Genomic DNA, 46,984 nt, shown 5'->3' with positions numbered 1-46,984 from the left:
ACCCAGCAGGCGTTCTTACGCGCGCTCAAGGTACCAGAGGAGCACTTTATCCACCCATCCCCGTGCTGCTGAATCGATGCCGCTGAAAAATACGACATCGGTGCTGTCACGGGGTGCGGAATGTCCGATCTGGTGTGGCTGCCAGCCCGGATGACGTCGACCTCATTCGCCAGCCGCATCCAAGAGATCGGCTGTCGCGCCATTCGCCATTGATGTGGGCCGTTTGAACCCGAAGTGCAGGTAGGCCGACTGAGTGGCCATGCGACCGCGCGGCGTGCGCATCAGATAGCCCTGCTGGATCAGGAAGGGTTCCAGTACATCCTCGATGGTTCCGCGCTCCTCGCCGATCGCCGCCGCCAGGCTCTCCACCCCGACGGGTCCACCGTCGAACTTCTCGATCACCGCCTCCAGCAGGCGCCGGTCCATGTGATCGAATCCCTGGGCGTCCACCTTCAGCATCGACAGCGCCTTGTCCGCCACCTCGGCGGTGATGCGCCCGTCGGCGCGCACCTGCGCATAGTCCCGCACCCGACGCAGCAGTCGGTTGGCGATCCGCGGCGTGCCGCGGGAGCGCCGGGCGATCTCCGCCGCGCCCGTCGGTTCGGTCTCGATGGCCAGGATTTGGGCGGAGCGCTTGACGATGTGCGTGAGATCCTCGGCGCAGTAGTACTCCAGCCGCTGCACGATGCCGAATCGGTCGCGCAGCGGAGAGGTCAGGAGCCCCGCGCGCGTGGTGGCGCCGACGAGGGTGAAGGGCGGGATGTCCAGCTTGATGGAGCGTGCCGCCGGCCCTTCGCCGATCATGATGTCGAGCTGGAAGTCTTCCATCGCGGGGTAGAGGACCTCCTCGACCACGGGGCTCAGGCGATGGATCTCATCGACGAAGAGCACGTCGCCCGCCTCAAGATTGGTCAGCAGGGCGGCCAGGTCGCCGGGTTTCTCGAGCACGGGTCCAGATGTCTGGCGCAGATTGACCTGCATTTCGTGCGCGATGATGTGGGACAGCGTCGTCTTGCCGAGACCGGGTGGTCCGAAGATGAGGACGTGATCGAGCGCTTCCTTGCGCGCGCGCGCCGCGCCGATGAAGATCTCCATCTGCTCACGCACCGCCGGTTGCCCGACATAGTCCGCCAGCTGGCGCGGACGAATCGCGCGGTCCATGGCCTTGTCGTCGGACGCGGCGTCCGGGTTGATCAAGCGATCGGGGTTGCTCATTGCGCTCTAGCTCAAAGGGGCATGGGTGCCAGCCCCTCATCCTAAAGCAAGCAGCGGTCGCCAGTCAGGGGATTCGCGGCGATGGTTGGCGTCTGGCGGGGGTCAATGCCGATGCGTTCGGTCCGGCAGCTGGCGATACTCCGAGCAGCGCCGCGGGGTCGGAACGCCCTTACCGGGATTGAGCAACGCCTTGGGGTCGAACGCCTCTTTGAGCGCATGGAACTGGCGCAGCTCCTCCGGGGAGAACTGCACGCACATCTGGTTGATCTTCTCGACGCCAACGCCGTGCTCGCCCGTGATGGTGCCGCCGACCTCCACGCACAACTCCAGGATGCGGCCACCGAGTTCTTCGGTGCGCTCCAGTTCGCCGGGCTTGTTGGCGTCGAAGAGGATGAGGGGGTGCATGTTCCCGTCGCCCGCGTGGAAGACGTTGGCGACGAGCAGGCCATACTCCTCGGATAGCTCGGCCGTTCTTCGCAGCACTTCGGGCAGCGCACGCCGCGGAATGGTCCCGTCCATGCAGTAGTAGTCCGGCGAGATCCGTCCGACCGCCGGGAAGGCGGCCTTGCGGCCCTGCCAGAAACGGATGCGTTCGGCGTCGTTCCGTGAGGTCCGCACCTCGGTCGCGCCGCTCTCCAGAAGCAGGCTGCGAACCTGCATGATTTGCTCGGAGACCTCCTGGTTGGTTCCATCCAGTTCGCAGATCAGGATCGCCGCCGCATCGGTCGGATAGCCCGCGTGGACGAAGTCCTCGGCGGCCTGGATGGCGGGTCCGTCCATCATCTCCAGACCGGCCGGGATGATGCCGGCGGCAATGATCGCGCCGACCGCCTGGCCGGCCTTCTCCACATCGTCATAGGCCGCCAGCAGGGCCTGGGCGCGCTCCGGCACCGGCAGCAGCTTGACGGTGACCTCCACCGTGACGCCCAGCATGCCTTCGGAGCCGATATAGAGTGCCAGCAGGTCATAGCCGGCCGAGTCCAGCGCGTCGGAGCCCAGCTCGACCAGCTCGCCCTCCATGGTCACGAAGGTCACGGAGAGCACGTTGTGGACGGTGAGCCCGTACTTGAGGCAATGCACCCCGCCCGAGTTCTCCGCGACATTACCCCCGATGGTGCAGGCGATCTGGCTGGAGGGATCTGGCGCGTAGTAGAGGCCATGCATCATGGCCGCCTCGGTGATGGCCAGGTTGCGTACACCAGGCTGAACGCGCGCGGTGCGTGCCACTGGATCCAGCGCGAGGATACGGTTGAACCGTGCCAGGCTGAGCACGATGCCGTTGCCCAGGGGCAGGGCGCCGCCCGACAGCCCGGTCCCCGCGCCGCGCGCTACCACGGGCATGTCACGCGCGGCACAGAGCCTGAGCACGCGCTGCACCTCCTCGACCGTGCGTGGAAGCACGACCAGCAGCGGCAGTTGCCGATAGGCGGAGAGCCCGTCGCACTCGTACGGCTGCAACTCCTCCTCGCGCCTCAGCACAGAGTCCTCTGGCAGGAACGCGCGCAACGCGGCGACCAGCTCGGCACGGGCGGCCGTCAGCTCCCGGTCGTCGAACGCCATCCGAGTCGGTTGAATGAGGCTCATGGATCTCTGTCCTTCGTTGGCAGTCAGTTCGATAAAACGGGAGACTATGGCCTGAGCGCGAAGCAGTAAAGGCAAGCCCGACTCGACACGTCGAAAACCCGAAACGAAAACCTTCTCGCATTGAGCAGGCTCGCGTCTTCGCGCTATACTCGCAGCCTTGGGATGATCGCCTTAGCGATTGGTCTCACGCCTTCCACGCTGGCGTAGCTCAGTTGGTAGAGCAGCTGATTTGTAATCAGCAGGTCGGGGGTTCGAATCCGTCCGCCAGCTCCATATTTATCTATTTGGAACAGTAATTTAGCGGCCTTTTTGGCCGTTTGTTCCACTTCCATTTTTGATGGCTGTGCCGGAAATTGTGCGAATCTCCTCCACTGTCCGGAGGCCTGTCTCGATTCTGGCCGCGTGCTCAGCCAGATGCTCCGGCGAAAGGTGAGCATAGCGCTGGACCATCGCAAAGGAAGCCCAGCCCCCGAGTTCCTGCAGGACGTGCAGCGGCGTCCCGTTCTGGACATGCCAGGATGCCCAGGTGTGCCGCAGATCGTGCCAGCGGAAGTTCTCGATCCCGGCCCGCTTGAGCGCTTTGTACCAAGCCGCGCTGTTGGCCTCGGCGATGGGCACCCACTCCGGCGCGAGCCCCTTTCTGGGCTTGGCGTAAGCGAACACCCGCTCCGGGTGTCGACCTTGCCAGCGGCGAAGCACGCACACGGCGTCGTTGTTGAGCGGCACGCCGATCGCCCGTCTCGCTTTCGCTTGGTCGGGATGAATCCACGCGACTTTCCGCTCTAGGTCCACCTGGCTCCAGCATAGGCCGGTGACATTGGCCTCGCGCAATCCCGTGGCGAGACTGAACCGGACCATGTCCGCCAGGTGCTCGGGCAGTTCGGTGGTCAAACGCTCGGCTTCTTCGCGGGTCAGCCAACGGATCCGCTGGCGTGGCTCGGGTAACAGACAGATCGCAGGCGCCCTCTCTAGCCCTAGCCCTAGCCATCGCCATTTGCGCTCTGCGCGGCGGACGATGGCCCTCAGCAAGGCCAGGGTTCGATTGACGGTCGCGTTACTTGCACCGCCGGCTTTACGAGACGCGATGATGCCATCGATGCGGTCGACGTCGATTTTGTCGAGGTAGCATCCGGCCAGTTGCCCATCGAGCCAGCGCAGATGACAGAGGTCGTCCTGATGCTGGCCTTGTAGTCGGTTTCCTCGACCCAGCGCACCACCGCTTGCTCCCAAAGCCGGCGTGGTTTTTCATCCATCCGGCCTTGTCGCCACAACTCCTGTTTTAGCTTTGCTTCGTACTCTTCGGCCGCTTTCTTGTCTTCCGTGCCAGTAGAGCGGCGTATCTCCTTTTGTCCTGGTGGGGTGAATCGCGTCCACCAGTGACGGCTGCCTGGTCGCTTGTAAAGCATGCGCTCGTTCCTCTTGGCGTGGCAGCCGCCCGCGCCTGTTCAGCATAGCGTGAGCGCAGCCAATCGGCTAAGTCCTCATCAATGAACAGCGCGCGGCACATGGAGATCGTAAGAGCGCGGATGATTGAACGCGGTTGGCGCATGCCGGTGTCCTCGTGACGTGGGCACGGATGCCCTGTCGACGTCGACGCTTGATAGTGGTCAAGAGGCGAAACTTGACCAGAAGTGAAGCGCTCATGACGTGGCTCGCAACAGTGGCTGGGCGCTGCATAATAATGGGCCGGGCAGGGAACCGTCACCGCACACCGCTTCGTCGCGGCTCTGCGGCTTGATCGGTTCGCTCATCCGCCCATCCGCACCAGACCAGTGACCACGCCAAGGATCTGAATCTCACCAGGGCTGAGCACGAGCGGTGCGACCTCGGGGTTGGCCTGCTGGAGCCGAATCCGGTTCGTCTCAGCATAGAAGCAGGAGCGGTGGGCACGCTTCCGGGGCGTCATTGGTCGCTGATCCGCTGCCCGGTCGCGTCGCCGGCACGCGCAGCGCCACGGCCAAGGCGTTCACGCTCATGCCCAAGGGGGCGAGAAAGTCCTCGCGCAAAATCTCACCTGGATGCACCGGGCGCATCGCGTTGGTAGGTGTCATGGCTGGGTCTCCTCAGCGATCGTCCACGATCTCGACATTGATCGCATCGCCATCTCGCCACACAAAGGAACTGTCCATTTTCTACGTCCCGATTCGAGCCTGGTGACGAAGCTCCAGCTTCGTCATCCGCGAAAGCGGGAAACAATTGATGGTCAGTTCCAAAGCACAGCCGCCACTGCGCGTTTGATGTCCCACTCCGTCCGAGAGCCTCTTTGCCGCCGCACGGATGCGACTCGCCCCCGTCACGACCGAGCACTTGAACCTGGCATCCGCTCAATGCGCGGCGGCGTCGAGCGTCTCACCGGACGTGCTTGGCTGGCTCCATCCGGCCATGCAGCACGCGGACGATCTCGATCAACGCTGGCGCATCGGCGCCGCGTCGAAAATAGATCACGTGGCTTTGCTGCGGATAACTGTAGAGTCCTTCAACGAGATCGGGCCGGGGCTGCCACAAGGTGGCGTTCTCGCTGAGCCAAAGGAAACGGGTGACCAGGGCATCAATGTACCGATCGGCCTGATCGAGGCTCCATTGCTGGGCGGAATAGTCCCAGATCTCGGCGAGATCCGCTTGCGCGCGTCCCGCTAGCCGGTAGGTCACTTTTTCGCGAGTCGCTCGCGGCCAGCGGCCTTGATCTGTCCGGCGAGCGTGGGAAGCTCGTCAGTCCTGTACTCGGTGTAGGCACCCCGTTCGAGATCCGCGATCCCCGCCGTGATCTCGGCGCGGAGTTGCCGAAGCTTGATGGCGTTCAGCTCGTCGTACTCTTCCTTTGAAAGGACGACAGCGACGGCGCGCCCGTGGCGCTCGATGACGACCGGCTCGCGCCGAGCGGTATCCAGCAAGTGGCCGAAGCGGGCCTTGGCGTCGTGGGCGGAAAGGCTTTGCATGCGGAACCCCGAGGTAATGGCCTAATTGGACCAAATTAGGCCAAACTCGGTGCCGGCGCAAGTCGGGACAGACCCAGTCAGGGGATCGCCTGCTCGACTCGTTTGCCTGTCGATTGGGTTGGTCGACGACCGTCTAGACCCTGCGCGAAGCCCTGTCGGTGCGGGTGGGTTGCCGTGCTGCTCCTGCTGCTGGTCGGTCTGATCAGGATCGTGTGATGAGTGCCGACGGGGTGGCTGGAGCAGGTCGCGACGCTGGAGCGGGCCTGGTCTCGACAGGCGCTCGGTGAGCGGAGCGCCGTGGCGGTCTCAGATTTGGCACGACGCTGGTCCGCGATGCAAAGGAACCAGGACGACACGTTGATCGCGGGCCAGTCGATGCACGCCGATCGTCAAGGATCCGTCCTGATCGATGGGGTCGATCCGGACTGGCTCCTCGAGCGCTCGAAGGCCGTCCGCCTGCTGGTTGAACTGGCCTGTCTGCGCGCCGCCCTGCTTACGGCCTGGGCGCCGGCGCTCGGGCTGCTGCTCGTCGCCGGCGTGCTTGAGGGCCACTGGCGCTGGCGGATCCGTCAATTGGGCTTCGACTACCCGAGCCCGGTTGCCCGCCAGGCGAGTCAGACCGGTCTAACGCTGGTGGTTGGGCTCCTGCTGTTGGTCCTATTGCTCCCGCTGCCCCTGCATCCCTTCGTCATACCTCTTCTGACCCTGATCGCCGTGCGCCTGATCGGCACCGGCATCACGCATCTGCCCAAACAACTGTGAGTCCGTCGTGTTGTCGCTCACGCGATTCCGCCTCGTTCTGAGCGTCATCCGCGCTGGCTTTATCTCTCGCGAATGACGGCGGTGACTCTTGCACGCGGGGAGCGTTCAGAGGCAGGGCGGAGTTTGAGTTCGAGCTACCGACGCATAGCGGACACACAGAATCGTCTTATTTTCAGCGCTTCAAGCGGATTCCTAGAGTTAAGTAAACTGTCACCGGAACTGCCAGCGCTTCAAGCGGATTCCTAGAGTTAAGTAAACTGTCACCGGAACTGCGCGCTTGGTCCTTGGCCGCGTCAAGTTCGATTTTGGACGCGAGCGCATGCAGAAAATCCGCCAGCGAGTCGTAGAACAGGTCGCCAATCGCTTCGGCGAGCTACTCGTGGGTTCCAGGGTAGCCTTTGATCTCTGTGGTGTGCTTCATGTCTGACCTCGATAGGCTTTTGTTGACTAAAGTCCTGATGACTGGATGCCGCCCTGGCACTGGGCTTCAAGACGATTCACGCGCCTTCTGAAGCGCGAGCCGATACACTGAATCACCCAGCCAGAAGCCGGCATCGGTTCTCAGCGCATCGAGACTCGGCCGGATGGCTGGCAACAAACCGCGTCGCTTCGCCAGCAGCAGAACCCCGACCACGCCCATGGGCGTCAATCCCTGTTGCTGTGCAAGTCGACGTCCGTCCTGCTCGTCCAGCAGGATGAGATCGGCGCCCAGTTCGACCGCGAGTGCGATGCTCGCGGATTCGCCCCGGTCGAGATCCCGCTGCAAGGCGCGCATCAGCGCCTGGTTGTTGGGTGCCTGGCGAATGATCCAGGACGCCTGTGCAACCTCATCGCGACCGGGCCAGGAACGACCGTTGGCGTTCAACTCATCCCAGACCGCATGGGCGATTTCGACACGACCGAACAGCCTGTGCAGTAGATCGAGTTGGCCGATCGCGGCGAGGTGTTGCTGACCACTCGCCTCATGACGCCGAGCGGTCCCAGTTGGATAAGGTGTCCAGGTCCTCGAACAGATCCGCCTCGTCGTAGTGAGCGGGTAACTCCCGCGACGCCAGTAATTGCCGAAACCGCCACAGTGACATCCCAGCCAGTTCTCTCGCCTTCCCGATCGAAAGCCGCCGTTGCACATAGAGACTGATGGCAAGCTCCTGTTTGAGCTGGTCCGGTGACAAACGGGCGGAGTCCAGGATGTCCTGCGGAATGTCGATCTGAGTTGATGCCATCTGTGACTCCTGACGGATTTGATGAGCGAGCCTCATTCTGCTGCTCGGACTGATGGGTGTCGAGAGCCACGCGTGAGCGGCTTGAACAGGCGTCTTTGACGCCTCCTTGCGTCGCACCGGCGAGACTGGCGTCTATGACGCCGCTTGCACGCGCTCGATCACATTGGCGTCTTTGACGCCTTGTCGCATTAGTCTCCCTCGCTATGTTGACCACAAGCCCGCAAACGAGGGAGTTCATCCATTCAATGAACAGTGGTTTTTGCCAGTTAATGGCCTGTTGCGATCCACACCGCGACCGCGTCTTGCCTGAGCAGGGCGCGCTGCACGAACCGCCAGAGCGCCTGATCAGGGCTCCCGTTCGGGTCCTGATCGCGGAGGACGAGACCCTCCTGCGCACGGCTGTCGCCGAGCTGCTGCCGCAGGTGGCGGGTGCCGCCGTGGAGGTCGTCAGCGCCTGCGCCACACGCAGCGAGATGCTGCGTGACACACGGGCCTTGCAGCCGGACGTGGTGCTCCTGGATCTGCGCATGCCGGACCGCGACGGCCTGCTCTGCACCCTCGGCGGCGCTGACACCATCGCCGCGCTCCAGCGCCAATGGACCGACGTGCGCGTCATCTGTCTCAGCGTTCACGCCCAGCCCGACCTCGTGCGCGCCTGTCTGGATGCCGGCGCGGCGGGGTATCTGGGCAAGGGGGTCTTGCCGGAGGAGTTGTGGCGGGCGGTGCGCACCGTCGCCCTGGGTGGGCGCTATGTCGAGCCGATGCTTCAGGCGCGGCTGCACATGCACATCGCGGGCGCCGAGGCCGAGGTCCGCTCGCAGCTGCTGGCGGGGCGCCGCGGCGATGTCCTGCGCCTCCTGCTCGAGGGGCATTCGCCCGCCGAGATCGCCGCGACGCTGCCCATCACCAAGAAGTACGTCGACAAGAAGATCGCCGAGATCAAGACGCTTTTGGGTGTCGACACGCCGATCCGGATCTATCGGCTATGTCGCGAGCTCGGCATCGTCGATGACGAGCCCGGAGGAGGCATCCCGTCATGATTACCGCAGCCATCACGACCGTCTACGACCCAGACCTGGCGCTCGCCCGCGCGGGTGGGCGCGCCGACGTCCGCGACCGGATGCTGATCGGTCTGCTCGATTTGCTGGACGACCCGGCGCGTGGCGGGCGGCTGCTCGACGTGCAGCGTTATGGCAGCGAGACCGCCGCCTGCCAAGAAGCGGCGCGTGGTGCGGTCGGCGTTGCTCGGCAGGTGGCGACACCCCAGCTCGAAGCGCTGCTGCGAGCGCTAGAGGCGGCATTCGAAGCCGGCGATCTGGCGGCGGCTGAGCGTGTAGGACGGCGCCTGCCGGCGGCCGTTGAAGCCGTCTGCGCCGCGCTCGGCGCCGCCGGGTCATCGGCGCTCTGATTGACCGGGCGATCGGACCGACTGAACGCCATGGTCGCGGTATCCACTGGAAGAGGAGAGGCCATTGCATGGACCCCTTGCGTCATCGCTTGCGACCGGGAAGACCGAACGCTTGGCGCTCAGTGTGCGTGGCCCGCAACGCTGCTGCACGGCCGAGGCCAGCGCAGGGTTGGACGCTTGCCGGCGGATGGGTCCTGGTTCTGCTGCTGGCCTGGCTGCCTGCGGCCCAGCCTGCGCCGGCCGCTGCGTGTCAGGAGGCCCCGTTGATGCTCATCCATCCTGCGGTGGCGCCGCCCTATGAAGAGGTCGTCAATCAGCTCTTCGAGGGACTCGCACAGGGTACGAGCCAGGACATCGGCGTCTGTGCGCTCGATGCGCTGAATGCACGGTCCTGGTCGCGCCCGCCCCGTCAGGTCGTGGCCGTCGGTGGGTCTGCCTACGCCGCGGCCGAGCAGGCCTTTTCGAATGCCCGGGTCTTGCCGATTCTGGTCGGGACCTTGCCCGCTGCGGCGCGCGATGGACTCTCCCGCTTCGTCGATCCCTCCCTGGTGCTCGCGCAGTTGCGAGCCCTGTCTCCGAACACCGAGACGCTCTATTTCATCCACCTTCAAGCGGTGCCGGACGACCTGGTCAGGCGCGCGCAGCGGTCGGCCGAAACGCTCGGTTTGCGTTGGATTCCGATCGCGGTTGGCAGTCTGCGCGAGGCCGCCTTGGCCATCGAGAGGGTCCGAGGCGAGGCCAGCACCACCAGCGACGATCGGGCACCCCTCCAGGCGGCCATCACCCGCCTCGGTGCCCACCTGATGGTCAAGCCAGTGCGGCCGGAGCGGCTCATCGGGACCATCGTGACGCTGATCGAGCAGTCTGAGCAGGCTGATCGCGGCACGCCCTGAGATGAAGACCCATGACACGACTCCTGTTCGCCACCCTGGGCGCACTTTCCAGCTCCGCCCTGGCTCAGACCTCCGCGGAGGAATTGTTCGGTTCGGAGAGAACCGTCAGCATCGCGACCGGACGCGCCCACCTCTATCGCACGGCCCCGGCGGTCGCGACCGTCATCACCGCCGAGGACATCCGTAACGGCGGATTCCGCAGCGTCGGCGAGGCGCTGCGGTTGGTGCCCGGATTCCATCTGGGCTTGACCAATGATTACGCGCCAAACGTCCTGGTGCGCGGCTTCTCGAGTCTCGGCTCTGGTAACCTCTTGGTGCTGCTCGATGGGATGCCTCAATCGGATCTGATCCTGGGGAATCCGCTCAGCGTCCTGGGCGTCATCCCCATCGACGTCATCGAACGGATCGAGGTGACGCGTGGACCGGGCTCCTCGGTGTTCGGCGCGGATGCCTTCTCCGGGGTGGTCAATGTCATCACGCGCAAGCGGGTCGACCAGCAGCAGATCACGCTGAGTGGCGGCTCGGAGCGCACAGGTGACGGACGCCTCCTGGTTGGGAACAGCAACGCATCCACCGACATCGTCCTTGGCGCCGAGGTCATGGAGACGGACGGGCCTACGCCCGTGATTCGCGCCGACCGCTTGTCGCAGATCGATTCCGTGCTCGGGAGCGGATTCTCGCTGGCACCGAGCGCGGTCAACACCGACCAACGCAATCTGGGCGTGCTGGCGAATGCCCGATTCGGTCAGACGCGCGCCATGCTGCGGCTCTCGCGCACCACGCAGGGGCTTGGTGCCGGAATCTTGAGTGCCATCGATCCCAGCGGGACGCGCACGCTGGAGACGGTCGAAGGGCGGCTCGAGCGCAAGGTCAGATTCAGCCAACGGCTCGCGCTGACGCTCTAAGTGGATGCCGCGCAGGAGACCTGGCGACTGCGCTCGGATCTTCGCTATGCGGCGAGCGCTCGGCATTTCATCACCCTGGGGCTCGAGGTTGAGCAGGTCCGCTACGCGCTCGACGCGCTGGAGCTGCGCGGATTGGATGCCGTCGCGTCTGGCATGGGCACGACCAGCACCACGCTGAGCGACCCGCTCACGGGTTATGCCAGCGCGTTGACGCAGTTGCTGTCCGCGGCCGCAACGGGATCTGACGATGACGGCCATGGCCGACTGCTGTCCGCCTATTTCCAGGACGAATGGCTGATCGCCCCGAAGTGGTCGCTGACCTGGGGCGCACGCCTCGACGACGACTCGGATGTTGGAACGCATGTCAGCCCACGCGCCGTCCTCGTCTGGACACCGCTGCCCGAATGGACCGCGAAGCTGCTCTATGGCGAGGGCTTTCGTGCTCCGACGCTTCTTGAGACGCGCAATGGGTTGTTGCCCATCTATCAGGCGAACGCGGCATTGGAATCGGAGCGTCTGCGCACCCTCGAGATCGCGCTGCAGTATCGGCCACACCCCGATCTGGAACTGGGGCTGAATCTGTTCCGCCATGAAACCCTGGATCAGATCCGTTTGCAGGATCTAGCCGCGCGTCCACGTCATCGGCTTTGGCGCCAAGAACTATACTGAGCGACTGGATTCCTGCCCTAACCGCGTTGATCGGCACCACTCATGCGTCCGTTGACTCAGCACATTCTTCTGCCATTGCTCGCCCCGCTGGCGGTCGTTGCCCTGTCCGTTACGCCCCTGTCGGTCATTGACTGCCGGACGCGCGGCTTGCTCGCGTTGGCGATCGTGCTCGTGGCCTTGATCGTCGGCATTGGCCTGGGGATCCGCGGCTTGTCTGCCAGGCGGCGGGGGATGCCGGTCTCTGGCTGGTGGATCGCCGCGATGTGCATTCTGGTGCTTCCCGCCCTGCGCGTCCTCGGCCCGCTCGGGTGAGGACGCATCGGGTTGGGGGCGTCTGACGTCACGACAGAGGGGGAACACTGGCATGTCACGCACCAGCCCGGAAGCCGTCTTCGCGGCTGCGCAAGCGGCGATGGAGCGCGGAGATTGGGAAACCTTTTTCGCGTGTCTGGATCGCAGCGACTTGAAACCGTTAGCAAAAATGGGCATTCCGCTCGGAGCGGATCCGGAGGGCGCCTCTTCCAGCCTGTGTCTGGAGCATGGTATTCCGGCCGAGGCGTTGCAGCATGTCAGGGCATGCGCTGAAGCGCTTCAAGACTCCGCGCAGCGGATGATGTCCGGATCGGTGGGGGCTGCGTCGGGCGCAACGCCCCCAGCGGATCTGCTGCAGCAGTCCCTGCGTCACCGCGACTTGGTGAAGGCCCTGAATGGCGCCATCGCGACCTGCCTCGGATGCGTGACCGATCTCGCCACGTTCACGGCCAAGGCGGAGCGGTTGAAACGGGCGACGCTGGGCGGTGGGTCGGTCAGCTCGTCGCTCTTCGTGGGTGAGTCTCTGGTCGACGTTCGGATCGAGGGAAAGAAGGCGAGGGGCATTCGCCGCATCACGCGCGACTGGAGCGAGCCAATCGCCTTCGAGCAGAAACGGGGCCAATGGTTCATCAAGTTCTTGCCGAACAGACGCTGATGGGCAAGAGAACGCCCCAGCTCTGGATCCGTCGAGCCGGACGCGCCCATCAGGCGACGTGCGGCCGGATGATTCAGCATCTGGCAGCCGTGACCATGGTCCTGCTACTCCTGCTCGGCGGGGTTGCACCACCGCGGGCGGAGGACGTCAAAGCCGTCACCATCTACCCCAGCGATGGCTATCGTGCCGGGGCGCAGTGGGCGATCCCGCTGCGCCTCTGGGTCCATGAGCCCCGGTCGCTCACCACGGATCTGATCACCCGCCTGGTCGCGCGGCCCGAGCGGCGCTCGGCGGCCGAGATCGCGCGGGCTCACGACCGCTTATCCGACCTGGTCGCGGATGACGAGTCCGGGGAGCAGGTCGTCTTGGGGTTCGACGAGGATCCGCGTCAGATGACCTACCGCGTCGCGGATGCACGCGGCACGCCACTGGCGAGCGACCTCAACGGTCTGATCGAGGGCACCGTGCGACTGGACGTCGCACGGGTCGAGGAACTGCTGCGCGCCCAGGGATCCACGCAGGGCTGGCTGCGTCTGCGCACGCGCTCATCGGGACACCAGGGGGAGGGCAGGGTGCGCCTGCTGGCATCGCAGGGACGTTCCGTGATTTCAGATATCGACGATACCCTCAAGATCACGGGGATCCCCGCCGGGCGCGAGGTGGTGCTGGAGAACACCTTCTTCCGCCCCTTCGTCGTCGCGCCCGGGATGGCGCAACGCTACCGGGCGCTCGGCGCGGCGACGGCGTTTCATTATGTCTCCGGCAGCCCCTGGGCGCTCTATCGGCCGCTCGCGGACTTCATCACGGCGGCCGGCTATCCCGCGGGCTCCTTCCACCTGAAAAGTGTCCGCAAGAATCTGCTCACGGCGGGTGCGTGGCAGGATCTCGCGCGCCTGGCGGGCGGCGAGGCGACGCGGGCGCAGAAGCGTGCGCAGATCGGCGCGATCATCGGCCAGTTTCCCGCGCGTCGCTTCATCCTCGTCGGCGACTCCGGTGAGCAGGATCCGGAGATCTACCGTGCGATTCGCCAGCGTTTCCCACGGCAGATCGAGGCGATCTGGATCCGCGATGTCGTCGATGACCGCCACCGCCATCCCGCGCGGCTGGCGGGGATGACCGTCATCCCGGCGTCTGCCTGTCGTCCCGATTCCGATCCGGCGCGGCCCGCTGCGTCTGGGGCGCCTTGCGGGCTGAATGAATAGGAGATCGCGTCATGACAGATACCCATGATCGCCATGATCTACAGCGTTTCGTCGAGGCGCAAGAAGACGACTATGCTCGAGCCCTTGCCGAGATTCGCAGCGGTCGCAAGCGCTCGCACTGGATGTGGTACCTCTTCCCGCAATCGGGTGCTGACGCGGTACTTCCAGGGTGAAGGCGACCCCCAGACTCTGCGCCTGCTGGGCCTGGCGCCAGGCGGCGATGACTGATATGAAGCCTGTTGCAGAAAGATCCGGATCAAACTGATCGTGAGCCTATGACCAAAACCCACACCCCTGTACCGACCTCCACCCACCCACTCGAGGCACCTGATTTCGAGCGGCAGCCGCCGGGAAGCATCCTGCGAGATTTCGACGCCCTGCTGGACCTGATTGGCGATCAGGGGCTGCCGCTCACCCCCGGCCACCTGTTCGCCATGAAGACGCTGGAGTCGATCAATCAGCGTCTCACCCATCCCCTGGAACTGGGGCTGAAACGCGCGATGCAGAAATCCTATCCGCACATCAATGGTCTCTATCTGGTGCTGCGCGCCACTGGTCTGGCGTGGATCGACACGGCGTCCAAGAAACCGCGGTTGCATCTCGACCCCCTCGTCCTGGCCTCCTGGTGCTCCCTCAACGCCGCCGAGCGCTATTTTGCCTTGCTGAAAGCCTGGTGGGGTCGTTCAAGCGAGGAGATGATCGGCGAGCGCGCAAGCTGGGGCGGGGATGCGTCGATGAGGGTCGTGACCTTTCTGAAGCGGTTGCCGAACACGGGTCACCTGACGTTCGAAACACCTCAGCACGCGGATTGGCTCCGGTATTCTCCCGGCCTCCACCATCTGGCGTTGCTGGAGCTCTTCGGCTTGCTCGACCTACGGGCCATGCCACCGGAGAAAGGCAAGGGATGGCTGCCTGAGCGGGTCGAACTCACCGAGTGGGGACGTGCCTTGCTGGGCCACTTTGGGGCCTTCATGCGCCAACAATCTCTGCTGCCCGAGGCCGAATCGGACATGCCCATCCTCGACGCCGTGGACTTTTTCGACTCCCTGGCGCGTTTCGAGCACTGGAGCCGGCTGGTGCGCCCGCACATCCCCGAGTGGCGCGAGGAACTGGAGATCCCCGAGGAGCCTTTCCAACCCGGCCAGCATCTATTCAAGGTGGCGCTGGGGGCGGATTGCTGGCGGCGGATCGCCATTGGGGGCGAGACCGCTCTCGACGCACTCGCGGACACCATTCTCGGCGCCTTCGACTTCGATGACAGGGATCATCTCTACCGCTTCAGCTACCAGGACCGCTTCGGGTGCACCGTCGAGATCGATCATCCCCATTTGGCGGGTGAGTCCGAATACGTCGCCGATGAGATCAAGGTGGGCGACCTCGCGCTTTGCGAGGGGATGCGGATCGACTTCCTGTTCGACTTTGGCGATGACTGGCGCTTCGAACTCCTCGTCGAGCGCGTGAACGACGAACCCGCGAGCCAGCAGCCGCAGGTCCTGGAAGCGCATGGCGCGGCGCCCGTGCAGTATCAGGATTGGTAGCGGGCATCGACAGGTGCGTGATCGTTCGATCAAGCGCGGAGCCCCCCCAACCCGGTGGTCGATTCCCCAGGTGCGATCTGCTTCGGTCGCGCTGTGGGGCGAGCTAATGCTCAACTCCGGTCGTCAGGATTGTCGTGCAGACCATCTGTGGGCCTTGCTGATACGACAATGTGCTCTGTCTTGCGGTGGGTGCTTCACTCAACCGCGTGCGTCCAACTCCTCGCGGATGATGCGGCGCAGATCGGTTTCGAGATGCTCCGATTCGATCACCCGTCGGAGCGTCTCATTGATCAGTGTCTGATAGCCACGATCCCCGGCCATCGCCTTGAAATGCTCCACGATCGGCGCGTCGAGCATGATATTGATCCGAAGCTTGCCCGTGCGTGCACGCACGGCGGTCTGCCATTCGGGGCGACTGACGGCTCGCCCCCCGAGTTGAAATCGGGCACGGTCGAAATCGGCCTGAGTCAGCGTCGGCGCCTCATCAGAAGTATCCGGCGTTACGGTAATAGAGGTCTGTTTCATGGCTGTCTGCCTTGCGCATGGAAATGATGCGGATGGTGTCGTCAGATTCTACGTGGACGACCAACACGACCAGACAATCCAAGAGTCCGATGCCGATCATACGCTGTTCGCCATAACCCTGGAGGGCGTCTTCGAACAAGAGCATCGGCCCCTCGAAGACGTGGGGCGCATCGACAAAATCCAGCCCGTGCTTCTTCAAGTTGGTTTGTCGTTTGGCTTCATCCCATGTATAGCGCATTGGAGGATAAATGCATATTTTTATGTGTATAAAAAGGGCTGAACGAACATTGAAAGCCCGGTCCAAGCCCTGCTTTGCGAGCGCCTTGCTGTGTGGAGTGGAGTCCTCTAACCCTGAGATCCCTGACCTTGATGCTGTCCTCGACTTGGCAGATTTTTCAGACCGCCAGTCGGACTTTACAGCAGGTGACGAGCCGGGTCGTGAGGTGTGCCGGAAGATGTGCAAGAGCATCGCCGTGAGTCGCGTGAATACGGCTTGACAGGGCGGGAATTGGAGTTGCGCGGGCGGTATAGACGACGAGGGTCGTCATGACAAACAAGGCGCGAGGCGCAGCGCTCGCACAGCCCATTGCGAGGGGCGATCTGCCGCGCTCAGCGCTGGGTGGCGAGCCAATTCTCGACCCGCAGCGTGGGTACCCGCCTGAATTCGTCCGCATTGTCCGTCACGAGCGTGAGGTCCTGGTCCAGGGCATGTGCGGCGATCAGCAGGTCGTTGGGGCCGATCGGCGTTCCTGCTTGCTCCAGGGCAAGGCGTACCCTGGCGTAGGCTTCATCGACACCGGCCTCGAGCGGTAGGACCGGCATGGACGCGAGCAGGTCCGAGACTTTGTCGAGCAAGACGGGCGAACCGCGCTTGAGCGCGCCGAAGCGCAGCTCAGCCGCGACGATGAGGCTGGTGCACACCCGATCGTGGCCACGGCGGCTCAGGAGTGTCGCGACCGGGCCTTGTGGCTCGCGGATCAGCGCCGAAAGGATATTGGTGTCGAGGAGATAGCGCAGCGCGGACATGGGGGTGCACGGAGCCTAGAGCTGGATATCGTCGAGTGCCGGGAGCCCTTCGTCGATATCCGGCAGGGTCTCATCGAGGGGCTTCCAGCCGGCAAGCAGCGTCGCGAGATCGGCTCGGCGCTTGACGGGCTCGATGATCAGCCGCTCGCCGTCACGGCGAATCACTGCCTCATCGGCATCCAGCTCCAAGTCGCGCGGGATCCGCAGCGCTTGATTGCGCCCATTGCGAAAGAGACGAACATGACGTTCCGATTGCATGGCATCCGAGTCCAGGTCTGTTGGCATATGACTAAGCATAGGCCAAACGTCTTTCAGCCGCGACCCTTGCAGCTTTAGGCGAAAGCCCCGGTCCTTCGTCGTCTAACGTTGGGCGCGTATCGTCGGCTCATGGGAACGAGGCTGGTTGAGGTTCTCTTGGTTGGAGATCGGCGAAAGAACGTTGGGGATGACCATAAGGGAGTGCCGCTCAGCTGTGCCTGAAATTGTGCGGCGGGGCTACAGAACTGGCTGTTACTGGGGCAGAATAGGACAGGAAATCGCTTTGCGCTGGCGTCTAACCGGTTGTTTTTATAAGTCTTGTTTGATGACTGTCGGATTTGTAATCAGCAGGTCGGGGGTTCGAATCCGTCCGCCAGCTCCAGTAGAAAGAAAAAAGGGTTAGCTTGGTCAGCTAACCCTTTTTTCTTGCCTGATCGGGCTATGGATAACGCAGGGGGTAACGATCTGAGCGCGTTTGCCTTGTTCGGGACTGTGATGGGCTGAGAACCCGCAGCGCGGCTCGCGCGGCGTGCCCTTCATGTAGAGGACGACTGGGTTTTCCTGGAGTTGTTGACGGATCTTGTCGGTGGTTTTCATCGGGATTGCTCGCTGAGGGAGGTCGGTGATCGGTTGTCCGCGCGGCGCATGCAGCTGCCGGCGGTATCAAGCATCGCTGGAGTCGATCAGTCCCCGCACGCGTTTGTCGACGAGGTACACCTGACCGTCGATCTCCGCGGAGCGCAAGGATTCAAGGTGCTCGCCGGAGCACAACACGCTCAAGGATTCACCCGTGGTCGGGTCGTAGACGATACCGTGCATGGAGCAGCGCAGGTGCCCTTGCTCCGTATCGAAGACCGCGTCGTGCATGCAGTCCAGGCGCCGCACCATGTGCACGCATTGATTCAAATAGGCGTAGACCTGGCCGCCATGTCGCAGCACGATGGCGGTCTGCCGCGCGTTCTTGAACAGCAGTGGGATGATGCGATGCTGACGATCAGTCAGCTCGGCGCTGTCACAGACCAGCAGCTTGCGTTTGTCACGCGCTGACGCGCGATGGCTTGCTGTCGTGTCCATTGCTCAGGCGCCCGGGTTCGTCTTCAGATGCGCGGCCAGGGCGCTGTCCATGGTCGCGGCATGCACGGCGAACCAATCTTCGCTCTCGTCGAGAGCGGCTCGCGGTCGGGCGATCTCGCTCGATGCGCGGCCACGGGTTAGACAGCGCTCGCCCGTGTCGCGACAGGCATGCTTGCCAGCGAAGACGTCCGCGCGCAAGTTGTCTAAGACCAAGTTGTCTAAGGAACTGTCCATCTTCTACGTCCTGATTGAGCCTGGTGACGAAGCTGGAGCTTCGTGACCAGAAAATACCAAGTTGTCTAAGACCAAGTTGTCTAAGCCAAGGACGGCTCCTGTCAGCGCGATCGGTTTGGCAGTGTGGATTGGCGCCATGCGATCGATCTGCGTTGCTGTTGTGCTTGCACGATCGAAAGCAAAGGATGAGCCAGAAACAGCAGCGAATTTTTTCAATGGCTTAGCGAAAGAGCCGACCGGCTACGATGGCGGCCTGTCGCATTCGCGACAAAGACAGATCCAAGGTAACACCGCGGCCGCGCTGGGTCGGTGAGACGCGATCTCGGCGGCCACCCTGTCGAGCCCGAGCTCGTCCATGCGGCGGATGGCGGTGTTCGGAATGGCCACCCACGCGGACATGTCTTTTCCCTCGTTGGCCATGCCTGTGCTGGCCGATCCGAAATCGGCGTGGTCTCCAGATCAGATATCGCGCGTCGCGCGCAGCAATTCAGGGATCCGCTCGCTGACTTCCAGGAAGGATTCGATGGGGACTGGGCGTGAAAAGTAATAGCCCTGAGCGTAGCGGCAGCCGATGCTTCTCAGCAGACCGATGTGCTCGGCCTGCTCGACGCCCTCCGCGACCACATCCATCCCGAAGCTGCGCGCCATGGCCACGACCGCGGTCACCAGCGCTTGGTCGCCCGGGTCCGTGGCGATATCGCGGATGAAGCTCTTGTCCACTTTGAGCGTGTCGACCGAGAACCGCTTGAGGTAGGACAGCGATGAATAGCCAGTGCCGAAGTCGTCCAAGTAGATCGGGAACCCCGCTTCTCGTAGGGTCTTAAGCCAGGTCTGGGCGCTCCCGACATCACTGAGGAGAACGCCCTCGGTGATCTCCAGGGCAAGCTGGCTGGGGGAGATGTCCAACCGGCTGACCTGATCGAGCAGCACACGCGGCGGGAGGCCTTCGGGTATCTGGGAGCCAGACACGTTCACTGAGAGTCGATAGGGGAGGCCCTGCCGTTTCCAGTCGGCAAGGGTCCGGCACGCCGTCTCCAGGACCCAAAGCCCGATCTCGTTGATGAGGCCCGTCTCCTCGGCCAGTGGAATGAAGGCGTCCGGCGGCACCAGGCCACGATCCGGATGCTGCCAGCGGATCAGCGCCTCGGCCCCGGCCAGACAGTTGCGTTCCAGGTCGATGATGGGCTGGAGGAAGAGGGCGAACTGTTCCTCCGGCACCGCGCGTCTTAGATCCAGCTCCAGGCTGCGGCGCTCCTCGGCCAGCTTGGCCAAGGTTGGATCGAAGAAGCGGATGCTGTTCCCCGCCGAGCCTTGGGCGTGGGACAGGGCAAGATTGGCGTGTCGCATGAGCCCTTGGATGTCACTCTCGACATCGTGCGGGTAGAAGGCGATCCCGATGTTGATCCGCAGTCGCACCGGCGAGCCCGAGACGAAGTAGTGGCGCTGGAGCTCGCGCAGGACACGCTCGGCGACGCGCTCGGCGTCCAGGTCACGGTCGAGGTCGCCGAGCACAAGTGCGAACTGATCGGCTCCAGGCCTTGCGATGGTGTCGCTCCCTTTGACGCAGGTGGACAGACGCGCCGTCGCCTCGCGGAGAATCTCTTCCCCGGCCGTCGGACCGAACCCCTCGAGGAAGCGCTTGAAATCACCAAGACTGACGAGGGCGAGCGCGAAGCCTCTGCTCTGCTTGAAGTCGCACGCCTGAACCATCTCAGTCAGCCGCTGCTCCAAGCCGAGCTGATTGGCGAGGCCGGTGAGGCTGTCTGTGACGGCGAGTCGCCGAGCCGAACGCTCTGCCTCCATATGTTGAGTGACATCGTAGACCACGCCCTGAATGGATTGATCGGCGATGGGTGTGAGGACCATGCAGAGCCACCGACTCGCTCCCTCGGGCGCACCCAGCTCCAGGTCGGCCGAGGTGCTCGCATGATCGCTCATGCAACGCAGCAGCAGCTCCCCGAGGCGTGCGGGCTCTTTCCATCCAAGACTCAGCAGCGAGAGCGGCGTTGACGTCTGCTCGGCGTGCGGCGGGACCCGCATCAGCCGCGCGAACGCGGGGTTCCAAGAGGTGATGGTGCCCAGGTTGTCGATGATGAAGATGCCGGTTTCGGCATTCTGCACAATGGCGTGATAGCGGCGCTCGTCGATCTCGCGCTGGATCCGCAGCGCGCGCTCCTCGTCGAGCGTCTTCACCAGACGGTCGGCCATGAGGTTGACGTCGGCGACCAGGACGCCGATCTCCGATTCCTGGCGGCCCGCGGGCAGTGGCAGACGCTCGCCTTGCGCCGGATCCATCTGGTGGAGGCTGTCCGAGATCGACTTGATGGGCCGCACGATCTGCAGCAGCATCGCCGCCGTCATCGCCAGCACGATCAGGAGCAACTGCAGCCCCGTCTGCAGCATGGCGACCCAGGTTTCTCGCCGCATTGCGTCGCGGATCACGGCGAGGTTCGGCGTGAGCAGGATGCGCCCGACCCGCTCCTTCGGATCGAAGGGCGAAAAGACGTCACGAGCGAGCGGTTCGCTGTCCGCGCCGGTCTCCCCAGCACCCGGATCGCGGTGTTGGCCGGCGAGTTCTCGATCGCCGCCTTGGATGACCACGCCCAGCACCTCGGAACTCTTCAAGAGACCCGAGGCCAGCTCTGAGGCCAGTACCTCGTCGTCGGTGAAGCAGGCCACGCTCGCGGTATCCTCGACGGTGTCCAGCAGCTGCCAGAGCCGACGGGTGGAGTCCTCTTGCGCGCGCATCTGGTTGTAGCCGAGCGTGATGCCGACGCTGAGTGCACCGGTCACCAGTGACACCAGGGTCAAGACCAGGCCGGTGCGAAAAAGGATGCTCTGATGCCAGTGAGGCTGCATGCGAGTCCCCGCTCAGTCGCCCAGCTTGAAGACGACTTTGACGAGGGGCGTCTGCCGGCCCGCTCGCACATAGCCCAGGCTGCCCGGATTGCTGGCCAAGAACTGCAGCATGTCTTGCTCGGAGGTCGCCTGCTCGGGCGGCGCGGTCTTGCCCGAGAAGCGCAGGCGTGACCAGTAGGAGCGGATCTCGGCTGGCGTCTTGTCGACCAATTGAACGTAGAAGTCGCTGAAGAGCCCCTGATCCGTCGGTTGATCGACCGGAAGTGCCGATTGACCGTTGGGTAGCTGGCGGAAGCGCCCGAGAAAGATGTTCACCACCTCCTCGCGCGTGAGTCGATCCACGCCGCTGGCCGTGCTCATGACCACCACCACTGGACCATCGGCATAAGACTGCAAGGCCACCAGCAGGAGCAGGGCGGCAATCAGTGCTCGGAGAGATCCGTCCATACGCATGGCCGGCGCTAGAAGACGAAGTTCCAAGAAAGACTGAAGACCGTCATGGATCCATCCCATTCCTCGTTCTCCCAGCGATAGAGAAAGGTCGAGCTTGGATCTCCACGGATGACGTCCACCTGAGCCTTGAGTGCCATTCCTGGGCGGAAGTCCCAACGGGTGCCCAGGAAATAGGTTCGCTGATCGGTGTGGAAATTGGCTTGATAGGTGTCCGTGTAGCCAGGGATGGCGTACTGAAGGTTGGCGGGTGCCGACTTGGCGGCGGAGACCCCGACGAAGGGCGTCCAGTCCTGCACGCGGTAGCCCAGAACCAGATAGCCCGACCAGGTGTCCTCGAAGGTTCCGTGTTCGTTGAAGGTTTTACTCAACATCAACTGCGTCTGCAGGGGACCGGCGTCGTAGACGATTCCGAGCGAGCTGAAATGCGACCAGTGATCCTTGACACGCAGCTCATCGGCAGTGGCCTCGGGCAGGGCCGCGTAGAAGTCCTCGATGGGCAGGTCATTGGCGAAGCGCACGCTGGATTGCCCGAGTCGGACCTGCCAGGGTCCTTTCTGATAGTCCAGGTAACCGCCGACCAGCAGCGACCCGCTCATGTTGAATTGCCACTGATCCCAGGGTGTCTGCTCGCGGCTGACACCCCCGAACAGCTTGGCTCGGAACAGGCCGCCGGCAAGGGGTCGCGTGGCCGAGACGTCCATGCCATCCACGTAGCTGAAGGGCAGCGTGCCGTAGTAGTCGATCGGAGGTCTGACCGTCAGGTAGGAATAGCCAACCAGGCGAGAGTCGGCGAGCATGTAGAACTCGATCCCCAATCGTCCCGCGCGCAGACTCCAAGAGGGATTGGGATCGAAGCCGAGGAAGGCCCAGGTGATCTCGGGCTCGTACCCGCCGTCCGGGCGGTAGTGCGAGACCGCTTGCAGCGCGGCGCTCCATTCCGGTCGGATATTCAGGTCGGCTTGGAGGCCCAGCACCGAGTCGGTGTTGAGGCTCCACTGCTCCGTCAGTCCATCCGGATGTGAGAGATCACGGACGAATTGCGCTGACTCATCCGTCGATCGCGCCGCACCCAGGGTGCCGAAGCCGCTCAGCGAGAAATCCATGGCGCTCGCTGGGCCAACCATCGCGCTGGCCAACAGCAGCATCACCCCCTTGAGCACCTGCGGGCGTCTTCCGGATGGCTGAGTCAAAAGCATGACTCCGCATGGCGAGAAGACCGGTCACGGCCATCTCGGACTTGAATCGGCATGAAGCACCTCCTGGTCGTGCCTAGCTGTCCCTTCAACGCATCACCCCCGTGTCACCGCCGACAGCCTCTCTGAGCGGACCAAAAACATCGAGCCAAGATAGACACGCCATAGGGCATGACAGGGCGAGGCCGAGTATAGCCGCCGCGCGCGGAGCGCGGCCAGATAGCCACCTAAGCTGGGGCATCAAGGGTCGACAATCTGAGGGGCCTATCACGAAATCCGCGGAAGACGGCGCTTGGACGAGTTCAAGACGCTGGAGGCGAAGATGGACGCCAGTGACCCGACAGCGAGGACCGCTCTATCTTGCTATCCACGCATCGGCGGAGGGCTCCAGCTCGAACACCTGCTCCAAGAGCCTGTGCTCCTCCTGATTCAGATCCGGCAGGATGCCCGGATCTGTGCCGCCGGCCTTGAGGAAGTCGATGCCGGTGCGCAAGAGGCGCAGCGGCAGACGGAAGGCGGCGCCGTCCTTGCCCGCCTCGTCCCAGGCGGCGGCCCAGGTCTGCAGGTTGTCGGGGCAGGGCAGGTCGGCCGCGGCGCCATGGAGACTGCCCAGATGGCGCGTGAGCGCCTCGCCGAGGTGGGCGATGGCGTCGGCATCGCGGTAGACCTGGAACAGATCGCAGGTACGCGCGCGCCTGATCCGCGGTTGCGGGGTGCTGTCAAAGAAGGCGCCGATGATGTCCCTGGAGTCGCCTCGATCGGTTGGCACGGCATTGCCGTCATCCCGCAAGCCATCTCTTAACGCGCTCATCGCGGCCTCCCGGCGCCCGGCTGCGACATGGAGCGCGGCCAGCGCGAGAGGAGAATCGACACACGCCGCGAGCGGGGCAGGGGTTTGAGGTGCTCGGTCTGGAGGAAGCCGAAAAAGGCGCTCTGGCGCCTGGCGATCGCGTCCACCAGACGCTGGGCGGTGGCTACCAGTGAGAGTACCGGGTGCTCCTGGATGAAGGCCCGCAGTGTCTGTTGACCGGCCTGGCCCTGACCCTCGAAGAGCGCGTCGAGGTCCTCCACCACGACCAACAGGGTGCGATCCCGCAGGTTCGTGAGCAGGCGTTGGGCGAGCGCGTTCTCGGCGTCCTCCGCCGTCAGGTCGAACAGGGGCTCCAGCGCTTCGGGCGTGAATTCGTCGGGATAGCGCCTGCTCAGTGCCGCATAGACGCGGCGCAGCAGCTCCAGCAGGCTGGTGCTGGTCGCGTCCTCGTTGAGCCAGGCGATGCGCAGCCGCTCATCCAGGGTCCGGTCCTGTCCCAGCCGGTGCACCAGCAGCGCGACCAGATGGGTCTTGCCGGTGCCGCGCGGCCCGACGAAGAGGAGGTGGTGCTTGTTGCCCGTGGTGGCGCTCTCGCACACGCGCTCGACGGCATCCTCGATCAGCGCCTGCCGCTGCACCGTGATGGCCTCTAAATCCTCCGGCGGCGTGCGACTAGGGGTGAAGACGGACAGGAAGGCGCGCTCCTGCATGGCGGGCGGCTTCGGTGTGTCCTCAGAGTCCACGGGCCAACCGCCACCAGCGCTGCAGCAGCGGGAAGCGGAAGCGGTAGTCGCCATTGGCATCGGGCGCCAGATCCTGATCCTGCTCCATGAGTCGGAGCAGGTCGATGAGGCGCTCGCGGTCATCCAGGGTGCCGGCCGCCCGGCCTTCGGCCAGCAGCTCATTGATGGAGACGGCGACGGCCCCCGCTGGCGCGGCACCGGCGGCGTACTTCAAGGCTTTGACGATATGGTGGATATAGAAGGGGAAGCCGTCGGCGAGGTGGGCGATGGCGGCGGCCCTCTCAGCCGGAGCTGGCCGATGCGCCGCTCGGCGGTCATGCGAATGGATTCGGCCCAATCGAGCGAAGCGGGCCGGCGTGCATCACCGATGGTCGCACCCATCGCTAGCGATCTTCGCGCGGATCAGTCAGTCGCTCCCAGGTAGCGGAACAGCAATTCATCCCACGCTGGATCATGCAGGCTCTCCAGGAGCGCTTGGTTGAGCTTCTCGCGAAGAGCGCTTCCGGAGGGCAGCGCGATCCCGTAATCCTGGCGTTCGAAGCGCACGGACAGCATTCTGAGCCGGTCATCGAACTGCCGATGGATCTGGTAGCTCAGAATGGGCTTGTCGTAGACCACGGCATCCACCGTCCCTCCAGCCAGGGCATCCAAGGCATCCTCCAGGCTGGGCTTGGCGTGGAACTTGAGCCGGGCATCCGTGAGGTACTGCGCGCTGGTCGTGTCGGCAACGGTGGCGATCCGGGCGCGCGGCAGGTCGTCCTTACCCCGCACCTTGCCGCCGAGCTCACCGACGGTGAGCGCTGTGGTGATGGCGGCGGTAAAGGAGGAGACGATGAGGATGCCGGCGAACATCCAGACCATGGCCACCAGCCTTCCACCCAGACTCTGAGGGGCCTTATCGCCGTAGCCCACGGTCGTCATGGTGACGGCGGACCACCAGAGACCGGCACCGATGCCCTTGGTGGGTGTGCCGCCGAACTGGGCGTTATGGCGCCGCTCGAAAAGCCAGACCAGCATCCCGACCAGTAACAGCAGCCCCAGTAGACTGGCGATGACCTGGAGAAACGGGACCGAGAACAGGCGCTGGCTGACAGTCAGCCAACCGCCGCCGCCATCGATGCGCACCGCGATCCCCAAGCCTGAACTCAGGAAGGGGTGCGTGAAGTCCATCCGCCGCTCGCGCGCGCTGGTAATCGTCAGCCCCGCGACGGCGGCATCGACTTCCTGGTGTTCCACGGCATCCAGCATCGCCTTGAGGCCCATCTCGCGGAAGCGATATTCCAAGTCAAGCTTGGTGGCCAGGGTGCGCCAAAGCTCGATACTGATGCCTTGCCAATTGCCGCTCTCGTCCTTCATCGCAAATGGCGGCACATCACGGGTCGCAATGGTCATGACGTCGGAGGCTTGCGCGGCGTTGAGCGTCAGCGGGGCGAGCAACAGGCCAAGCCAGAGCAATAAGGATCGTGGTCGCATGGTCGACATCCGTAAATCGGGCGCAAAGCCGGAAAGCCCCTTTGCGCGAACGGGCCTCCATTATGATTCGGTCCAATCGCGTGGTCGGCGGGAGCAGTGCCCCCGTCGCGCCAGCGAGCCATCCGGCGCTGGCGTGTTCTTTCCCAACCGCCGGATCTCCGCGAAGGCATCCGAGCCTCTGCTGTCGGCGCGGAGCTTGCGGAATGCGGCCGCTCCAGCGCCCTCATGGTAGCAGCAACCACTGCGACGGCTGACCGCGAGACGCCCTCATTTCACTCAGGGCTCGGCCAAACGCCGGCATGGCCGCGCGATCGCCGACGTCAACGACCCCACGACAGAGACCCAGCATCTGATCGGATGGTCCAGCCAAGGAGCGGTCGAGGTGGGCGTTCGCGCCGCCTATGCTAAGCTGCCGGCCCGAAACCAGAGCTAGGGTGACCATGGTCCCGAGTTCCTCTATGCAGGCCCGCCACCCGGTTCTCCGAGCATCACATCGTTGAGACCTTCACATAAAAGCGGTGAGCTGCTACTCGGCTCGCAACATAGAGCCCAAGCGAGTGCAGACGACCCATATCGGCCGTAGTCCGCAGTCTCCGGGACGGCCGACGCTGGCCGATATCACGAGTTGCATAGACTGACAGCAGAACTCTCAACGATCAGCCTCCAATTGCCCCTCTCCTTAAGGTGCGCCAGAGTGATTAGAGGACTCAACGATATATTCACAAGTTCCAAGGAAGTAATTATCGAAAGAATGAAGAGCCCGCTGCTATCTTCGTTTGGTATCGCATGGATAATATTTAAATGGAAAATAATATTAATACTGGCTTTAAGTGATAGCACTATAGAGTAAAAAATCACGAAAACCGATTCTTTCGCTAGTTTATCACGCGGCTTTTTGCTTCCCGCTTTAGTCGCTATTTTCTATGCGGCGATATATCCTTTGATCAACTTCGGATTGTTTAAATTGCATCATCGATTCGAAAAATGATGTAAGTTACCAAAGCTGAGAGCGCGATTGAAGTATTGGATTTTAAAATCAAAAAAGTTAAATTGTAAAATAAATTGGAAGAAAGCCGATTTGTTTCAGATCACAGGCTTGAGAGGGAGAGGCTTAATAATGAGTATGGCTTGCAGGAGAAAAAAATGAGCTGGAAATGAAGCGCTTAGAGTTTCAGCAGAAATTAAAAGATAAGACCGAAGATACTGCGGCAGATCAAGCTGCATAATGAGAAGGGAAGATCAGAAGTGACTGCGCTACACGGCAGTATTCCAAAATGAACGAAAAGAGCATCTCAAAAACCATCATGGTTAGATATCTATTTCGAAAACCGAAGTATCCGTTGCTGATCGAGACAGATGGTAGAGTCGCAGGCGTCAGAAACGAGAGAAGATTTGAAAAAATCGATAAAAAAGTATTATTTTCAAATAAGGAGTCGTACATCGTCATTGATTCCAGCGGTGAAGGTTGGAAGTTTTTTCCTGAAGACGAAATAATTAGCCCGCTGACCGTCCTAAAGCGATGGAGTAAAAGGAAGATAATCGATTTTTTCAACGCCTCGCTGGATAAAACAGGTTCTTCGGCAAGATGCGAGTCACGAAGCCTATCGAATAAGAGACTAGAACGGGTGATTCTTGAGATTATTGAATTTGAGAGTAGCCTCTAAAAAGTCGCTCAAGCCGCCTCCGCACGCCCTGCGTGGTGGTTTACTTCAAACGCCTTGCCTTGCACAGGGCGTATTGGTCTTGGTCGTTATAGTCAGTAGGTAAGAAATGCAAATTGTAAAAGGCGACACTTCAAACGAAAAAAGGCAATTGCTTGGAACGGTAACAGGAGAAATTGTTCAGCCGGTTAGAATATACTATAGAATTAAAGACAAAGAGGCTGTAAGGCGAGTATTTTCAAAGCTAAAATGTATCGATTTTGATTCCGATCGCGACAGATATGTATGGCTTTATCAGAAAGAATCCAAAAAGCTAACTTTTAAGAAACCATACTCATCTATTCCATCGCAATATAGACCTGTTGTTATAGGTTCCTTTTTTTCTAAAAAGCCCAGCGAAATGTACTTGGAAATACGATCGATTGAGAGAGCCATAGAAGGCATCCCATTCTTTGATACGCACATAAAAAGATATATGGCTGAAATTGAGGATATTAGTATCGTCAATAGGTTGTTTTCGCCCGAAGAGAATTTAACGGACTTTTCTGAGTTTTTCGATAAGGAAGTGATAATCGAGCCCGAAGAAAAGATCAATAAATTGAAGGCTGATCTTGCTCAGGGGAAAACACTTGACAAAATTTTAAACGAAGAAGAATTGTTACCTATGGTGGAAAGATTTCCTTCTCACTTCTATGAAGATGGGATAAATTCACTAAAATTTTCTCTTCGAGCCAGACAGCATGTTGCAATGCAGCATTGGAGCGGAAATACTCGCTACACATTGAGGGATTATATTTCAGGGTCTGTGAGTCACTAATTGGCAATCGGCAAGAGATAGATGGGCGGGATTCGGTGAATTTCGCTCTCGCTCGTCCACCCTTCGAACGCATGACCAAGGCCGCTGCGGTCATTTCTGGTCAAGGGACGCTCTGAGTTGGCCGCGCGTGAGCTCCGTCGTTATCTGTCAAGAGAAGATTTGCCATGCGCAAAATCGATGACTTCAAGCCGTTCGTGCCGTCGAATGATTACGCTGTCTCGAAAGCGTTCTACGAGTGCATGGGATTCGCGATCAACTGGGATGACGGCGCAGTTTGCGAAGTCGATACGATGTTTGGCTATCGATTTCTCCTTTTACCCAGAAATCATAATAACTACGCCCATAGCCTAATGCTTCATTTCATGGTCAATTCGGCCCAGGAGTGGTACGAACATTTCTTGAACGTTGGGTTAGCTGAGAAATTCCCTGGAACAAAAGTGGCTGCACCGGATTTGAAGCCGTGGGGGTTGCTCATAACACACGTATGGGATCCGGCAGGGGTCTTGTTGCATTTTGCAGAACGGCCAGGTGAAAGCACACCATAAGTTGGCCCCGCGGAGTGCGTTTGCGCTCGGCTGACCGCTCTTGGTGTTGAGCCGTTGCTGGAGCCTTCGGGCGAATGACTGCTATTGGTCGACCGTAAGGAATTGTCCATCTTCCGCGTCTGGATGCTCGGCCGGAGCCCGTCCCAACGTCTCTCAGGCCGCTAGGGCCCGCGCGTTGCGGCGGCGATTGACTTCCACGGTGACGTGGACCAGCTCTTCGTGAACGCTGAGTGCTTGACGGACGGCATCCGGTTCGAGGGGCTCCGTCACGACGAGTGACAGGATGCAGGCGTACTTGTCCTTGCCGACCCGCCACAGGTGCAGATCGGCGATCTCGGCCGCGACCGGCAGCTCGGCGACCACTTCGCGGACCTCCGCCACGACAGGGCGATCCATCTCGGCGTCGATAAGGACGCGGCCGGTGTCGCGCAGCAGGCCGTAGGCCCAAACGGACACCAGGGTGGCGCCCACGAGTCCCATGACCGGATCGAGCCAGGCCGCGCCCCAGAGCTTGCCGCCGAACAGGGCGACGATGGCGAAGAGGGAGGTCGCGGCGTCCGCGAGCACGTGCAGATAGGCCGAGCGCAGGTTCAGGTCGTGGTGGTGGTGATGCGCATGACCGCCATGATGGTCATGATGATGGCCGTGTCCGTCCTTGAGCAGCCAGGCACAGACCAGGTTGACCACAAGACCCAGCGCGGCGATGGCGATGGCTTGGTTGTACTGAATGGGCGTCGGGGCAAGCAGCCGCTCGGCGGACTGAAAGACCATGAGCGCCGCGACCGCAACGAGGAAGACCGCGCTGGTGTAGCCACCAAGGATCTCGATCTTCCAGGTGCCGAAGGCGAAGCGGGGGTCATGGGCAAAGCGCCGCGCGGCGGCATAGGCAACCACCGAGAGTCCGAGCGCGAGCGCGTGTGAGCTCATGTGCCAGCCATCGGCGAGCAGCGCCATGGAGTTGAAGATCCAGCCGCCCGCGATCTCCGCTACCATCATGGTGGCCGTCAGCCACACCACCCAGCGCGTGTTGCGCTCGGCGAGCGGATTGCCTTCATCGAAGACATGGCTGTGCTGCCAGTTCTCAAGCGAGGCGGTGTTTCGCATCATGGAAGACCTCTGCGTCGATCCCGCTTTATACTCTACCCCTGTACCCTATTTGCAGCAAGAAAACCGCCCATGCCCCATACCGTCGAAGAGAAGAAGCCCCTGCTCGCACGCGTCCGGCGCATTCAGGGGCAGGCCGCCGCCCTGGAGCGTGCGCTCGAGCAAGAAAGCGACTGCTCGGCGGTGCTGCAGCAGATCGCCGCCATTCGCGGCGCGGTCAACGGTCTGATGGCGCAGGTTCTGGAGGGACATCTACGCGAGCACTTAGGCGCGGAGGAGCGAACACCGCAGCAACGGCACGAGGATCTCGAGCAGGTGCTCGGCGTCTTGCGGTCGTATCTCAAGTGAGTCGATTTCAAACAGGCCGCGGGCATTCAGTGACACCGGCGAACGCGGGCGGCGCACGCCGACGCAAGAGCCGGTTGCCACCGGGCAAGGTCCCCGCGGCGCCGTCCCATCAGTGTCAGGGGCACAGCCCCAGTCATGGCCGCAGCGGGTGAATCATGCAGCGCTATCGAATTCTCCATCGGACCTACTACAACTTTCCCGCCGAGGTGGTGCTTGAGCCGCATGCGGTGCGGCTGCGCCCGCGTGAGAGCCACGAGTTGCGGATCGAATCCTCGTCCTTGACGATCACCCCGTCCGCGACCCTGCGCTGGCATCGCGACGTGGAGGACAACTCGGTGGCGATCGCGACCTTCGCGACACCGACCAGCCAGCTCCTGATCGAGAGCGAGGTCGTCATCCAGCAGTCCAATCCCGCCCCATTGGATTTTCTCGTCGATGAGAACGCGGTCAACTACCCCTTCGTCTATCCAGCCGCCGACAAGGCCGTTCTGGCGCCCTACATGGACAGCCCACGGGACGCAGGCGTCTTGGCCGACTGGGTCGCCACCATCTGGAAGCCCGGCGAGCCGCTTCAGACGTACACCCTGCTGGAGCGTCTGAGCAGCCAGATCCAGCAGCGGTTCAGGTATGAGGCGCGTGAAGCGCCGGGCGTTCAAACGCCGGCGCAGACACTCAGCCTCGGGACCGGCTCTTGCCGCGACTTCGCCTGCCTCTTCATGGAGGCGGCCCGCCACCTGGGCTTTGCGGCGCGGTTCGTCAGCGGCTACCTCCAGGTGCCGCCGTCGAGCACGGATTTAGGCTCGACCCACGCCTGGGCGGAGGTCTATCTGCCCGGCGCGGGCTGGAAGGGGCTGGATCCGACACTGGGCGAGCTCGCCGGACCCAAGCACATCGCCGTGGCGGTTGCACGACTGCCCGACTCCGTTCCTCCGGTCGCCGGTGCCTACCTTGGACCTCCGGGCGCGACCCTGGACGTCGGCGTCTGGGTCTCGCCGGTGTAATCCGACCGGTGCATCTCCAGCACCGGAATTCGCTGAAACCTCAGACCGGCAGCGCCCATTCTACGAACCACTGATCCCTGTCTTCCTGGGTCAGCGCATTGGCGGATGGGCCTAGGGTTCTTGCCGCCCCTCGATATGGCGCTTCGCCGTCCGGCGGTCGAGGCCGGTGACGCGCGCGACCGCCTCGAAGGTCCCAAGCCTGTCGTAGAGTCTGCGGCAATAGCCGCCGAGCAGTTCCGTGGCGTCGAGCGACCCGGCCGCGGCGGCGGCGAGCCAGGGATCCGCGGCCGGTTCCGGGCCGCCGGGCAGGGCGTCCGGCACATAGCGTCCGTTGAGGATGACGCGGCGCAGCGCCTGCTCCAGCTCGCGCACGTTGCCCGACCAGGGGTAGCCGCTCGGCAGCTCGGACAGGGCGTCCATGATGCGGGCGTGCAGGGCGTCCGCGGCCTCTCCGACCATGCGGGCGAGGAGGGCGGCGACCAGTTCCTCGAGTTCATCCGCGCTGGCCGCGAGCCGCTCGCGCAGCGTCGGAACGACAATGATGTTGCCCGAGAGGCGGTAGAAGAAGTCGCGCCGGAAACCGCTGCCGCTCATCAGCTCGTCCAGGGAGCGATTGGTCGCCGCGACGATCCGCCCCTCGAAACGCTGCGGCTTGTGGCTGCCGACCGGCGTGAAGGTGCGCTCTTGCAGGACCCGCAGCAGTTTGGTCTGCACGGGCAGTGAGACGTCGCCAATCTCGTCGAGGAAAAGGGTGCCGTAGGAGTCGCAGCGGGAGAAGAGGCCGTCGTGATTGTCCACCGCGCCCGTGAAGGCGCCCTTGCGATGGCCGAAGAGTTCGGACTCGATCAGCCCCTCGGACAGCTCCGAGAGGTTGGTCGCGATGAAGGTCTGCTCGACCCCGCGCGCGAAGCGCTGACCCTGGGCGTCCAGCGGGATGGCGCCGGAGCGTCCGATCGCGGCCGCCGCCGAGCCCTTGCCGGTGCCGGTCTCGCCGAGCAGCAGGGTGGAGAAGTCCTGCATGCGCTCCCAGAGCAGCAGGGTGTAGCTGCGCAAGTCGGTGGTGAAGACGCTGTTCCAGAGCGCGCGGCGCAGCGCCCGCATGGGCTCGCTGCGCCCGACCAGCGCGCGCTCGATGAAGTAGTAGGCCCGTCGCAGTTGGTAGTAGAGCGCGATCCAGCGGCGTGACTCCTTCGGATCGAAGCCGTAGCCGAGCAGACTATCGAGCAGGCCCTGCAGCCAGTCGAGGTCCGGTGCGCTCGCGCGGCCGAGGCGTTGGTGCTCGATGAGGCCGTCGAAGTAGGCGTAGTGGCGCTGATAGCCGTGAAAGAGGAAGACCTGCCGCATCAGCATCTGATCCGCCCCGGCGAGCTGGTCGAGCCGCTCCAGGCCGCGACTGCGCAAGCCCGCGAGCCGTTGCTCCAGCGCTGGCATCAGTTTGTCGTAGAGATTGGCCTGGGAGACGGTGTTGGCCGGGGCCGCCTGGCCGAGCAGTCGGCTCAGACGCGCCTGGTCCGTGCCGAAGGGGTTGGCGTAGACGGTCTCGGTGAGCAGGGCGAAGAAGCTGCGCTCCTCGGGGCTCAGGTGGCGGGTGGTCGGCATGGGGCGGTCCTGTTGCGATCGGGCTCTTGGTGGGCAGTCGAGCGCGGGGTATAGCGAATCCGATACCGCTCGGGCGAGCCGGGAGGCCCGAGCGGCCTCGCACTCAGCCTTCGCGATCGAAGTGCTGGTGCCACTGGGCGAGGCGGGCCTTGAGGCGCGCCCCATGGCGCTCGACGACCGAGCCGGCGACGATGGTCGCGATCCCGAGCAGCACCAGGGCGCTCCAGCCGCCGATGGTGAAGGTCGAGAGGGCGTCCTGGGCGGCGAAGCCGAGTCCGCTCAGCGCCGTGATCAGGCCCATGGCAAAGACGAAGCGGGCTCGCGCCGTGTAACCGTAGGCGAGGGTGGCGATGCCGATGACGAGGCCGGCCAGGGCGTTGCCGAAGCCCCCGAAGGCCGCCAGGTTCAGCAGCATGGCGAGGGTCGCGACCATGGCGGCCGCGCCACGATACTGCGTGCGCCAGCGGCTGCCGAGCGTCGAGAGATCGACCAGCAACGCGGCGAAGACGGCCGCGGTCAGGGGGACCTGGACGATCTTCGGGATGACCCGCGCGTCGATCACGCTGGTGAAGGCGAGGAAGGTGCTGATGGCCGCGACCAGGATGGCGAGCATCTCCAGTGCGCTGCGCCAGCCGCTGTCGCCCGCGCTTGCCAGGATGGCCAGACGCAGCGCGAGATAGGCGATCAGGCTCAGTGTGGTGAAGAAGAGCGCATCGGGCGCATAGAGCCAGAGACTGCGCCCGCCCAGGACGAGCAGGGGTACCAGCAGCACGGCGCGGGCGAAGATCCCCTCGGGCGTCGCGAGCGCGGTATCGCGCCGGCGCAGGGGCAGCGTCAGCGCAGCGATGACGGCGCCCAGCCCGAGCAGGATGGCGGAGATGGCCGCGTCATCGCGCGTCGGGATCAGCAGCGCGCTGTTGGCGAGCAGGTAGAGGCCGGTGAGCGGCCAGACCGAGCGCCTCGCCATGATGCGGAAGCCCAACCAGACCGCCAGCGCCAGTCCCAGCACGCTGGCGGCGGCGACCAGGAGCGCCGAGCCGGCCGCCATGCTGCCGCTACTCGCGGTCCAGAAGGAGGTCGCGGCACCCATGCCGGAGGGCAGATCCCAGGTCAGATGGTCGTAGGTCAGGCCGCCGAGGAAGGCGAAATTGACCGGGACGGCGGCCAGCGCCAGTGCGATGAAGAGCCGGGCGCCCTTCGCCTCGTGCAGCAGGTTGCCGCTGGCGAGTCCGGCGAGGGTCAGGATGGCGGTGTGGCCGAGCAGCAGCAGGCAGCGGGTGAGGTCGTCACCTTCGCGCCAGCCCTGGAAGAGGTACATGACGAAGGCCGCGACGATCACCAGGCCGCCGAGCCCGCGCAGCACGAGCGACAGACTCAGGGTCGTGCGGCTGGAAGGGTTGGAAGGGCTGGACGGACTCATGGGTGTCCGCGGCTGGCTGTCCGATGCGTTCGCGGAGTCGGTCGTGAAGTCGAGTGCCGCGGGATCGATGCTGAAGTCCAGCTGTTCGACAATGGCTTGGTGTTTCATTGGACACCTCCCGAGCGGCCTTCGCGGTTGCGCTTGAGTGCCTCGAGCTCGGCCTTGAGCGCGGCGCGCTCCTCGGCGGCGACGAATTCGGACGCGAAGGGATCGCTGTCGCAGAGGGTGTCGGTCGTCAGCTCGGCCTCGGTCAGGCGAATCTCCCAGCGCTCGAAGGTGTCGTCCAGATCGAAGAGGGCGCCGGTGTCGGTCTCGCGGATCCGCGAGGCCGCGTCCGCCGTCGCCTCGCGGCTGCGCATGAGCTGACGACGGTGCTCCAGGGTTTCGACACGCTGGCGCAGACCGTCGATCTCGCCGCCGAGGTGGCTCTCCACCTCGACATGCCGCCGGTAGCTCTCCGCCAGGGATTCGGCCTGGCTCGCCGCTCGCTTGGCGCGGCTCAGGCACATGAGCGCCTTGTCCTCCCCGTCGGCCGTGGGTTCACAGCTCAGCGCCCGCTCGCGCCAGGCCTGCTCGTCGGCCCGCAGCGCATCGAGCTTGCGCCTGAGTCGATCCCCGTCCTGCCGCATGCGGGCGTGCCGGACCTTGGCCTTGGCATAGAGGCGCCGGCTCTCGCGGATACCGGCCTCGACGACGGCGTCGTGGTTCTCGATCTCACCGACCATGCGATCCAGCTGGGTGGAGACGGCAAGTGTGACGCGCTTGAAGAATGACATCGGATGCTCCCGTTTTGATTTGGATTGGCATCTAATGTCTATCAAGGGGCGTGCCGGAATTTCACCGAGGGCACATCGCGATAACAATCAATAGGATGGGTGTCTTTTCGCGAGCAGGAACAGAAAACGCCTTTCGATCAGCATACATTGAATGTCGATCGCGCTGTCTTCAGTGGGCATTTTTTGTAGTGGGAGACGCCGGTTCGGCCTGATCGGCCATCCATAGCCGCGCCCTCAACCCTGGCCCGGAGCTGGCCCCGACCGTGGAGTAGCGGATCTGGCCGGCGGCGTCCAGGACGAAGGTCGTGGGCACCCCGGCGACACCCCAGCGGCGTGCGATCTCGCCGTCGGGGTCCGGGAGGACCGGAAAGTCCTGTCCGGCCGCGCGCATGACGTCGCGCAGCTCCCCCGGGCTGCCGGATTGCAGGGCGACCGTGATCACCGGATGGTCCTTGGCGATGGCGTCGATCGCGCCGTCCATGAGCGTGCACACGGGGCACCAGCTCGCCCAGAAATGGACCAGCACGGGCTGACCGCGGTAGTCCCCGAGAGCCACGGCGGCGCCACTCAGGCTAACGCCGGCCAAGGGTGGTGCCTCGCCGCTGACGAGCGGTCGCGCCTTCCACCACTGCACGCCGCCGACGATGAGCGCGATCAAGGCGAGATCGAGCGCCCAGCGACGCCAACGGGGTTTGCGTGCTGGGGAGGGATGGTCGTTTGGGTCTGGCATCGGGTCTGTCCTTCTGACTTGAGCCTGGTCACGAAGCTGGAGCTTCGTGACCGGAAAGGCGCGAGGCAATGGATGGATGGCTCCTAAGACCCCGCAGCCACGTCCGCCTGTTTCGCATATTCGATCCGAATCGCCTCCATGGCCTGATCCACCTCCCGTCGAAAGGCCTCGATCTGATCCAGTTGCTCACTCGAATAGATCGATTTGATCCGCCGCATCTTGGCGAGCAGCGGCAGGTTCTGTAGCTCGGTCACCGGCACACCCAGCTTGATGAGCGCTTCGCCCTGGTTGTAGATGCTGATGGCGAGATCGAGCAGGGCGAACTGCTTGGCGGGCGAGCAGAAGGTGTCGATGTCGTCGAGGGCGCTTTGCTGGAGCACACCCTCCTTGATGAGCGCGGCGCCTTCCAGCTCCCAGCGCTGGGCGCTGGAGAGGGCCTCGGGGCCGACCAGGTTGACGATGCGCAGCAGCTCGGCGTCGCGGGCGAGGAGGGCGAGGGCGGTGGCGCGGCGTTTCTCCCAGTTTGGATCCACCTCTTTGTGCCACCACTGGGCGGCGGTCTGGACGTGACCGGAGAAGCTGGTGACCCAGTCGATGGACGGATAGTGACGGGCATCGGCCAGCTCCTTGGAGAGCGCCCAGAAGGTCTCGATGATGTCCTTGGTGTGACTGGTCACGGGCTCGGAGAAATCGCCGCCCGGCGGGGAGACGGCGCCGATGAGGGTGACGGAGCCGGAGCCGGCGTCGAAGGTCTCGACCCGGCCGGCGCGCTCGTAGACGGCGGCCAGGCGGGAGGCGAGATAGGCGGGGTAGCCTTCCTCGACCGGCATCTGGCCGAGCCGCCCGGAGACCTCGCGCAGCGCCTCGGCCCAGCGGCTGGTGGAGTCGGCGAGCATGACGACGTCATAGCCCATGTCGCGGTAGTACTCGGCCATGGTGACGCCGACGTAGATGGATGCCTCGCGCGCCACCACCGGCATATTGGAGGTGTTGGCGACCAGCAGGGTGCGCTCCATGAGCTTGCGCCCGGAGTAGGGGTCGTCCAGCTCGGGGAAGGTCTCGAGCACGTCGACCAGCTCGTTGCCGCGCTCGCCGCAGCCGACGTAGATGACGATGTCCGCGTTCGACCAGCGGGCGATCTGCTGCTGCACCACGGTCTTGCCCGCGCCGAAGGGGCCAGGCACGGCGCCCTTGCCGCCCTTGAGCTGGGGAAAGAAGGTGTCGATGACGCGCTGGCCCGTGATGAGCGGGGAGATGCCGTCGTCGCGTTTCAGGTAGGGGCGCGGCTTACGCACCGGCCAGCGGTGATACATGCTCAGGCGATGGATGACGCCCTTGGCGTCGCGCACGCGGGCGACGGTCGACTCGATGTCGTAGTCGCCGGCCGGGGCGATCTCCTCCAGCTCACCCTCGACGCCCGGCGGCACCAGGATGCGGTGCTGGATGGTCTGGGTCTCCTGCACGGTGCCGAGCACGCTGCCTGGGCCAATCTTGACGCCCGGCTCCAGCGCCTTGCCGGGCTCGAATTCCCAGAGTTTGCCGCGGTCGAGGGCCGCGACGCTGATGCCGCGGCGGATGTAGTCCCCAGACTCCAGCGCGATCTTCGCGAGCGGTCGCTGCACGCCGTCGAAGATGCCGCCCATGAGACCCGGGCCTAGCTCGACCGAGAGGGGCCAGCCGACACCCACGGCGGGCTCGCCGGGTCGAACGCCGTCGGTGGATTCGTAGGTCTGGACCACGGCTTCTCGACCGCGCAGTGAAATGACCTCGCCGAAGAGCCCCAGGTCGCCGATCTTGACCTGCTCGCCGCTGCGCACGCCGGGCAGGTCGATGGTGACGATCGGGCCGTTGATGTCGCGGATGACGCCAGTCTTGTTGGTGTCGGTCATGTTCTCATCCGATAAAGATGTTGCCGGTGTCGAATCCGCCCGGCAGGAGGCGCTCGAGGATGATCTGCTGGATCCGTGGCCGCAGACGCTCGAGCCGCCCCTCGAAGGTGTGATCCACGCGGATGCGCGTGTCCGCGCTGGTGATGAGCACGCCGCCCAGGGTCTCGATGGCCTCGTTCTTGGGGGCGAGCCGCAGCGTCTTGCTGGCCGGGGCCTCTTGGATCACGAGATCCCAGCGCGTGTAGAGTTCATGTTGATCCTGCATGTTGGCATTGATGCGCAGCTCGTCCGCCTCGATCAGCTCGGCGGCGCCCAGGATGAGGCGCTCCAGCCAGGTGCCGTAAGTCTGGGCATCCGCCATGAATGCCCGCATCCGCTCGACGAGACGCCGCTCGACACCCTGGACCAGGTTCCAACGCACGCGGTCGAGCTGGGTCTGCATCTTCAGCTCGCTGGCCTGCACGCGCTGGCGGAAGGTGCGCTCGCCGAGCGACTTGGCGATGCTGTCTTCGCGCGCCTCGCGCAGCCGCAGCCGCTCGGCGGCCTCGCGCAGGATGCTGTCGCGCGTGCGGTTGGCGCGCTCGTGGTATTCGCTGGCCAGTTGCTCCGCGCGAGCGAGGATGGCGCGTTCCAGCTCGTCTACCTGATTCATGGTCGCTATCGCTCCTTGGGTTGGCCGGGTTCGAGCGTGGCGGCCCCGAAGAGGGCCGAGAGCCGTTGCGCCACATCGCTCGCCAGCTTGGGCTGCGCGCTCAGAGTGGGCACCGCGATGACGACGATGCGCCCGCCCTCGTCGAGCACCCGCCGCAGGCTCGGGATGTTCGCGCCCATCAGCGCGTCATCGACGATGACGAAGGCCTTCTCGCGCTGCCGCAGGAGGTCGCGCAAGACCTGCTCGACCTCCTCGATGCTGGGGCTCGGGTGGGTCTCGAAGCCGATCAGCCGAAAGCCGTCCGCCAGCTGATCGTCACCGAGAAAGAGCATGCGGGTCGGCTGGGCCTGATCCTGTCGTTGATCCATCGTCAGCGCGCTCCCCGTATCGCGCGGTCGCGGGGTCGCCGCGTCATAGCTTGTTCAGCAGGAGGATGGAGATGACCAGGCCGTAGATGGCGATGCCCTCGGCGAGGCCCAGATAGATGAGGGTGCGGCCCAGGTTCTCCGGCTTCTCGGTGATGGCGGCGAGCGAGGCCGCGCCGATAGGGCCGACGGCGATGCCGGCACCAATGGTGGAAAGGCCGGTCGGGATGCCGACGCCGATCATGGCCAGCCCCATGCCGACCGTCATCTCGGCGGTGCCCGCGGCGCTGGCGCCGGTCTCGGCCATGGCGTCGTGGACACCGAGCGCCAGAAGCGCGACTTGGGCCGCGACGAAGACCAGCAGCTGCGAGCCCATCGCCGACTTGAACCAGGGGCGGATGCGCCGCGACAGGCTGGGGCGCCACTCAAGGGCGATCCCCCCGGCGATCAGGCCGAGAATGGCGACGGACATGAGTGCAACGAGCCAGTACATGGTGTGCTCCTAGTGGGTTTGGGGGGTGATGGTGGCGAGGTGCGCGCGTGAGTGAGCGCTCATGACGGACCGCGCCCGAAACGAATGGGCGCGAAGGCATGCCCGTCACCCGAGAAATAGCGCGAGAAGCCTTCGTAATACTGCAGGCGCATGACCTGGATCATGACGATGCCGCCCTCCAGCACGAGCACGAAAATGTTGCCCAGGATGACGGTCAGGACGTGCCCGAAGGCGCCCATCATGTCGGCGAGGGTGAAGACGGCGATCGACAGGGCGACATGATTGAGGCTGAAGGCCGCGACCCGCAGGAAGGAGAGGGTGTTGGAGACGTAGCCGATGATGGTCTCCAGCGTCTCGATGAAGACGACCAGGATCTTCTCGCCGACCGGGGCCTGTTGCTGCCTCCAGCTGTAGACGGCCAGGGCGCCGAGCGCGAGGACGATGAGAACGCTCGGCAGGAGACCGAGGTTTTCGCCATGTCCGAGCTGCCAGCTCCCGCCGATGAGCGCCAGGTAGAAGATGAGATTGACGATGCCGTGGTGCCCGAACAGAGCCCCCGTCCAGTTGCTCACGACCAGGCGGTTGTAGATGGCCAGCAGGCAGGCGACCGCCAGGAAGACGACGCCCCAGCCGAGGGCGATGCTCAGCATCAGGAGCGGGTCGCTGAGAGGGCTCATCCAGAGTGCGGGCAGCAGGTGCTCGTAGCCGAAGACGCTGCCATAGAGGACGCCGAAGCCGATGGACGACAGACCGGCCATGACCCCGAACGGCCAGAAGCCTTTCAGCTTGCCGCGCAACCACCAGGCGGCCATGGCGATGACGGCGCCCTGCCCGACGTCCCCGAACATGCTGCCGAACATGAGCAGGAAGGTCAGGGCGAAGAGCGGCGTTGGGTCGACCTCGCCATAGGCCGGGATGCCGTATTGGTTGACCAGCATGGCGAAGGGCGCCAGCAGTCGGCTCTTGACCGGCACGGTCGGGACCAGATGACGCTCCTCCGGGAGTGGATTGCGCACCCTCAGGTCGAAAGCGCCGTCGAGCGTTTCGCTCAGTCGCTGGCGCAGCTGATCGACCGCGCGCGCGGGCACCCAGCCGGCCAGGTGCGCGAGGTGGCCCGCGCTGCGCAGCGAGGGATCCAGCGTGACCAAGGGCTCGGCGAGCATCAGCGTGTGGCGGGCCTCGACGAGTCGAGTCCGGTAGGGCGCGGCCCAGTCGTCGAGCGTTTCCCGCAGGGTCTGACGCTGCTCGGCGATGGTCTTGCGCTGGGCGTCCAGATCGCGCTGCAGCTCGGCCGGTTCGCGGTCCAGCCCCTCTGGGATCGGCAGGGACTGAAAACCCGCCGCGGCGAGCACCGCGCCGAGGGTATTCTCCTTCGCCCCGGTCGGGCCGACGATGACGACGTGCGCGTTGTCGCCGCGCTGCGTGTAGACGTGGAGGATGTGATTCGCCAGACCCACGGCGCCATCGAGCTGGCGCAGATTCTCCCGCGGGACCAGGCCGATGTAGATATCCAGGAAGCGCGTCTTGGTGCGCAGCATGCCCAGGTCGATGTCCAGATCCGCGAAATTCTGTAGCGCGGCCTGCTGCTCCTTGACCAGACGCTCGGCGTCGTCCAGGCGGCGGAAGTCTTCTTCGTAGCTGGACGCCTCTCCCCAGAGCGTGCCGAGCCAGTCGTCGAGGGCGCGCAGCTCGTCGACATCGACGACGCGCACCTGCCCGATCCCGTCGGGCGGATCGACCGCAATGAGCCGCGCGATCTTGTCCAGCCGGGTGTGGGCCTGGCTGTAGAGCTCGCGATAGGCGTGGCCGGGCAGGGCGGCGAGCTGGGACTCGAGCGGTGCACGCTCGTCCGGATGGAAGCTCTCGGTCTCGGCCAAGGCCAGCGACGCCCGCGGCAACGCCTCCGTCAGGGCCAGGAGGCGGACGTGCTTCATGGGCATCGGCCTCAGCATCAGGGGTTCTCCGAAGGCTGTGTTCAGGTTGCGCGCATGGCCGTGGCGGATGCGCTCAGGCGTCTCGGCGGGTGCGCGCAGGTCGGCTCGATCAGATCCAGCGCGACCTGGATGGTTTCGTCCGGAAAGCCCAGCAGACGCCCCTGGACGGCCGCGAACAGCAACATCAGGTCGGTCTCCCGCAGCATCAGATAGGCCAGTGCGCGCGCCACGCCCGATTGGCTGCGCGCCAGCACCCAGCGCATCTCGGTGAGGGTGTAGCGGCCGATGCGTTGCTGGACGTCGGCAATGCTCTTGCTCTCCGCCAGCAGGGCGTCCAGCGGCGGCGGCAGCGCCTGCAGCACCTGCTCGAAGGTCTCCAGATTGACCAGGCGCAGCAGGCGCTCGCGGGTCAGCAGTCGCATGGAGGGCACCAGCCAATAATAGGTCTCGGATGGCGAGAGCTGATAGGAGAAGCGGAAGCGCAGCAGCCAGAGCAGGGTGACCCGATCCAGCTCGGCGCCCAGCAGCCGCCGTAGCGAGACCAGCTGGTGGTCGCTGAAGGCCATGATGCGGCGAACCAGGCCGACGTAGTAGCGTTGATCCACCGCCGCCTCGAGCGCGAAGGGGTCGCGTTGCTGCTCATAGGCCTCGCGCGCCTGGCGGGCGATCTGCCGGTGCGGGCCGGCCTCGAGCTGGCGCAGCAGCTCCAGCACGTTCTCGGCGCGCAGCAGCGCCTGGTCGGAGTCGTGGATGTCGCTCGGCAGATCGAAGAGATTCGCGCGGATCTCGTTCGGATCCAGATCGTAGAGCTTGCCGCGGATCAGGGTCTTGAGGTTGTAGAGTCCGTACTTGCGGCCCCAGTCCAGCACCAGGCCCTGCTCCTCGGCATTCATCGGCCGAATCAGGATCCGCAGCTCGGTCAGCAGCACGTTGACGATGCTCTGCTCGATGGCGCGGCTCCTGGCCGCGTTCGAGGGTTGCTCATCGAGCAGCGCGGCCAGTCCGAAGGCGTCCGACAGGGAGGACAGCGAGCGCTGCGAGAGGCCGGCGATGAGCGTGGCATCGAACAACCGCGTCGACATCGCCGAGACCAGGGTGTTCAGATAGGCTTGGTCGGCGACATGACGCATGCGCGGCAGTCCTCGCGGGCTTGGTTGAGATCGGCCACTCTCGGCATCCGGCTGGCGGTCACTGATCCGGGGCGATCAGGATCTGGAAGGCGGCCTCCAGCGCCTCGTCCTCGCGTTGCTCGGCCTGGTCGCGGAGGTGGACATGGCGTTCGTCATAGCGTCGGCGCAGCTCCGCGATGTTCTGCTCGGCGCGCTCCTCCGCCTTGGCGATGACGGCCCGATGCAGGTCCGGTATGCGGGTGGTGAAGCGGTCGTTGTCCGCCTTGGCGTCGGCGACGGCCTGCTTGATGATCTGGTCCTGCGCGTCCTCAGCCTGTTTGGCCAGGCGTTCGGCCCGCATCTCGGCGTCGAGCAATCGCTTGAGGGTGTCATCCATCGTACAGATACCTGTGGTCCGGTTGTGCTCGCTCAGCTCCCTGGATCGCCGTAGAAGACGTAGTTCGTCGAGTAGTCGCTGATCTCGAAGTAGACCTTCTTCTCGCCGTTATCCTGAACGCCGTTCTGATTGATGTCGAGCACGCCGTAGCCGAAGCGATAGGGGCGTGATCCCGAACTCTGGGTCGCGCCAGCGGTGGTGAGTTTATCGATCTTGATGAACTTGCGCGCCAGCTTCTCGCCGGCGTAGACCTCCAGCACGCCGTCGGCCCCCGTCCAGTTCTGCAGCGATCGGCCGATCTTGTTCTGCGTTTCCTGGGTGCAGCCTGCCGCGATTGTCGCGGCGGCGAGGATGGCGATCGTCATGCTGCTCTTCATGCGGATGCTCCTGTATCGATGAAGGGCCGTCGCGGATGCCAGCGGGTTCGGATGCGACCGGGCGAGCGGCTGGGGCTGGCCAGGCTGGCGCGGATCCCCGAGTGCCCGCGTGCGGTCAGAAACCCCTGGCGAAGCGCAGGACGATCTCCTCCAGAACCGCCGGCTGCAATGGCTTGGTGATGTGCTCGTCCATGCCCGCGTCGCGGCAGCGCTCGGCGTCGCTCTCCAGGGCGTTCACCATCATGGCGATGATGGGTGTGCGCGCGGTGGCTTGCTCCAGCTCGCGGATGGCGCGCGTGGCGGCGATGCCGTCCATGCCAGGCATGTAGAGGTCCATGAAGATCAGGTGAAACCTCTGCGCGCGGAAGAGATCGACGGCCGCTCGACCGTCGCTGGCGATGCTGACCTCGTGTCCCCACTCCCTGAGCAGACTGCCCGCGAGTTTCTGGCTGACCTTGTTGTCGTCGACCAGGAGAATACGCAGTCGCTGGCGGTGCTCGATGAGGTGGTGGCGCGTCAGCAGCGGCGCGCTGGCCTTGGGCTCGGGGGCGTTCAGGACATGCGTCAGGGTCTCTCTGAGCTCGAGGGGGGTTACCGGCTTGGTGAGGAAGGCGCTGATGCCAAGCTCGCGGCAGCGTTGGGCATCGCCGCGTCTGCCCACGGAGGAGACCATGATCATGTGGCTATGCTCGGCGAGACCGGCGTCCTTCAGCGACTGGGCGAATCCGAAACCGTCGAGCTCGGGTAGGGCGGAGTCGAAGAGGTAGACGTCCACCTGGATGCCCTTGGCACGGTTCTCCCGCGTCATCGCAAGGGCCTGCAGCCCTGTGCCGGCTTCCTGAACGGCGAATCCCCATTGCTTGAACCAATAGGCCAGGGTCCGGCGATTGACGGGGTGGTCGTCCGCGATGAGCACGCGCTTGTCGGGCCAGTGCTGCATGGGAAGCACGGGTGCCTCGGGCGAGACGGTGCGGGCGAGGGGGAGGGCGAGGAAGAAGGTGCTGCCGACGCCTTCCTCACTCTCGACCCAGATGCGCCCGCCCATCAACCGGGCAAGTCGCGCGCTGATGCTGAGACCCAGTCCGGTGCCGCCGAACTGGCGCGTAACGGTGGCGTTGCCCTGGGTGAAGGCGGTGAAGATCTCCTCCAGCTTCTCCGGGCGGATGCCGATGCCGGTATCGCTGATCGAGATTTGGATGAGATCCCGATCCGGGTTCTCGTCCGGACAGGCGTGCACCTGGAAACGGATCTCGCCCTTGTCGGTGAACTTGATCGCGTTGTAGCAGATGTTGACGAGCATCTGGCGGATGCGGCCCGGGTCGCCGAGGCTCTCGGGCGGCAGGTCTCCGAGCTGATCGAAGACGAAGGTCAGTCCCTTCTTGTCGGCGGTGCTGACGAGGGACTTGAGCATCTCGGTGATCATGACCGAGAGGTTGAAGGGGATTGCCTCGATCTGCATGCGACCCGCGTCCATCTTCGCCAGGTCCAGGATGTCGTTGAGGATGTTCAGCAGGGCGTCGGCCGAGTAACGGATGAGATCGACATAGTCGCGCTGAACCGCGCTGAGATCGGCATCCAGAACCAGCTCGGTGAGACCCAGGATGCCATTGAGCGGCGTGCGGATCTCATGGGCCATGTTGGCGATGAAGTGGCTATTGGCCTGATTCGCCGACTGCGCGAGATCGCGCGACTCGCGCAGCAGGTTCTCCAGATGCCTGGCGGGCGTGATGTCTCGGGTGGCGCCGATGAGGCGCGGAGGCTCGCCCGCCGGAGTGCGCGCGCGCATGGCTTGAGTGCGCAGATAGCGCTCCTCGCCACCCGGACAGACCACCCGGTACTCCAGCGCGAAGTGGTCCTTGTCCCTTAGGCTGTCCTCGACCAGGGCGCGCGCCACGGGTTGATCGCTGGGATGCATGCAGTGGATCCAGTCGTCGAGACGGCCCCTGAACCCACCGGACTCGGGCGCATCGGACTCGAGGCCGCAGAGCCTCTGGGTTTGCGCGTCCCAATCCAAGCGGTCGGAGAGCGGATCCCACTCCCAGATGCCGATTCCGGCGGAGTCCGTGGCCAGCTGCAGCCGCTGGGTCTGGTCATTGAGCCGAGCCTCCAGCAGACAGGCCCGCGCGGCGTTCGCCAGTTTCTGCAACAAGGGGGCGAGGGCACGCTGCAGGTCGGTGGACAGCACCCCGACCGATGCATCACGGAGGAAGATGAGGACGCCGAAGCCCGGTAGACGAAAGGCGTGCAGGGCACAGTCGCCCTTGAGGGAGACGAGGGGGCTGCCGTCCGGCAGCTCGGCCAAGGCCTGATCGAGGGAGGTCGGTGCCCAATCCTCCCAGAAGTCGCTGTAAGAGGGCTCTCGCGGCAGGGTTTCCGGCAGCATGCAAACCGCGGGCGTCGCACCAGCAGGTTTCGGATCCGGCTGGTGCAGCTGGAGAATGGCGGCGCCAACCCCTTCCAGGTGCTCGAGCATCTCCGCCAAGAAGCGGTTGAGCATCGGTACGAGTTCGATGGTGTCGCCGATCGTCAGGGAGAGCTTGAAGAGAATCTCGGTTTTGGTCTCTGGGCTCATGGTCGTATGCGGATGGACCTGGGGCACTTGGCAGCCCGGCAAGAGGAATGGGCATTCGATAGCATCGTTTTACCCGAAATCGCGGGGAAGGTCTTGGTCTCTGATCGAGGCAACGGATAATTCTCAGGTCTCGACCCTGTCGGCGGGAACACGGATGAAAGCGGTTTCGCCTCCGCGCAGGGATGCCGAGTCATTTTCAAGCCGCTGGAGTGATTGAACCATGAAGCGGCGCTGATCGCACAGGGGAGCCTGGCGGGCCTGACTACAAGAGCCCTTCGCCCGCGTGATCCTCGAACTCGCGACTGCGGCGCACATAGATCATGACGGTCTTGGGGTCTTTGTGCCGCGAGACCTCCATCAGCTTGAAGAGGCTCGCCTTCGAGAGCGCGGCGGAGGTCATGAACCCGGAGCGAAGGCTGTGCCCGGCGTACTGGTCGGGGTCGAGCCCGACGGCGAGCGCGCTGCGCTTGACGATGGCGGCCACGCTGTGCGCGGTGAGCGCGTGCTCGCCGACCGCGTCTCCTCGATACATGCGTCGAAACACCCAACCCTCGGTGATTCCAGCAGCCCGCAGCCACTCGCGCACCGCGCGCACCGGGCAATAGAGATCGCCGCGGATGACCGGGACGACCTCTCCCAAGCCTTCGGCATCCGTCTTCGACTGGCGAATGTGGACCCGCAGCCCCTCGGACGTCTCCTCCAAATCCTCGACCCTCAAGGCGACCAGCTCCGAGCGGCGGAAGGCTCCCGCGAAGCCCAGGGTCAGCAGTGCGCGGTCGCGCAGACCCTGGCGCCGCGACTGATCGAGCGCGTCGACCATCGCCCGCAGTTGCTCGGCCAGCGCCGGCGCCTTCTGATCAGGCGCCGAGCCATGCGTGCGGGCGATGCCGCGCAGGGTCCCGCGGACCAGCTCGGAGTGAGTCATCGACGCGTGGCCGCAGAGCCGGTGTGCCAGGCGAATCGCGGCCAGCCGTCGGCGCAGCGTACTGATCTTCCGCCCGGCCTCGGCCTGCGCCGCCAGAAAGGCCGCGATGGTTTCAGCGGCGGCGGGCAGGGCAGGCAAACCCTTGGTCTCACACCAGGCATTGAACGCGGTCCAGTCCGTGCGATAGGCACGCAAGGTCGAGCTCGCATGGCGCGCCGCGAAATAGCGGGCCAGTCGCGCCTGATCGTCGTCCGCGAGTGCAGGCCCTTCGGAGGGCGCGGGCCAGCTCGTCGCGGCGACGGGGAGCGGGTGGTGAGGG

General features: G+C 64.0%; 52 protein-coding genes, 1 tRNA gene and 2 pseudogenes. 17 read left to right on the top strand and 38 right to left on the bottom strand.

The window, feature by feature from the left end; translation table 11 throughout:
* Nucleotides 1-162: 162 nt before the first annotated feature.
* Together ruvB and CKO23_RS15365 are read right to left on the bottom strand one after the other, a co-directional pair.
* The gene (gene ruvB / locus CKO23_RS15370; protein ID WP_200332695.1) at nt 163-1,215 is read right to left on the bottom strand and encodes a Holliday junction branch migration DNA helicase RuvB; all 1,053 of its coding nucleotides are present in this window, start codon (nt 1,213-1,215) and stop codon (nt 163-165) included.
* Nucleotides 1,216-1,317: 102 nt separating this feature from the next.
* A complete protein-coding gene (locus tag CKO23_RS15365; protein WP_200332694.1) occupies nt 1,318-2,799 on the bottom strand; it encodes an FAD-linked oxidase C-terminal domain-containing protein in 1,482 nt (493 codons plus the stop codon).
* Nucleotides 2,800-2,996: 197 nt separating this feature from the next.
* Here CKO23_RS15365 and CKO23_RS15360 point away from each other — a divergent pair.
* A tRNA-Thr gene (locus CKO23_RS15360) sits at nt 2,997-3,072 on the top strand.
* 24 nt (nt 3,073-3,096) lie between these two features.
* On the opposite strand, the gene CKO23_RS15355 is transcribed toward CKO23_RS15360, so the two are convergent.
* The 5 genes and pseudogenes from CKO23_RS15355 to CKO23_RS15335 all read right to left on the bottom strand — a co-directional run bounded on the left by CKO23_RS15355 (nt 3,097) and on the right by CKO23_RS15335 (nt 5,735).
* Nucleotides 3,097-3,690: a site-specific integrase gene (locus tag CKO23_RS15355; protein ID WP_200332693.1), complete on the bottom strand. Its 594-nt coding sequence runs from the start codon at nt 3,688-3,690 to the stop codon at nt 3,097-3,099.
* Between the two features lie 131 nt (nt 3,691-3,821).
* Nucleotides 3,822-4,205: a hypothetical protein gene (locus tag CKO23_RS15350; RefSeq protein ID WP_200332692.1), complete on the bottom strand. Its 384-nt coding sequence runs from the start codon at nt 4,203-4,205 to the stop codon at nt 3,822-3,824.
* 522 nt (nt 4,206-4,727) lie between these two features.
* A pseudogene (locus CKO23_RS15345) lies at nt 4,728-4,832 on the bottom strand (helix-turn-helix transcriptional regulator); the annotation flags it as partial.
* A 316-nt stretch (nt 4,833-5,148) separates the two neighbouring features.
* On the bottom strand, nt 5,149-5,448 hold the full coding sequence (locus CKO23_RS15340; protein WP_200332691.1) for a type II toxin-antitoxin system RelE/ParE family toxin: 300 nt from the start codon (nt 5,446-5,448) through the stop codon (nt 5,149-5,151).
* Nucleotides 5,445-5,735 (bottom strand): type II toxin-antitoxin system Phd/YefM family antitoxin, encoded by a 291-nt coding sequence (locus tag CKO23_RS15335; RefSeq protein ID WP_200332690.1) that lies wholly within the window; start codon nt 5,733-5,735, stop codon nt 5,445-5,447. Before CKO23_RS15335 ends, CKO23_RS15340 begins: the two co-directional genes overlap by 4 nt.
* A gap of 333 nt (nt 5,736-6,068) precedes the next feature.
* Between CKO23_RS15335 and CKO23_RS15330 the strand changes: the two genes are divergently transcribed.
* Nucleotides 6,069-6,497 (top strand): DUF4400 domain-containing protein, encoded by a 429-nt coding sequence (locus CKO23_RS15330; protein WP_242482471.1) that lies wholly within the window; start codon nt 6,069-6,071, stop codon nt 6,495-6,497.
* A gap of 487 nt (nt 6,498-6,984) precedes the next feature.
* On the opposite strand, the gene CKO23_RS15325 is transcribed toward CKO23_RS15330, so the two are convergent.
* Both CKO23_RS15325 and CKO23_RS15320 read right to left on the bottom strand, forming a co-directional pair.
* A complete protein-coding gene (locus tag CKO23_RS15325; protein ID WP_200332689.1) occupies nt 6,985-7,362 on the bottom strand; it encodes a DUF3368 domain-containing protein in 378 nt (125 codons plus the stop codon).
* Between the two features lie 97 nt (nt 7,363-7,459).
* Nucleotides 7,460-7,720: a UPF0175 family protein gene (locus CKO23_RS15320; protein ID WP_200332688.1), complete on the bottom strand. Its 261-nt coding sequence runs from the start codon at nt 7,718-7,720 to the stop codon at nt 7,460-7,462.
* 302 nt (nt 7,721-8,022) lie between these two features.
* On the opposite strand from CKO23_RS15320, the gene CKO23_RS15315 reads away from it, so the two are divergent.
* The 10 genes from CKO23_RS15315 (at nt 8,023) to CKO23_RS15275 (ending at nt 15,302) form a co-directional block, all read left to right on the top strand.
* Nucleotides 8,023-8,760, top strand: a complete 738-nt coding sequence (locus tag CKO23_RS15315) for a response regulator transcription factor (protein WP_242482470.1) — start codon at nt 8,023-8,025, stop codon at nt 8,758-8,760.
* Nucleotides 8,757-9,128 carry a hypothetical protein gene (locus tag CKO23_RS15310; protein WP_200332687.1) on the top strand — a complete coding sequence of 124 codons (372 nt, stop codon included), beginning with the start codon at nt 8,757-8,759 and terminating at the stop codon, nt 9,126-9,128. Before CKO23_RS15315 ends, CKO23_RS15310 begins: the two co-directional genes overlap by 4 nt.
* A gap of 266 nt (nt 9,129-9,394) precedes the next feature.
* Nucleotides 9,395-10,021 carry a hypothetical protein gene (locus CKO23_RS15305; protein ID WP_200332700.1) on the top strand — a complete coding sequence of 209 codons (627 nt, stop codon included), beginning with the start codon at nt 9,395-9,397 and terminating at the stop codon, nt 10,019-10,021.
* A gap of 11 nt (nt 10,022-10,032) precedes the next feature.
* Complete coding sequence (locus CKO23_RS25700) at nt 10,033-10,926, top strand: TonB-dependent receptor plug domain-containing protein (protein ID WP_242482469.1); 894 nt, start codon at nt 10,033-10,035, stop codon at nt 10,924-10,926.
* A complete protein-coding gene (locus CKO23_RS25695; RefSeq protein WP_346014615.1) occupies nt 10,927-11,595 on the top strand; it encodes a TonB-dependent receptor plug domain-containing protein in 669 nt (222 codons plus the stop codon).
* 42 nt (nt 11,596-11,637) lie between these two features.
* On the top strand, nt 11,638-11,907 hold the full coding sequence (locus CKO23_RS15295) for a hypothetical protein (RefSeq protein ID WP_200332686.1): 270 nt from the start codon (nt 11,638-11,640) through the stop codon (nt 11,905-11,907).
* Between the two features lie 52 nt (nt 11,908-11,959).
* A complete protein-coding gene (locus CKO23_RS15290) occupies nt 11,960-12,562 on the top strand; it encodes a hypothetical protein (protein ID WP_200332685.1) in 603 nt (200 codons plus the stop codon).
* A 68-nt stretch (nt 12,563-12,630) separates the two neighbouring features.
* Nucleotides 12,631-13,764, top strand: a complete 1,134-nt coding sequence (locus CKO23_RS15285; protein WP_200332684.1) for a phosphatidate phosphatase App1 family protein — start codon at nt 12,631-12,633, stop codon at nt 13,762-13,764.
* An 11-nt stretch (nt 13,765-13,775) separates the two neighbouring features.
* The gene (locus CKO23_RS15280; RefSeq protein WP_200332683.1) at nt 13,776-13,937 is read left to right on the top strand and encodes a DUF1810 family protein; all 162 of its coding nucleotides are present in this window, start codon (nt 13,776-13,778) and stop codon (nt 13,935-13,937) included.
* A 102-nt stretch (nt 13,938-14,039) separates the two neighbouring features.
* Nucleotides 14,040-15,302 carry an IS1096 element passenger TnpR family protein gene (locus CKO23_RS15275; RefSeq protein WP_200332682.1) on the top strand — a complete coding sequence of 421 codons (1,263 nt, stop codon included), beginning with the start codon at nt 14,040-14,042 and terminating at the stop codon, nt 15,300-15,302.
* A 198-nt stretch (nt 15,303-15,500) separates the two neighbouring features.
* Here CKO23_RS15275 and CKO23_RS15270 read toward each other — a convergent pair whose 3' ends face one another.
* The 14 genes and pseudogenes from CKO23_RS15270 to CKO23_RS15210 form a co-directional block, all read right to left on the bottom strand.
* The gene (locus CKO23_RS15270; RefSeq protein WP_200332681.1) at nt 15,501-15,827 is read right to left on the bottom strand and encodes a BrnA antitoxin family protein; all 327 of its coding nucleotides are present in this window, start codon (nt 15,825-15,827) and stop codon (nt 15,501-15,503) included.
* Nucleotides 15,787-16,026: a BrnT family toxin gene (locus CKO23_RS15265; protein WP_242482468.1), complete on the bottom strand. Its 240-nt coding sequence runs from the start codon at nt 16,024-16,026 to the stop codon at nt 15,787-15,789. Before CKO23_RS15265 ends, CKO23_RS15270 begins: the two co-directional genes overlap by 41 nt.
* A 410-nt stretch (nt 16,027-16,436) precedes the next feature.
* Nucleotides 16,437-16,853 (bottom strand): type II toxin-antitoxin system VapC family toxin, encoded by a 417-nt coding sequence (locus tag CKO23_RS15260; protein ID WP_200332679.1) that lies wholly within the window; start codon nt 16,851-16,853, stop codon nt 16,437-16,439.
* Between the two features lie 15 nt (nt 16,854-16,868).
* Complete coding sequence (locus CKO23_RS15255) at nt 16,869-17,111, bottom strand: antitoxin (protein ID WP_200332678.1); 243 nt, start codon at nt 17,109-17,111, stop codon at nt 16,869-16,871.
* Nucleotides 17,112-17,609: 498 nt separating this feature from the next.
* Nucleotides 17,610-17,708: pseudogene (locus CKO23_RS15250) on the bottom strand (glutaredoxin); the annotation flags it as partial.
* Between the two features lie 66 nt (nt 17,709-17,774).
* Nucleotides 17,775-18,185: a Rieske (2Fe-2S) protein gene (locus CKO23_RS15245; protein ID WP_200332677.1), complete on the bottom strand. Its 411-nt coding sequence runs from the start codon at nt 18,183-18,185 to the stop codon at nt 17,775-17,777.
* A gap of 3 nt (nt 18,186-18,188) precedes the next feature.
* Nucleotides 18,189-18,419 (bottom strand): hypothetical protein, encoded by a 231-nt coding sequence (locus tag CKO23_RS15240; protein ID WP_200332699.1) that lies wholly within the window; start codon nt 18,417-18,419, stop codon nt 18,189-18,191.
* Nucleotides 18,420-18,878: 459 nt separating this feature from the next.
* A complete protein-coding gene (locus tag CKO23_RS15235; protein WP_200332676.1) occupies nt 18,879-21,278 on the bottom strand; it encodes an EAL domain-containing protein in 2,400 nt (799 codons plus the stop codon).
* Between the two features lie 12 nt (nt 21,279-21,290).
* Nucleotides 21,291-21,725, bottom strand: coding sequence for a hypothetical protein (locus tag CKO23_RS15230; RefSeq protein ID WP_200332675.1), 435 nt, complete (start codon nt 21,723-21,725; stop codon nt 21,291-21,293).
* A gap of 14 nt (nt 21,726-21,739) precedes the next feature.
* The gene (locus CKO23_RS15225) at nt 21,740-22,921 is read right to left on the bottom strand and encodes a hypothetical protein (RefSeq protein WP_200332674.1); all 1,182 of its coding nucleotides are present in this window, start codon (nt 22,919-22,921) and stop codon (nt 21,740-21,742) included.
* Between the two features lie 358 nt (nt 22,922-23,279).
* Nucleotides 23,280-23,735, bottom strand: a complete 456-nt coding sequence (locus CKO23_RS25690) for a hypothetical protein (protein WP_242482467.1) — start codon at nt 23,733-23,735, stop codon at nt 23,280-23,282.
* Nucleotides 23,732-24,478, bottom strand: coding sequence for an ATP-binding protein (locus CKO23_RS25685; RefSeq protein ID WP_346014614.1), 747 nt, complete (start codon nt 24,476-24,478; stop codon nt 23,732-23,734). Before CKO23_RS25685 ends, CKO23_RS25690 begins: the two co-directional genes overlap by 4 nt.
* Nucleotides 24,468-24,815: a hypothetical protein gene (locus CKO23_RS15215; protein WP_242482466.1), complete on the bottom strand. Its 348-nt coding sequence runs from the start codon at nt 24,813-24,815 to the stop codon at nt 24,468-24,470. Before CKO23_RS15215 ends, CKO23_RS25685 begins: the two co-directional genes overlap by 11 nt.
* Nucleotides 24,816-24,880: 65 nt before the next feature.
* Nucleotides 24,881-25,951, bottom strand: coding sequence for a transporter substrate-binding domain-containing protein (locus CKO23_RS15210; protein WP_274600223.1), 1,071 nt, complete (start codon nt 25,949-25,951; stop codon nt 24,881-24,883).
* Between the two features lie 1,274 nt (nt 25,952-27,225).
* Here CKO23_RS15210 and CKO23_RS15205 point away from each other — a divergent pair.
* The 3 genes from CKO23_RS15205 (at nt 27,226) to CKO23_RS15195 (ending at nt 28,974) form a co-directional block, all read left to right on the top strand.
* Nucleotides 27,226-27,615: a hypothetical protein gene (locus CKO23_RS15205; RefSeq protein ID WP_200332673.1), complete on the top strand. Its 390-nt coding sequence runs from the start codon at nt 27,226-27,228 to the stop codon at nt 27,613-27,615.
* Between the two features lie 106 nt (nt 27,616-27,721).
* Complete coding sequence (locus CKO23_RS15200; protein ID WP_200332672.1) at nt 27,722-28,429, top strand: hypothetical protein; 708 nt, start codon at nt 27,722-27,724, stop codon at nt 28,427-28,429.
* Nucleotides 28,430-28,593: 164 nt separating this feature from the next.
* A complete protein-coding gene (locus tag CKO23_RS15195) occupies nt 28,594-28,974 on the top strand; it encodes a hypothetical protein (RefSeq protein WP_200332671.1) in 381 nt (126 codons plus the stop codon).
* 153 nt (nt 28,975-29,127) lie between these two features.
* Here the strand turns inward: CKO23_RS15195 and dmeF are convergent, their stop codons facing one another.
* Nucleotides 29,128-30,081 carry a CDF family Co(II)/Ni(II) efflux transporter DmeF gene (dmeF, locus tag CKO23_RS15190; RefSeq protein WP_274600222.1) on the bottom strand — a complete coding sequence of 318 codons (954 nt, stop codon included), beginning with the start codon at nt 30,079-30,081 and terminating at the stop codon, nt 29,128-29,130.
* 69 nt (nt 30,082-30,150) lie between these two features.
* Between dmeF and CKO23_RS15185 the strand changes: the two genes are divergently transcribed.
* Together CKO23_RS15185 and CKO23_RS15180 are read left to right on the top strand one after the other, a co-directional pair.
* Nucleotides 30,151-30,426, top strand: a complete 276-nt coding sequence (locus CKO23_RS15185; RefSeq protein ID WP_200332670.1) for a metal/formaldehyde-sensitive transcriptional repressor — start codon at nt 30,151-30,153, stop codon at nt 30,424-30,426.
* Between the two features lie 155 nt (nt 30,427-30,581).
* Nucleotides 30,582-31,427, top strand: coding sequence for a transglutaminase family protein (locus CKO23_RS15180; RefSeq protein WP_200332669.1), 846 nt, complete (start codon nt 30,582-30,584; stop codon nt 31,425-31,427).
* Nucleotides 31,428-31,538: 111 nt separating this feature from the next.
* Here the strand turns inward: CKO23_RS15180 and CKO23_RS15175 are convergent, their stop codons facing one another.
* From CKO23_RS15175 to CKO23_RS15110, 14 genes are all read right to left on the bottom strand, one after another.
* Nucleotides 31,539-33,026 (bottom strand): sigma-54-dependent transcriptional regulator, encoded by a 1,488-nt coding sequence (locus CKO23_RS15175; RefSeq protein WP_200332668.1) that lies wholly within the window; start codon nt 33,024-33,026, stop codon nt 31,539-31,541.
* 103 nt (nt 33,027-33,129) lie between these two features.
* On the bottom strand, nt 33,130-34,554 hold the full coding sequence (locus CKO23_RS15170; RefSeq protein ID WP_200332667.1) for a hypothetical protein: 1,425 nt from the start codon (nt 34,552-34,554) through the stop codon (nt 33,130-33,132).
* The gene (locus tag CKO23_RS15165; RefSeq protein WP_200332666.1) at nt 34,551-35,222 is read right to left on the bottom strand and encodes a PspA/IM30 family protein; all 672 of its coding nucleotides are present in this window, start codon (nt 35,220-35,222) and stop codon (nt 34,551-34,553) included. The genes CKO23_RS15170 and CKO23_RS15165 overlap by 4 nt, the downstream gene beginning before the upstream one ends.
* Nucleotides 35,223-35,391: 169 nt before the next feature.
* Entirely contained in the window at nt 35,392-35,952 is a 561-nt protein-coding gene (locus CKO23_RS15160; RefSeq protein ID WP_200332665.1) for a protein disulfide oxidoreductase, read from the bottom strand.
* Nucleotides 35,953-36,035: 83 nt separating this feature from the next.
* Nucleotides 36,036-37,841 (bottom strand): V-type ATP synthase subunit A, encoded by a 1,806-nt coding sequence (locus CKO23_RS15155; protein ID WP_200332664.1) that lies wholly within the window; start codon nt 37,839-37,841, stop codon nt 36,036-36,038.
* 4 nt (nt 37,842-37,845) lie between these two features.
* The gene (locus CKO23_RS15150; protein ID WP_200332663.1) at nt 37,846-38,493 is read right to left on the bottom strand and encodes a V-type ATP synthase subunit E; all 648 of its coding nucleotides are present in this window, start codon (nt 38,491-38,493) and stop codon (nt 37,846-37,848) included.
* Nucleotides 38,494-38,498: 5 nt separating this feature from the next.
* Nucleotides 38,499-38,861 (bottom strand): V-type ATP synthase subunit F, encoded by a 363-nt coding sequence (locus CKO23_RS15145; protein WP_200332662.1) that lies wholly within the window; start codon nt 38,859-38,861, stop codon nt 38,499-38,501.
* A gap of 43 nt (nt 38,862-38,904) precedes the next feature.
* Nucleotides 38,905-39,351: an ATP synthase subunit C gene (locus tag CKO23_RS15140; RefSeq protein ID WP_200332661.1), complete on the bottom strand. Its 447-nt coding sequence runs from the start codon at nt 39,349-39,351 to the stop codon at nt 38,905-38,907.
* Nucleotides 39,352-39,410: 59 nt separating this feature from the next.
* On the bottom strand, nt 39,411-41,285 hold the full coding sequence (locus CKO23_RS15135; RefSeq protein WP_242482465.1) for a V-type ATP synthase subunit I: 1,875 nt from the start codon (nt 41,283-41,285) through the stop codon (nt 39,411-39,413).
* Between the two features lie 41 nt (nt 41,286-41,326).
* The gene (locus tag CKO23_RS15130) at nt 41,327-42,415 is read right to left on the bottom strand and encodes a V0D/AC39 family V-type ATPase subunit (RefSeq protein WP_200332659.1); all 1,089 of its coding nucleotides are present in this window, start codon (nt 42,413-42,415) and stop codon (nt 41,327-41,329) included.
* Between the two features lie 58 nt (nt 42,416-42,473).
* Nucleotides 42,474-42,791: an ATPase gene (locus CKO23_RS15125; protein ID WP_200332658.1), complete on the bottom strand. Its 318-nt coding sequence runs from the start codon at nt 42,789-42,791 to the stop codon at nt 42,474-42,476.
* Nucleotides 42,792-42,823: 32 nt separating this feature from the next.
* On the bottom strand, nt 42,824-43,168 hold the full coding sequence (locus CKO23_RS15120; RefSeq protein WP_200332657.1) for a hypothetical protein: 345 nt from the start codon (nt 43,166-43,168) through the stop codon (nt 42,824-42,826).
* A gap of 115 nt (nt 43,169-43,283) precedes the next feature.
* Nucleotides 43,284-45,740, bottom strand: coding sequence for a hybrid sensor histidine kinase/response regulator (locus CKO23_RS15115; RefSeq protein WP_200332656.1), 2,457 nt, complete (start codon nt 45,738-45,740; stop codon nt 43,284-43,286).
* A gap of 262 nt (nt 45,741-46,002) precedes the next feature.
* Nucleotides 46,003-46,984, bottom strand: a 982-nt coding sequence (locus CKO23_RS15110) for a tyrosine-type recombinase/integrase (protein WP_200332655.1), incomplete at its 5' end; no start/stop codon positions are given.

The organism is Thiocystis violacea, assembly GCF_016583565.1.
In the GTDB taxonomy this organism is placed as follows: Bacteria; Pseudomonadota; Gammaproteobacteria; order Chromatiales; family Chromatiaceae; genus Thiorhodococcus; species Thiorhodococcus violaceus_A.
This window is presented reverse-complemented; position numbering and strand designations above follow the sequence as displayed.

Bases quoted from the DNA above. Each gene is read 5' to 3' on its own strand.
- CKO23_RS25690 (WP_242482467.1), bottom strand. From the start codon at position 23,735: ATGAGCGCGTTAAGAGATGGCTTGCGGGATGACGGCAATGCCGTGCCA.
- CKO23_RS15260 (WP_200332679.1), bottom strand. From the start codon at position 16,853: ATGTCCGCGCTGCGCTATCTCCTCGACACCAATATCCTTTCGGCGCTG.
- CKO23_RS15155 (WP_200332664.1), bottom strand. From the start codon at position 37,841: ATGACCGACACCAACAAGACTGGCGTCATCCGCGACATCAACGGCCCG.
- CKO23_RS15310 (WP_200332687.1), top strand. From the start codon at position 8,757: ATGATTACCGCAGCCATCACGACCGTCTACGACCCAGACCTGGCGCTC.
- CKO23_RS15175 (WP_200332668.1), bottom strand. From the start codon at position 33,026: ATGCCGACCACCCGCCACCTGAGCCCCGAGGAGCGCAGCTTCTTCGCC.
- CKO23_RS15330 (WP_242482471.1), top strand. From the start codon at position 6,069: ATGCAAAGGAACCAGGACGACACGTTGATCGCGGGCCAGTCGATGCAC.
- CKO23_RS15280 (WP_200332683.1), top strand. From the start codon at position 13,776: ATGACAGATACCCATGATCGCCATGATCTACAGCGTTTCGTCGAGGCG.
- CKO23_RS15245 (WP_200332677.1), bottom strand. From the start codon at position 18,185: ATGGACACGACAGCAAGCCATCGCGCGTCAGCGCGTGACAAACGCAAG.
- CKO23_RS15350 (WP_200332692.1), bottom strand. From the start codon at position 4,205: ATGCTTTACAAGCGACCAGGCAGCCGTCACTGGTGGACGCGATTCACC.
- CKO23_RS15205 (WP_200332673.1), top strand. From the start codon at position 27,226: ATGAACGAAAAGAGCATCTCAAAAACCATCATGGTTAGATATCTATTT.
- CKO23_RS15160 (WP_200332665.1), bottom strand. From the start codon at position 35,952: ATGCCAGACCCAAACGACCATCCCTCCCCAGCACGCAAACCCCGTTGG.
- CKO23_RS15135 (WP_242482465.1), bottom strand. From the start codon at position 41,285: ATGAAGCACGTCCGCCTCCTGGCCCTGACGGAGGCGTTGCCGCGGGCG.
- CKO23_RS15335 (WP_200332690.1), bottom strand. From the start codon at position 5,735: ATGCAAAGCCTTTCCGCCCACGACGCCAAGGCCCGCTTCGGCCACTTG.
- CKO23_RS15235 (WP_200332676.1), bottom strand. From the start codon at position 21,278: ATGCAGCCTCACTGGCATCAGAGCATCCTTTTTCGCACCGGCCTGGTC.
- CKO23_RS15240 (WP_200332699.1), bottom strand. From the start codon at position 18,419: ATGGACAGTTCCTTAGACAACTTGGTCTTAGACAACTTGCGCGCGGAC.
- CKO23_RS15290 (WP_200332685.1), top strand. From the start codon at position 11,960: ATGTCACGCACCAGCCCGGAAGCCGTCTTCGCGGCTGCGCAAGCGGCG.
- CKO23_RS15320 (WP_200332688.1), bottom strand. From the start codon at position 7,720: ATGGCATCAACTCAGATCGACATTCCGCAGGACATCCTGGACTCCGCC.
- CKO23_RS15140 (WP_200332661.1), bottom strand. From the start codon at position 39,351: ATGTACTGGCTCGTTGCACTCATGTCCGTCGCCATTCTCGGCCTGATC.
- ruvB (WP_200332695.1), bottom strand. From the start codon at position 1,215: ATGAGCAACCCCGATCGCTTGATCAACCCGGACGCCGCGTCCGACGAC.
- CKO23_RS15185 (WP_200332670.1), top strand. From the start codon at position 30,151: ATGCCCCATACCGTCGAAGAGAAGAAGCCCCTGCTCGCACGCGTCCGG.
- CKO23_RS15170 (WP_200332667.1), bottom strand. From the start codon at position 34,554: ATGAAACACCAAGCCATTGTCGAACAGCTGGACTTCAGCATCGATCCC.
- dmeF (WP_274600222.1), bottom strand. From the start codon at position 30,081: ATGATGCGAAACACCGCCTCGCTTGAGAACTGGCAGCACAGCCATGTC.
- CKO23_RS15130 (WP_200332659.1), bottom strand. From the start codon at position 42,415: ATGCGTCATGTCGCCGACCAAGCCTATCTGAACACCCTGGTCTCGGCG.
- CKO23_RS25700 (WP_242482469.1), top strand. From the start codon at position 10,033: ATGACACGACTCCTGTTCGCCACCCTGGGCGCACTTTCCAGCTCCGCC.
- CKO23_RS15210 (WP_274600223.1), bottom strand. From the start codon at position 25,951: ATGCGACCACGATCCTTATTGCTCTGGCTTGGCCTGTTGCTCGCCCCG.
- CKO23_RS15295 (WP_200332686.1), top strand. From the start codon at position 11,638: ATGCGTCCGTTGACTCAGCACATTCTTCTGCCATTGCTCGCCCCGCTG.
- CKO23_RS15165 (WP_200332666.1), bottom strand. From the start codon at position 35,222: ATGTCATTCTTCAAGCGCGTCACACTTGCCGTCTCCACCCAGCTGGAT.
- CKO23_RS15285 (WP_200332684.1), top strand. From the start codon at position 12,631: ATGATTCAGCATCTGGCAGCCGTGACCATGGTCCTGCTACTCCTGCTC.
- CKO23_RS15120 (WP_200332657.1), bottom strand. From the start codon at position 43,168: ATGAAGAGCAGCATGACGATCGCCATCCTCGCCGCCGCGACAATCGCG.
- CKO23_RS15180 (WP_200332669.1), top strand. From the start codon at position 30,582: ATGCAGCGCTATCGAATTCTCCATCGGACCTACTACAACTTTCCCGCC.
- CKO23_RS15270 (WP_200332681.1), bottom strand. From the start codon at position 15,827: ATGAAACAGACCTCTATTACCGTAACGCCGGATACTTCTGATGAGGCG.
- CKO23_RS15145 (WP_200332662.1), bottom strand. From the start codon at position 38,861: ATGGATCAACGACAGGATCAGGCCCAGCCGACCCGCATGCTCTTTCTC.
- CKO23_RS15365 (WP_200332694.1), bottom strand. From the start codon at position 2,799: ATGAGCCTCATTCAACCGACTCGGATGGCGTTCGACGACCGGGAGCTG.
- CKO23_RS15230 (WP_200332675.1), bottom strand. From the start codon at position 21,725: ATGGACGGATCTCTCCGAGCACTGATTGCCGCCCTGCTCCTGCTGGTG.
- CKO23_RS15150 (WP_200332663.1), bottom strand. From the start codon at position 38,493: ATGAATCAGGTAGACGAGCTGGAACGCGCCATCCTCGCTCGCGCGGAG.
- CKO23_RS15115 (WP_200332656.1), bottom strand. From the start codon at position 45,740: ATGAGCCCAGAGACCAAAACCGAGATTCTCTTCAAGCTCTCCCTGACG.
- CKO23_RS15305 (WP_200332700.1), top strand. From the start codon at position 9,395: ATGCTCATCCATCCTGCGGTGGCGCCGCCCTATGAAGAGGTCGTCAAT.
- CKO23_RS15200 (WP_200332672.1), top strand. From the start codon at position 27,722: ATGCAAATTGTAAAAGGCGACACTTCAAACGAAAAAAGGCAATTGCTT.
- CKO23_RS15195 (WP_200332671.1), top strand. From the start codon at position 28,594: ATGCGCAAAATCGATGACTTCAAGCCGTTCGTGCCGTCGAATGATTAC.
- CKO23_RS15275 (WP_200332682.1), top strand. From the start codon at position 14,040: ATGACCAAAACCCACACCCCTGTACCGACCTCCACCCACCCACTCGAG.
- CKO23_RS15125 (WP_200332658.1), bottom strand. From the start codon at position 42,791: ATGGATGACACCCTCAAGCGATTGCTCGACGCCGAGATGCGGGCCGAA.
- CKO23_RS15255 (WP_200332678.1), bottom strand. From the start codon at position 17,111: ATGCAATCGGAACGTCATGTTCGTCTCTTTCGCAATGGGCGCAATCAA.